Here is a 51632-nt window from a genome sequence, read left to right on the forward strand (position 1 = left end):
GAAAAATTCTATCTACCAGATAACTACGACATCGCCGACCGATTCAGACAGCATATGGCAGAATATGCTGTCCGATGGGCGGCTTAAGGTGGATAAATTCGTGGGGATCCCTCAGACTCTGACCCCGCAGTTAACAAATGGCGTTAGCCGATATTGTCACTCATCGTCATCAACGAAGCGTTACCGCCTGCTGCTGTGGTGTTGATGGTAACGGTTTTTTCGGTGATCAAACGGTGGATTAACCGCTCGTCGGCTGGGGTGGTGATGAGCGGCGAAATAGCGCCATCGCGGGCGGCAATCAGCTCACCGGTCAGCGCTTTTACCGCACTGCCAGCTTCAACAATAGCCGCAGCGATAATGCTGTTGCCAATCAGCGCTTTCAGTTTTGTCAGCTTCACCACCTGGAACAAGGCTGGTGCTAAACCGGCACTCAGCAGCACTTTACGACAAGCATCCGCTTCAGCTGCAAAGTGATCTTCCACCGCTACCACCACCGCATTACCGGTCGCCAGTGCCGTCATCAGACTTAACATCCAGTATTGGAAACAGGCGCTGTCATCACGTACTGCTGCTACGACACCACGGGCTTCCAGATGCAGTTGGTTTGATTCACCGGTTGGTCCTGGCAACGTAATAGGTGCCGCCAGTTGTTTTTCGATGTGATTCAATAGACCACGTGCTGATTCAATGACTTGGGGTAAATCCTGCTCTTGTTTCAGCACGATGCTGTTTGATGCCAGCTGTGCCAGGAACTGCCGGATCACTGAACTGCGTTTGGTGATATCCAGTTTTGCCCAGGCCGGTTGCGCTGTTGCGGCTTGTTGCAGCATGCTATTGACCGTGGTGTCGTGGCCGGAAGCGCCCAGTAACTGCTGACGTTTATCAGCAGCAAGTACGGCTTCTGTCACCTGCAGATTGTCTTTGACCAGTCGGGTTAAATAGAACGGACCGCCAGCTTTTGGACCGGTACCGGATAAACCACGGCCGCCGAATGGCTGCACGCCAACCACAGCGCCAATCAGGTTGCGGTTGATATAGATATTACCGGCTTTGACTTCACGCGCCACTTGCGCCGTTACTTCAGCGATGCGGCTATGCACGCCCATCGTCAGGCCGTAGCCAGTCGCGTTGATTTGCGCAATCACGTTATCCAGTTCATCGCCTTTAAAGCGGATGATATGCACCACCGGGCCAAACACTTCCCGTTCCAGCACGTTTAAGTTTTTGATTTCATATAACCGTGGCGCGAAGAAGAAATGGCCTTCGCCAGTCGGCGCTTTACAGGCGTAATGTAAAGTTGCTTTGCCTTCTAAATATTTGACGTGGTTATTCAGGCCAGTCAGGGCTTTTTGGTCGATGACCGGGCCGACGTCTGTGCTTAAAAAGGCCGGATCGCCGACATGCAATTCCTGCATCGCGCCCTTAATCATGGTGATGATTTTATCGGCCACATCTTCTTGCAGGAATAATACCCGCAGCGCAGAACAGCGTTGACCCGCGCTTTGGAAACCAGAAGACACCACATCATCAACCACTTGCTCCGGCAGTGCAGTGGAATCCACAATCATACAGTTCTGACCGCCGGTTTCAGCAATGAGCGGCACTGGCTCGCCGCCACGTTCGGCCAGTTTACGGGCAATCCAGCTACCGGTTTCAGTCGAACCGGTGAACATCACCGCCTGCACGCGCAGGTCTGGCACTATGTGCTCGCCGACAGAACGACCTGGTGCAATCACCAGTTCGACCACGCCAGCTGGCAGACCGACTTCACGCCATAATTCAATCGCACGTACTGCAATTAAACTGGTTTGTTCGGCAGGTTTGGCCACAACCGTATTACCGGCAGCAACAGCAGCACTGACCTGACCTAAGAAAATGGCTAGTGGGAAGTTCCAAGGGCTGATACACAGCACCACACCACGGCTTTGTTGCGGTGTTGTGGGTAGAGAAGCTCCGAACATTTCTTCAGCACGCGCAGCATAATAACGGCAGAAATCAACCGCTTCACGTACTTCGGCTACGCTGTCACCAACTGTTTTACCGGCTTCTTTGACACAAATGGCAATCAGCTCATCGCGGTTTGCTTCTAGTGCATCGGCCAGTTTGCGCAGGCTATTGGCGCGTTCCGTGACTGGTGTTGCAGTCCAGGCCGGGAAAGCAGCTTGAGCCCGATCCACTATGGCTTTCATTTCTTCAGGCGTGGCATGGACATGATAACCAATGATTTCATCATGATTGGCCGGGTTACAAACCGCTTTAGCACCGGCAACCGGTTCTTGCGCTGTGGCGCGGGTCAGCCAGTTGGTTAAGTTGGTGCGCAGTGGTGTTAAGGCATCAATTTCTGTTAAATCAATACCTTTAGAGTTTTTACGCTCACTGCCATATAAATTGGCCGATAATGGAATTTGGGTATTGCGGCGTTGTTTCCAGCTGCGCACCAGCTCCACTGGATCTTTCAGTAACGATTCCACCGGAATGTTTTCATCAACGATATTGTTCACAAATGAGCTATTTGCACCGTTTTCCAGCAGACGACGCACTAAGTACGCCAATAAATCTGAATGTTCACCGACCGGCGCATAAATCCGGCATGGCACTTTGTCGTCGCTAACCACTTGATCATAAAGCGCATCACCCATGCCGTGCAGGCGCTGGAATTCATAACCTTGGCGATCCGGCGCCATTTCTAAAATGGTGGCAACGCTATAGGCATTGTGAGTGGCGAACATTGGGTAAATGCTGTCGCGGTATTCCAGTAACTTGCGGGCACAGGCCTGGTAAGACACGTCAGTCGATGGTTTGCGGCTAAATACCGGGAAATCGTCGTGGCCTTCGGTCTGGCTGATTTTTACTTCAGTATCCCAGTACGCGCCTTTCACTAACCGTACCATCAGCTTGCGGCCAACTTTGACGGTCAGTTCGCGCAACCATTCGACTAAGTGGATACAACGTTTGGAATACGCCTGAATCGCCAGGCCAAAACCTTCCCAACCGGCTAAATCCGGATCAGAGAATACCGCTTCAATAATATCCATCGATAAATCTAAGCGATCAGCTTCTTCAGCATCAACGGTAAAGCTGATGTTGTAGCCTTTCGCAGCTAAAGCTAACTGTTTCAGTTTTGGCACTAATTCGTTCATCACCCGGTCGCGGTGCGAAAATTCATAGCGTGGGTGAATGGCAGAAAGTTTCACTGAAATGCCAGGGCTTTTAAACGGGCCACGGTTTTGCGCCGCTTTGCCGATGACGTTAATCGCCATCATATAACTTTGGAAATATCGCTCGGCATCGGCCATGGTGCGGGCGCCTTCGCCCAGCATGTCGTAAGAATAGGTAAAACCTTTGTTTTCCAGTTCAACCGCACGTTCTACCGCTTTGTCGATGGTGGTGCCCATCACAAACTGGGTGCCCATAATTTGCATGGCGTAACGTACTGCCTGGCGGATCACCGGCTCGCCCAAGCGGCCGCAGGTACGTTTTAATAAGCCAAATTGGTGTTTTTTCTGATCATCTGAATAGTTGACCAGCTTGCCGGTCAGTAATAAACCCCAGGCAGAGGCGTTGACGAATAACGATTCGCTATTGCCTAAATGCGAGCTCCAGTCGCCTTGCGCCAGCTTATCGCGAATAAGCTTGTCGGCAGTGTGGCTGTCAGGCACCCGCAGCAAGGCTTCGGCTAAACACATCAGCACCAGACCTTCTTCGGTCGATAAAGAGAATTCATTTAACAGTGCATCGACGCCACCTTTGCCCACTTGCGCCTGGCGGATATTAACCACCAACTGCCGCGCTTTTTCCCAGGCCCGCGAACGCGCCTGCACACCGACATCGGCCAGCGGCAACAGTAAATCTAAAACTTTATCTTCATCGGCGCGGTAGAAATCGCGCAGGGTTTGGCGAAGCGGGGTGGTTGCGGTCAGATTGCCGTCAAATAGCATAATAATTGTCCCGGTTGATACAGAAGTAAATGCTGCATTTTAGTGAAATGGCAGCCGTATTTGGTGGTTTAATTCCGGCTATAACCCTATATAATCTGGTTTAACTCTCACTAAACCAGAAAAAATACGGTATGACCCAAACTGATAAACCCAGAACACTCGACAGGATCGACCGCACAATTTTAGACACTCTGCAAAAGGACGGCCGGATTTCGAACGTGGAACTGGCAAAAAGAGTGAATTTAAGCGCCAGTCCGTGTATCGACCGGGTGCGCAAATTAGAACAAGACGGTTTTATTGAAGGCTACGGCGCCAAACTGAGCGCTTCAAAACTAGGCCTTGGCACTGCGGCATTTATTCAGGTGACTTTGGACAGGACCACTGGTGCGGTGTTTGACCAGTTCCGCGATGCGGTGGTGAATATTCCGGAAGTCGCTGAATGCCATATGGTGGCGGGCGGTTTTGATTATCTGCTGAAATTACGTTTATCGAGCATGGAAGCTTACCGCGCGGTGCTGGGGCGGATTGTCGATTTACCGGGTGTATTGCAAACCCACACTTATGTGGTGATTGAAAAAGTAAAACAGGATTCGGGTTTGCCGGTGTAGGGGGGGTGTAGCGTCGGCGTGTTTTAATGAATGTTCGACCGTAGGGCGTGACTCGCCGCAGGTAGTCCGCCATCAGGTAGGCTAGTGTCAAATCACCATCCGGCGCACTACCGCTGCCGCGGTGAGTGAGGCCCTACTATTTTGAGTGTAACGGCAGTCCGCCGAAAAGCATTTTTCGGTACGGAAAATCCTGTTTGTCGCTTGACGAGGGGGTATTGCCAACTATGTTGTATTTATCTACGGAACGGAAAATACAACAGTGGACCAGTTGCATGTACTGCCTTTTAGTCTGAATCAGCAACAGCTGGCGATCCCGCTGGCCGAGGTGGTCAAAGTGCTGCCGGCGCTACTCTGGACGCCGTTGCCTGGCGCGCCGGGCTCGGTCGATGGTGTGATCAATATTCAGGGCGTGCCGCTGGTGCAAATTAATCTGGCCCGCTGTTTTGGCTGGCCTGCACCACCGTTGCAGCTCTGGCGTCCGTTGTTGTGGCTGCAATTAAAACGGCGGCAAGTGTTAATTCCGGTGGACGCTGTGGCGCCGGTGTTCGCTGTTGACGGCGCTGTGCTGCTGAACAATGCCAATCCGCAAATCAACAGTAAATTACTCAAAGGGGTGATCTGTACTGACCATGGCATGTTGCTGATCCAGGATCTGGAGTTGCTATTGTCAGATGCCGATGAAAGCCTGCTGCAGGCTGCCTTGGCACAAGCTGCTGATCTGGTGCAACCATGAACAGGGCACAGCCATGAAAATACCAGCAGTCTGGCTGCAGCAGATTATCGAAAAAGCAGGGTTGCATTTTGGCTTGCTGTTTCAGCATGAACAAAATTCAGAGTTATACAGCCGGTTAAAATTGCGGGCGCAAGAGCTGCAGGTCGACGATGTTCCAGCCTGGATCCAGCACATCGCGCAGGCGGAATGGTCCGGCCCCTTGCAACAACAGTTGTTACCGGCATTCACCGTTGGCGAAAGCTATTTTTGCCGGGATCCCTTAGTGACACAGTGGCTTATTCAGCAGTGGTTGCCAACGATCCCAGCCGATCGCGACGCGCCAATCCGGATTTGGAGTGCCGGTTGTTGCCGCGGGGAAGAAGCCTACAGTTTGTTGTTTTTGTTGTCCGACGCGCTGCAATCCGCCGGGTTGCAGGCTGGTTTGACCATGGTTGCCACAGATTTAAATCCGGAGTTTATTGCCAAAGCGGAGCAGGGCATTTATCGCGCCGCATCGTTTCGCCATGGCAATGCGACCTTCCGACAACGTTATTTTTCTGCGCTACCAGACCATAACAGTTGGCAAGTGCAGCCGCAGTGGCGGGCCTTGATCAAATTTCAGACGCTGAACCTGATGGCCACACAGCCGCATCCGGCCGCGCCTTTTGAGTTAATTTTTTGCCGTAATGTGTTGATGTATTTCTCGCCAAAACAAGCCCAGCACAGCATCAGCCGATTTTTGCAGCAACTGACACCGGGTGGTTTGTTATTGCTCAACGCGGTTGAAGCCAGTATCGCGACCCAAGCTGGATACAGTGGTTTTTGGGCGGGTGATAACTATGCCGTGCCAGCGACCGCATTGGCTGCCAGAGAGTTGCAGCCAAAGGTTTTGGCCACCGATACTTCGCTTACTCTTTCTTTGCCTGCGACTTTTTCGTCAACAACTTTTTTGCCAGCTACGTCGCAAGTGACGTTGCCGCAAACGCCACCACCAAGCATTCCCAGGGCGCGGACAGAACCTGTACCAGCAAAGGCCGAGTACTATCTGCAGCAAGCTAAAACATCCGCCGATTTACAGCAGCCGGAACAGGCGCGCCACTGGTTGAGCCAACTGCTGACACTGACACCGGATTCGGTCGCGGGTTACTTATTGTCCGCTCAGCTGTACCGGCAACAGCAGCAGCCGCGACTGGCGATGCAAGCGCTGCAAAAAGTGCTTTATCTGGAACCGGATCTGGTCGTCGCGCACTTATTCAAAGCAACTTTAGCCAAGGAAATGGGTGATCCACAGATGGCGCTCAAACAGCTGCAGCTGTGCACGCAGTTGTTGCAGCATTATCCACCGGCATTGGACATCCCTTATAGCGATCAATTAAGTGCCGGTCAGTTGGATCTGATTTGCCAGCAACTGGTGGCGGAAATGTCTGAATGAATAAGGAAATGGCGTCATGACTGAACCGCAAATCCGCCAAGGCTTGGCCGCTACTGGCGGCGGATCCGATCCGCAGTCCGAGACTTTGACACGCGATGGATGGGCGCTTGATGAATTGGCGCCCGATACAGCGACGCTGGACAAGCTGCGGCAACGCACCAACGCCATGGCGCAGCTGCCCGCGCAGCAATGCTCACAAACAATTGAAGTCCTTCGATTTAATATTGGTACAGAGCGCTACGCCATCGAAAGTTGTTATGTCGAACAGGTGCTGCCCATTCAGCAGATCACGGCATTATTTGATTTACCGCCTTTTATGCGGGGCATTTGTTACGTGCGCGGCAAAGTGGTGTCGGTGCTGGATTTGCGGCTGTTGTTCCAACTGCCAGGCAGCGGTCTAAACGATCGCAATCTGTTGCTGGTGATCCGCTACCAGCAGATGGAATTTGGGTTGCTGGCGGACGCCATTGTTGGGATCCAACTGTTAGACCTCAGCGGGTTGCAACCAAGTTTGCCGAATCTGGACCCCATTCGAACTCGTTATTTGCAAGGTATTACCCGGGAGCAGGTGGTGCTGTTAGACGGCAAAGCTTTGCTGACCGATCCGGAATTAATTATTTGTCAGGGATCCCAATGATGAGCACTTATCTGTCGAGTTTAGGTATCGGAACTAAGTTAATGCTGGCATTTTTTGTGCTGATTGCCGCCTGTGGTGCCACCTTAACTCAGGGGCTGCATACCTTAGATGTGTATCAAACCGAGTTTGAGGCCTTTAACCGCCGCTTTCATCGCATCTCTGATATTAAAGAAATTAAAACCAATGTCGCGGTGTTGCATCAGTTGTTGCTGAAAGATATCGCGCAGCGACCGGAAAACGCGCAGGTAGCCGGGCAAAATTCCGGACTGCAAACCGTACCAAAGATGCAGGGTTTACTGGATGAAAACACCCTGATTATGCAACGGGTGCAGGAAACACAAGGCAATTTGCCGGAAGTCGCGGTGCTGATTATGCAGTTGCAGGAAGCCCGGGCGGCTCATCAACAGTTTTTTCAAAACGAAGTATTGCCGCTTGCAGGAGCTGGGCAACAGGACGCCCGCTGGTCACAGGTTTCTGCCACAGGTTCGCACCTCAACGACCAACTGGTGCAAAAAGTTGTCGCGTTGGAACGGTTGACTGAGCGGCTGATGCAGCAGTCTAAAGTGCAGGTTGAACAAGAGTTTGCCGCGCTGAAACAACGGTTATTTGAGTCTTCGTTGTGGATGGTCGGTATCGGCATTTTGTTAGCCTTTTTATTAAGCCGGCATATCGGCGCACCTTTAGCCCGGCTGGCGCTGCTGGCCGAGCAGATTGGCCGCGGTGAAATTCCAAAAGACGTCGCGGTTGGCCTGCGCCGCGATGAAGTGGGGCGCTTGACGATTGCTTTTGCCGCCATGAGTAATTATTTGCGCGAACTGGTGCTGGATTTAAACGAAAGTACATCGGTGCTCGCTGCATCCGGCGAGGAAATTCTGGCGGTGACCAATCAGGTGGCCACGAGTACCCAGGAAACTGCTACCGCGATTAGCGAAATTGTGACCACAGTTGCCGAGGTAAAGCAAACCGCCACCCTGTCCGGCACCAAATCGCAGGAGGTGATGGCAAGTGCCGAACTGACCAAACAGGAAACCCAACGCGGTCGTACCGCGGTGCAGGAAACTCTGACCAATATGGAGCAAATCTGTCAGCAAATGCAGTCAGTGGCTGACAGCATTGTGCGGCTCGGCGAGCAAAGTCAGGCGATTGGTGAAATTGTCGCTGCGGTGGGCGATTTGGCCGAACAATCCAATTTGTTGGGGGTGAATGCGTCGATTGAAGCAGTGAAAGCCGGTGATGCTGGTAAAGGCTTTTCGGTGGTAGCACAGGAAGTGAAAGCACTGGCGGATCAATCAAAACAGGCCACGGCACAGGTGCGGTCTATTCTGGGAGAAGTGCAACGCGCTTTAACCAAAACGGTGTTGCTGGCAGAGCAAAGCAGCAAAACGGTGGAATCGGGGTTTGAACGGGCGCGCCAGGCCGGGCAAGCCATTCAGACGTTAAGCGAGCGGATTGATGAAAATACCGGTATGGCGATGCACATCGCCGCCTGCAGCCAACAACAAAAAATTGGCATGGATCAAATCGCTCAGGCGATGGAAAGCATTCGGCAGGCCAGTCAGGATAATGTGCTCGGCGCCCGACAGGTGGATGTGGCGGCGCGTAGTCTGAATCAGCTGGGACTGAAACTGCAAAACATTGCGAAGAAGTTCCGGGTGTAGGGCCAAAGCCGTTATGGATCACCAAGCGCTGCAACAAATGCTACTCCTTAGTTTTCGCCAGGAAGCTGACGAAAGATTGCAGCTGCTTGCCGATCAGCTGGCGAGCCGGGCGGCCAACAACGCCGATCCAGTGCAGGTCGAAAATCTGTTTCGCGAAGTGCATAGTCTAAAAGGAGCGGCCCGCGCGGTTGGCCAGCGTGACACTGAGCAGCTCTGCCATCACTGGGAAAGTTTGTTGGCTGCCGCGCGCCGCACACCCGCGCTGTTACATGATCACAATATCGAATTATGCCGCCAGGCGTTGCACCTGCTACGGCTGCTCTGCAATTCACAACCAGTGCCGGTGGCGCAGCGGTTGCAAATGCAAGCTGATCTGGACGTTGCCGCGACTGGGCAGGACTGGCAACAGTCGCGCTCCGCTGCGGCTTTCACACAGGCGGCTTTTAATCAGGACACGCCTTTTAATCAGGATGCGACTTTTACCGAGAATATGCCTTTCGCCCCGGTGGCGCTGGCGGCTGCCGATAGCGGCCGGATCCGGGTCAGCAATCAGCATTTAACCAGCTTATTGCTGTTGACCGAAACTTTACAGCAGCTGCATCTGGAGACCGCCGAGCAGCAACGTCAGCTGAAACAGCTGGTGCAGGACAGTGCGGTGTTATGCAAGCTGCAACAACAAACCCGGCTGTATGAGCGCCAGTTGCGGCTGTTGCTGGAGCCGCTTTCGGCCACGCAACAAGAACCCTTGCACAAAATGCTGCAGTATCTGGAGGCCAGCGGCAGTGGTCTGGATCAGTTATGGCACGGTAGTCAGCGCCTGCAGCGACATGCGGCGCGGTTATCGGCCGGGTTAGCGCAGTTGTCCGAAAACATGCACAGCGAAATGCAAGCGGTGTTGTTGGTCGAAGGGCAAACCCTGTTCAGCGGTCTGGCGGCGATGAGCCAGGATTTGGCGCAGCAAACCGGCAAGCAAGTCCAATTCTCTGCTACAGACCAACAGTTGCAGCTTGATAAACGTATTGTCGATGAACTCAAACCGGTGCTGCAGCACTTGATCCGAAACGCGGTCGATCATGGCATCGAAACCCCGGAGCAGCGGCAGTTCGCGGGAAAAGCCGCTTTCGGTCAGCTCACGCTGAGCTTAAGCCAGTCTGCGTCGGACAAATTTGAACTGAAGCTAACTGACGATGGCCGGGGCATTGACCTGCCGGGTTTAAAACAGCGGGCGCTGGCCGCGGGGCTAGGCACTGCTGAGCAGCTGGATACGCTGTCCGACGAAGAGGCATTACAGCTGGTGTTTCAAAGTGGTTTATCGACCAGCGCCATGCTGACCGAAATTTCCGGCCGTGGGCTTGGTATGGCCATAGTGCAAGACATTGTAGAGCGGTTGGCTGGTCAATTGAGTTTACAGTCGGTGCCAGGCCAGGGGCTGACAATTTCGATGTTATTGCCGAGCAGTGTGTCAACGTTCCGGGCTTTACTGGTGCGTTGCAACGACCGGACGCTGGCGCTGCCGCTGTTTGCGGTGGAATCCTGTTTACGGCTGGACAGCAGCGCGGTGCAATACACTCAAAACCGCGCCACGCTGTTGGTTGAAGCGCGGGTACTGGCGTTGTGGCGGTTAGCCGACATTTTGCAGCTGCCACCGGCTGCTGCATCGGCGTCGCCATCCACGTCGCAGTCCTCGCCAACAGCGCCAACGGCCGACCAGCAGCATGTTGTGTTGATGAAAGTACGCGGCGAATCTTTTGCATTGTTGATTGATGAATTGCTGGGCGATCAAGACATTACCGTCAAATCACTGGGGCCGCAGCTGAAAAAAGCGCCTTGTGTGTTTGGCGCAACTTTGCTCGGCGATGGCCAGTTGATCCCGATTTTAGATCCGCTGCCTTTGTACCAAAAAGCACGGCAGCTGCAAAGTGGTGCGCCCGCGGCGGAAGAGCCCGTCCGGCAGCAAATCCGCATTTTGGTGGCGGATGATTCATTTACCTCGCGGGCGTTACTCAAATCGATTCTGGAAACTGCAGGTTACGCTGTGACCACCGCCAACGACGGCCAGGAAGCCTGGGATCTGCTGCAACAACAGCATATTGAAGTGCTGGTTTCGGATGTCGAAATGCCAAAACTGGATGGCTTTCATTTAACCCTGAAAATCCGGCATCACCCAAAGCTCGAAAATTTACCGATTATTTTGGTCACTGCCTTACACAGTGCCGAGGATCGGCAGCGTGGGTTGGACGTTGGCGCCAATGCTTATCTGGTGAAAAGTGGGTTTGAGCAAGAGAGTTTATTAGACAGTATCCGGCGCCTGGTTTATACCCTTCATCCTTGAAGATTCGGGGTTGTTGGCCGCCTTCGCTCACCCCAGTCACATAGGACTACTATGCTCCTGGGGATTCGTTCAGTTGCCGCCTACCCGAATCGTCAATGATTTTGGGTATAGCGGCAGCTTTTAACCTGATGAACCTTTTAACCTGATTAACCTTTTACCTGATTAATAAGGAACAGGCAGATGCAAATTTTAGTGGTTGATGATTCGGCAGTCGCCAGATTATTACTGAGCAGCATTTTTGTGGCGGCCGGGCATCAGGTATTACAGGCCAAAGACGGTTATGAGGCGCTGGCCCTATTGCAGAAACAACAGCCGGACATCGTGACGATGGACGTGCATATGCCTGGGCTCAACGGTTTTCAGACCATCGTGCTGATGCTGGAGCAGTATGCGCTGCCGGTAATTGTGCTCACCGCGGACGCCAACGCCAAATCAGCTTCAACGGCCATTCAGGCGTTGGCCTGCGGTGCTTTGGCGGTGCTGGAAAAACCAACCGGGCCCACTGATCCAGAGTTTTCCGCCAAAGCCGCCGAGTTGTTGCAAGTGGTGCAACTGATGGCGCAGGTGCAGGTGGTGAAACGCTCGGCGCCAGCCAACGTAGCAGCGCCGTCGTCTGCAATACAGGCCGCTTTACCGCCTGTATTGCCACAGCACTCCGCCTTGCCACAAACCCCGGCGTTGCTGGCGATAGCGGCATCGGCGGGTGGTCCGGCGGCGCTGAAGTTGCTGTTGCCACTGCTCGACAACAATATTTCCTGGCCGGTGCTGCTAGTGCAGCATATTACCCATGGTTTTTTAGACAGTTTTACCGACTGGTTGCGGCAAATCTCGAAGCTGCCGGTACATGTTGCCAGGCAAGGCCAGACGCTGCTTGGCGGCAATATCTATCTGCCGCCGGATGGTTTTCATCTGGAATGTGACGCGGCGCGCAATATCAGATTGCTCAAAGCCCATGCCGACGATTTATGTGTGCCTTCGGCCAACCGGTTATTTTTGTCGTTGGCGCAACATCATCCGACGCAGGTGGTGGCAGTGCAGCTGTCCGGAATGGGGCTGGATGGTGCGAACGGTATCAAGGCGATTGTCGAAGCCGGTGGCATGGGGCTGGTGCAGGATCCGGCCACGGCGCTGATTGACTCGATGCCCAAGGCGGCGCTACAGCTGTGCAAGCCACAGTATGTCGAAAGCCCGCAAAACCTGGCCTGGTATATCAATTCCCTGTTAAGTCGCAGTCAGCCGCAGCAACGGTCACGTAAGTAAGGAGACGCCAGTATGTTCAGTGAAGCGAATATCCTGATTGTGGAAGACAGTGCCACCCAGGCCGCCGAATTACAGTTTTTACTGGAAAACGCCGGTTGCACGGTCTGGGTCGCTAAAGATGGGCAGGAAGCGCTGGAGATTTTGCAGCAGCGGATCCCAACGGTGATCGTCAGCGATATCCTGATGCCAAAAATGGATGGCTATCAGCTGTGTCATCAGATTAAACAAGATCAACGAACCCGCCATATTCCGGTGATTTTGGTCACCGGGCTGGCAGACCCACGGGATGTGGTGCACGGCCTGGCCTGTGGTGCCGACAATTTTATTGTCAAACCTTATGCGCAGCATTATTTGTTGTCGCGCATTCGTTATTTTTTAGTCAATCATGAGCTGCGGGCGCATGAACGGGTACAAATGGGTGTTGAAGTGATGCTGGAAGGCGAACGGCATTTTATCACCGCGAGCCGCCAGCAAATCCTGGATTTGTTGATTTCAACTTACGAGCAAGGGGTGCGGATCAATCAGGAATTACGCGCAAAACACGATGAGTTGGCGCGCTCCAATGCCTGGCTGCATTCGTTATTTCACTTTACCAGCGGCATGACCGGCCAACAGAACGAACAGGATCTGATCACCGAGGCCTTGCAGCGGGTGCTGGAGTTTCCGGACGTCAGCGCCAGCTGGTTGTTAACCCCGGATAAAAATCAGCCGCAGACCTTGCTGCTGGCCGGTCAGATTGGGTTGACGAGCTTGTTTAATCAGGGCACGAACCTTGACTGTGTTAATGATTGCGTCTGTCACCATGCGTTATTTCGCGATCGTATCCAGCATCCGATCGACATTCCGGCTTGTCCGTTACTGGCCAAAAGTATCGGTCCCCATTCGCACGCCAGTATCCCGTTGCTGATTGGCGGCGAAACCATTGGTTTACTGAATGTGGTGCAGCAGAGCAGTCAGCCCTGGTCGGCAGCAGCGCTGGATGCACTGGCGTCGTTAGGCCGTCAGCTGGCGATGGCACTGAGTAAAACCCGGTTGTTCAATAGCATGGAACTGCTGGTCGAGGAGCGCACCAAGGCGCTGGCCAATAGCGAATCGATGCTGCGAAATGTGCTGGATAATTTGCCGGTGGCGGTGCTGGTGGCCGATCAGTTTGGTGAACCGATGATCAGCAATCAGGAGTACCAGCTGATTGCCGACGCTACTTTGCTGCAAAGCCTTTCTGCGACGGGGCAACCTGAGCCGCCCACGGTCGCCGCAGAGTTGTACGGCGCCAGCCGCTTGAGCGCAGGCGATTGGTTGTTGCATCAGACCTTGCAGCAACAAAAAGTCTGCCGCAATATTTTATTGGATGTCCAAACCGGGTCGCAGCAAATCCGCACCCTGCTCAGTTCAGCCGTCCCTTTGTACCATAAACACCATCAGTTACAAGGCGCTATTGCGGTGATGCAGGATATGACGGCGCAGCGGCAGCAGGACGTGCAGATGCGTATCCGCACCAGCGCGATTGAAGCCAGTGTGGATGCCATTGTGATTGCCGACAACAGCAGTGCTGATCTGCCGATCATCTATGTCAATCCGGCTTTTGAACAGATGACCGGCTATACCGCGCTGGAAGTTGTTGGCAAGAACTGTCGTTTGTTGCAAGGGCCAGCACAGGATCAGCCAGGGCTGGATCTGATCCGGCGTTTGCTGAAAAACCATGAACATGGCAAAGCAGAACTGCTGAACTTTCGCAAAGACGGTTCGGCTTTCTGGAATGAGCTCACCTTGGCGCCGGTGGTTAATGATCGGGGCCAGACCAGTCATTTTGTTGGCATTTTGCGCGACATTACCCAAAGCAAAACCTATCAGCAGGAGCTGGAGCATCAGGCCAACTTCGATAGTCTGACCGGCTTGCCTAACCGCAATTTGCTAAACGATAGGCTGCAACAAGCGATGACGTTTGCCAAACGTCACGACCACGAATTTACGCTGGCATTTTTAGATATTGATAACTTTAAACTGGTGAACGACAGTCTTGGCCATGAAGCCGGCGATGAATTATTGCAACAAATTGCCAGGCGGATTGTGCTGCAGCTGCGGGATACCGATACCGTGGCGCGGCTTGGTGGTGATGAGTTTGTGATTTTATTAACCGACGATATGCCACTCGCCAGCCATGTCCGGAAACTGGAGAAGTTAAAGCAGCAACTGATTGCGCCGCTGACGATTGCCGGGCAAGAGATGGTGGTCAGTTTCAGTATGGGGGTGTGTCGTTATCCGCTGGACGGGGATTCCAGCGTCACGTTATTGCGCAACGGCGACACCGCCATGTATGAAGCCAAGCATCTGGGCCGCAACCGGATCTGTATGTTTAAGCCGGAAATGAATGTGCTGGTGCAACAGCGCTTGCAAATGGAACAGGCGATCCGGCAAGGTTTAATCAATCAGGAGTTTCTGGTGGTTTACCAGCCGCAAGCGAATGTAACGACCGGCCAGCTCTGTGGGCTGGAAGCGTTGGTGCGTTGGCAGCACAACCAGCAAATGATTGCGCCGGATGCGTTTATTTCGATTGCTGAACAATGTGGCCTGATCACCGAACTGGATTTTTACGTGTTTGCATCGGTGTGCCGGCAAATCAGCCACTGGCATGCTGAATTAACAGATGTGGCTATCGCGGTCAATTTTTCGGCATTAAGTTTTATGGACGCACAGTTTGTGGTCCGTATTCACGCCATCATGGCGCAATATCAGATCAGGGGTGACCAGGTAAAAATTGAAATGACCGAAAGTACCCTGATGCATGATGCCAATGAATCTTTGCTCAAAATGCAGCAACTGCGCGCCGTCGGTATTCATTTTTCGATTGACGATTTTGGCACCGGCTATTCGTCTTTGGCCTATTTAAAGCGCTTTCCGTTTAGTGAGCTGAAAATTGACCGCAGCTTTATCAACGATGTGTGTACCGATCCGGACAGTGCCGCTTTGGTGCGCTCGATGATTTCAATGGGGCACAACCTTGGCATCAGCGTGATTGCCGAAGGGGTGGAAACGGCAGCGCAGCTAGGCTTTTTAGCCAAAGCGGGCTGCGACGACATTCAGGGTTATTTTTACGCCAGACCGCTCAGCGTTGAAGTTTGCTGGGAAAAGTTACAGCATAAAAACACGGCTTTATTGCTGCCGGTGACCGGGTTGTCCTGCTGATGCTGCATGATGCGGTATCAGTGGAGTTAAGTGCGGTAATTCGGGACTTAAGCGCCTGGCATTGCTTTTTTGTGATTCCTTTTCCACACTGAAAAGTCACTTCTATCTGCGATCTCCGCTTGTTGGGTGATCGCCGCAGTTACGGTCTTGGAGCATTCTCCGGCAAGGACCCATGCCAGAACAATTCGAACGGGGAGGCGGGCATGGTTCTGTTACAGCGATTTTTACGCACCTTGTACAGCAGCTGCTGTCGTCACATGTTCACCTTTATCAAAGGGTTTAGTTGTTTGCTGTTTTTCAGCATGAAGTCGGCAGTTGCCGCCCCCCTTCCTGAATTTGGTTTACCACCGATCAAAGTTTATTTAGCTGCGGATTATCAGGCTCATCGGCAGAACTGGGCCGTTACCCAAACGGCAGATGGATTGATCTATGTCGGCAATGAAGGGGGGCTGCTGGAGTTTGACGGTTTGCGCTGGCGGCTAATCCCGCTACCTAATAATTCACAGGTACGGGCGCTGGCGGTTGATCCGACCAGCGGCCGGGTTTACGTCGGTGCAGTGAACGAAATCGGTTATCTGACGCCAGATGCCGCAGGTTTATTGCAATATCAGTCTTTGCTGCCGCAATTGCCACCAGACCAACGTGCCTTTTCCAGCGTCTGGCATTGTCATGCCAATCACCGCGGTGTGTTTTTTACAACGAGTGGCCGTTTGTTCCGCTTTGGCCCGGATGGTTTGAAAAGTTGGCCGTCGCAGCAACAGTTTGTACATAGTGTGGTGATTGGTGAGCGGTTTTTCCTGCGGGATGAAGGCGTAGGTCTGCTGGAACAAGCAGGCGACATGCTGCAGTTGGTGCCTGATGGGGCTGTTTTTGCCGAAAAACGGATATCAGTGATGGTGGCATGGCCGGGTCAGGATGACTTACTGGCGGTCAGCCGGACTTTGGGCTTTATGCGTTACAACGGTCAGAAATTCAGTCGCTGGCCGACCGACATTGACAATGAGTTGCTAACCAAAGCTGTGTATAGCGCTTGGCCTTTGATGGATGGTCGGTTGGCAGTCGGAATGCTGCAAGGCGGTATGTACATTCTGGATAAAAACGGCCGCAATGTTGGCCAACTCAACCGCCAGACCGGACTGCCAGACAACAGCATGTTTAAACTGATGCAGGATCGGGAACAAGGTTTGTGGATTGCCACCAATACCGGGTTGGCCCGTGCCCAGTTTGGTCAGACTTTCAGCCGGTTTGATTTGACCCATGGTCTTGATGGCAGTGTGTATTCGATGCTGCGACACCAGGGGCTGATGTATGTCGGGACTTCGCAAGGACTGTATCGGTTATCGCCGGGGCCGATTCCAAAATTTGAGGTTGTGGCGGGCTTGACTGGCAGTGTCTGGGCCTTGCAGCAATATCAGGATCAACTGTTGATTGCCAATGACGCTGGTGTTTACCGGCTGGGGCCGACCGGTGCTGAATTGCTGTACAAATGTGACATTGCAAATAATTTCTTGCTGTTGCCAGGTTCGCAGCCATTATTGCTGGTTGCCGAACTCAATGGCATCGCCCTGTTAAAGCCGGATGGACAACATTGGCAAGCTGTCGGCAAAATTGCCGGTGTCGACGAAAGTATTAACGGCATGATGCGCGATGCCAACGGTGTGGTGTGGTTGTCCAGTCGTGATAAACCTTTGTTACTGCGACTGCATGCGCCCGACGATCATTGGGTCCAAGGCAAGATTGATATCCGGCGCCACGAAATAAGCACCAATCTGCCTGATGTGGGGATCAACTGGCTGGCAGACCTTCAAGGCCAGATGCGTGTTATGTATCGCAACAGTCTATACCAGCTTGATGAAGCAAATAATCAACTGATACCAGATCCGCGTTTTCAACAGTTGTTTATCCAGGGGGATTTCAGCATCGTTGCGGTCGGTAATACCGCGGATGGTCAATGGTTGTTGGCGCAGCAGCAGTCGAACCAACATCTGATATTGGGCCAGACGATACTGCAGCCTGACGGCAGTTATCGCTGGCAGGCATTGCAGGACACGGGCAGTCGCGCGCACAGCGGTTTGTACCGAGAAGCAAATGGCCGGTTTTGGCTCGGCACGACTGAACTTTATCAATGGGATCTGACAGTGCCGGCTGCATCGGGGGTGCCATTTGATTTATTGCTGCGTAAAGTGCTGGCTGCTGATGGGCACGTACTGCGCCATGCCTCAGCTATCGGTGATCCGGTGTTATCGCTGGATTATCAACAAAACAAATTGCGGTTTGAATTCGCCGCCACTAGCTATCTGGGCCAAAACCAATATGCGGTCTGGCTGGACGGTGTGGATAAAGGCTGGTCGGAATGGAGCAATGAAGCCTTTGCCAATTACAACAGTTTATGGGAAGGCCGGTATGTGCTGAACGTCAAAGCGCGTAATGCGGCGGGTGTGGAAGTGCAGATGGATCCGTTGGCGTTTCAGATTGCGCCGCCTTGGTTTCGTGCCCCCTTGATGTATTTAAGTTATCTGCTGGCGTTGTTTTTATTGATTAACCGCTGGTATCGCTGGCGCACCCAACGGCTGCGTCAGGAAGCTTTGGCGCTGGAGCATATGGTCGAGAAGCGTACTGAACAACTGTCCGAGGCAAAAATTCAGGTTGAACATACAGTGGAGGAGCTGCAACACACCTTAACTTCGCTCAAATCGACCCAGCGCCAGTTAGTCCGTTCCGAAAAAATGGCGGCACTGGGCCAGTTAGTGGCCGGTGTGGCGCATGAGGTGAATACGCCGCTTGGCGTGGCGCTGACCGGCAGCAGCTTTTTACGCGAAAGCACCGAAGCTTTGGCCAGCACCTTAAGCACCGGCCAGTTGCGTAAACAGGACTTAGATAACTTCTTAGGCTCGGCGCTTGAAAGTTCACAGTTAATTGAACGCAATTTGCACCGCGCGGCTAATTTAATCAGTAATTTCAAACAAGTGTCAGTGGACAGAACCAGTGGCGACCGGCGTCAGTTTGAGCTGAAAAGCTTTTTGGTGGAAGTAGAGCAAAGTCTGGTGACCTTGTGGCGGCAACGGCCGCTGCAGTTTACTGTCGCTTGCCCGGCCGGTATTGCGATGGATAGTTATCCCGGTACTTTAAGCCAGGTGATTACCATTTTGGCGCAAAACTCGTTATTGCATGCTTTTGCGCCGGATCAAGCGGGGCAGATGTGGTTAATCGTGCGCTTGCTCGAAAACGAGACTGCAGACCAGCCAGCGCAAATAGAATTGACGTTCGCCGACAATGGCAAAGGCATTCCGGCCGCGGATCTGGACAAAGTGTTTGAGCCCTTTTTCACTACCAAACGCGCCCAGGGCGGCACCGGCCTGGGTTTGCATATTTTATTTAATCTGGTGACTGAAAGGTTGGGAGGGACTGTTTATGTGGAGACTATGCAAAATGGCAGCTCTCAGCATGACGGCGCTCAGAATGGCAGCTCTCAAAAGGATGGCCTAGCGTCGCAACAAGGCTGTCGTTTTATGCTGGTGTTACCGATGGTCGCGCCCAAAGTTTAACGGCGACACAAAACCGTCAGGGTGCACGCTGTACTGTTTTCAGCTATGGCCTGGTTGTATTTGCAGTGTTTGCTGTGTCGGCCTCCGGAGCAAGCAGCTGCAATAAGCCGGCATCAAACGATTTGCCAGCGGCGAGGTAATCATCAAATCTGGCGAGCACAATGCCTGCAGCAAGTTCATTTTTCTGGCGCCCCAACAGCAGCCGATTTTGCTCCAGGTAAAACGCTGTTGTCACAATAAAATCCACTCGCCTGGCAAACAGCATGCGTTCGATACTGAGTTCATCATTTAACTTAATCCGCTGAATTTGTTTGGAATTAAAACCAAGGGATTGCAGCAGGTCACAATGGGCCGTTTGATCGGCACAGCCAATCAGAATGTTCTCTATTTGCAGCAACTGTGGCAGTGGCAATTGTTGCCATGGGTGTTCACGTAAGCTGTACAAAGCAACTTCCACCGCGCTGTCACGATATAACCAATGATATTGCTGCTCCCGGGCTGGCGTTCGCAGCAATTGAAATATCAACGCATCTGATCGTTTGAGCTGCTCGATTGCCTTTGGCCAGGACACATAATGCAGCCGATAGTTGAATCCGGGCTTGCCAGCCAAATACTGTTTCAGCCTTTGCACTGCAGGTGTTTCAACACCGCTGGTGGTCGGCGCTTCGATGATATCAATGTAAATATGCGCAACCGGTGGCTGAATGTCCTTGGTCTGCGCAGCAAGATTGCCGTGAGCAAGGAGCACAACCCACAGCAACAGCAATCTCCTTCGCATAACGCCTCCGGCTCACTATCTCTCTCACAACCATAAGAGATCAAAGCCTGTTTGTCATGGTCGAGCGGAAAATGCTCTTGGGATCAGGGGATGTCTATCAGACCGGCCAATGTTGAATTGCCGGTAGCTCCGCTCAGCGAAGCATTGGTGGCTTGCTTTTTGCCTTTTCTGTTCTTGCATGTAAATCAAACGGTTGTAGAGGTGCTAAAGAGAAAACTGCCGCTGCAGGTACAAAACTAGGTCTCACCAGAGATATGAGCCAAAGAGGTACATTCTGGCTACCTCAAAAGGTTTTTAACCGATATTGCTGCAATCTACTTTGCGGTTTATCCGGCAAGGTCATTTCTATCAACCCCAAGGCCAGCGCTGGTTGTAAATAGCGGGCGCTAAAGGATTTCCGATCTTTCAGTTGCAATAATTGCTGCAGTTGCTCCCGGCCTTGTGGCCCTTGTTTGAGCAGTGCAACCAGCTGGGCGACTTGGGGGCTGACATGGGGGCTGACTTGGGGGGTAACTTGAGTGCCGACATCGTTTTGCTGCAGGGTACTGAGGATAATCGACAGCATAAACTCGACAAAAGCAGCGGCATCAGTCTTGAGTGTGCTTTGGTTAATCGCTTGATAATACTCGCTTTGGCTCGCGTGAGTCATACTTTCCACCCGCAGTTGTGCCAGCAGTGGCAACCAACGGCTTAAGATGAGCGTTTGCCATAAACGGCCCATCCGGCCATTGCCGTCACTGAACGGGTGAATAAACTCAAATTCATAATGAAAGATGCAACTGGCAATCAGCGGATGCTGTTCAGTACTGTGAAGCCAACCTAATAAAGCGGCCATCAGTTGTGGCACTCTGCTGGCAGGTGGTGCCATATGCACAACTTTACTGCCATTCATCACCCCTACATTGCCGTGCCGATAGTGACCAGCGTCCTCGGCCAACCCCGTCATTAGCAGTTGATGTGCAGCCAGTAAATGGAGCTCATGATCAGGCTGCCAGCGGTCGAATTGCGCGTAGGCTTGTAGCGCATTGCGCCGTTGCGTGCTTCCTGAATTTCTTTCGGTGGTGCAATCACCCTTTTACCTTCGAGAATGGCGGTAATTTGTGCTTCGCTCAGTGTATTTCCTTCAATGGCCAGTGAACCTTGCACAGTGCGGATCTGGTTGATCCGGCGCAGCTTTAACTGACGCTTTTCGTCTTGCACCGATAAACGGTCCAGTTGCAGATTAATCTCTGCAATCAGCCGGATAATGATTGGTGTGATGCTATACCCAAAATCATTGAAGATTCGGGTAGGCGACGAGAGAGCGAAGCCCCAGGAGCATAGTAGTCCTATGTGACTGGGGTGAGTGAGCGAAGGCAACAACCCCGAATCTTCAAGGATGACGGGTATAAACGGCGGAGTGTAGGGAGTGGCCATAACATTCTGCGCGAAGCTTTACTGCATTGCAGCTTATCCCATTCTGGTCGTCATTTTTAAAAATTCTAAAATTGCGGATTTAATATCAAATTTAATCCAATTTAATAAATAGAACGACAGGTCTATAGTAACACCATCGACAGAACGATGACTGTCGAAAAAACCAGAGCAGTCATTCTGAACTTAACAAATTGAAGGTGAATATTATGAGCAAGTCATTGATCAAAAACGTATTAACAACTGAAGCTGGTTTTGGCGCATTAGCACTGCGGGTGCCGGTGGGGATTATTTTCGCGGCGCACGGTGCGCAGAAATTATTTGGCTGGTTTGGTGGATATGGCCTGGAAGGTACCGGTGGTTGGATGGAAAGTATCGGTCTGGCACCGGGTGTGTTGATGGCGCTGTTAGCAGGTTCAGCCGAGTTTTTTGGTGGTCTGGCGTTAGTGCTTGGTTTGTTAACCCGTCCGGCGGCGTTTGCCCTGTCAATTGCGATGCTGGTGGCGATTTTCAGCGTGCATTTTGCCAACGGCCTGTTTATGAGCAACAACGGTTATGAGTTTGGTCTGGCGTTACTCGCGGCGAGCGTGTCGTTGCTGTTCAGCGGTGCCGGTAAAGCTTCGGTCGATGCGCTGATTGTCAAGAAACTGTAACTCAATTTAACAATTTAACAATTTAACAATTTAACAATTTAACAATTTAACAATTTAACAATTTAACAATTTAACAATTTAACAATTTTACCCAAAATCATTGAAGATTCGGGTAGGCAACGAGCGAGTGAGGCCCCAGGAGCATAGCTGTCTATGTGACTGGGGCGAGCGAGCGAAGGCAACAACCCCGTATCTTCAAGGATGAAGGGTAATCAATGCCCGGCGCTAGGCCGGGCTGAGGAAAATAAGATGTTTGAAGTGATCCGATCGAATGAACGTGGTGGTGCCCATTTTGGCTGGTTAAAAAGCAAACACACTTTTTCCTTTGGCGACTATTACAATCCAAAACAAATGGGCTTTTCCGCACTGCGGGTGATTAACGACGACCAGGTTGCGGCCGGTGCCGGTTTTCATACCCATAGCCATAAAAATATGGAAATTATTAGTTATGTGCTGTCGGGTAAGATTGCCCACAAAGATTCAGCCGGCAATGAAGAAGTGTTGCCAGCAGGCGAGTTTCAGTTGATGAGCGCCGGTAAAGGCATTTCGCACAGCGAATTTAATGCCAGCCAGACCGATGATCTGAAGTTTTTACAAATCTGGATCCAGCCGAACCAATTTGACGGTGCGCCTGGTTATCAGCAAAAAGACTTTGGCGAAGCAGTCGGTTTAACCGAAGTCATTACCGCAGATGGCCGCAACGGCACGCTGCAAATGAAGCAGGATGCCAGTTTGTCGCAGTTGATTTTGTTGCCAGAGCAGTTAATTAGCCTGCCAGTTACCACAAATCGCGCTTATTATCTGCATCTGATCCATGGCGAGCTGACGCTGCAGGGGCAAACGCTGCAGGCTGGTGATGGCATCAAATTGGCAGCGCTGGCAGAATTAACGGCTGCGGCTGGTGCCGAGCATGTCAAAGCGCTTTGGTTTGATTTGCCTGGAGTTTGATCTGCCAACTGTTTGATTTGCGCGGGTTTTGATTTTCTGAAATTTAAAGCAAAATTGCGTCAATAGAAGTTTCAAGTGCGGTAAAAGGGAACACAATGAGTCTGGAAATGTGGTTGATGTTAAGCCTGGTGGTGGTGCTCAGTGGCATTTCCAAAGCGGCTTTTGCCGGAGGTCTGGGTTTATTGGCGATGCCACTGATGTTGATGGTGTTTGACCCGCATACCGCACTTGGCGTGTTGTTACCGATTTTACTGATGCTGGATGGCTTTACCCTGCGAAAATATTGGCAGCGCTGGTCGCTGCCTATTTTATTGCAATTGCTGCCAGCCGCTATTGTCGGCATTGTGGTGGCCGCTTTATTGTTAGGTTCGCTTTCAACCCACCAATTGCAGTGGCTGATTGGCGTCGGTTCGGTGTTGTTTGCTTTGCGGTATTTTTTATTGCGCCGGCAAGCAATGCCCTGGCTGGCAAGCCGCGCCGCTGGGGTGGTGATGGGGTTGTTAAGTGGTATCAGTTCCACTTTGTTACATGCCGGTGGCCCGCCGCTGGCGATGCATTTATTAGCCCGCAAGTTGCCCGCAACCGAATATATCGCCACTTCCGCAGTGTTTTTTGCGGTATTAAATCTGGTGAAAGTACCGGCTTTTGTCTGGCAACAGCAACTCACGCTTGAGCTATTGTGGTTGGCGCTGCCATTTTTACCGCTTTGTTATTTATCAATTAAATTGGGTTATTGGCTGAAGCAAAAAGTCAGTGATCAGCATTTTTTACCGGCGGTGCATGGGTTGTTGCTATTAGCGGGTGGCAAGCTGATTTGGCAAGCGATTTAGGCGTTACCCCACAAGTTTAAGGAGTACAGCATGGCACGTTCTACCATCGAACAATGGCGGATGTTTAAAGCCGTTGCCGAGCAAGGCGGTTTTCAGCAAGCGGCTGATGTGATTTATAAAAGTCAGTCCAGCATTCACCATGCGGTGCATAAAATGGAAGAGTTGCTGGGCGTGACTTTGTTCCAGGTCGAAGGTCGCAAAACCATGCTGACTGCCGCTGGCGAGCAATTACTACGCCGGGTCAATTATTTGTTGGCTGAAGCCGAACGGATGGAAAATGTGGCGCTGAACTTAAAATCCGGTGTCGAATCCAGTCTCAACATCGCAGTGGATGAAGCTTTCCCACGCGACAAATTGTTTCAGGTGCTGGCGGCGGTGTCGGCTGAGTATCCGCTGATTCGGATTGAGCTGTTGGAAACTATTCTCACCGGCGCCAACGAATTGCTGCGCCAGGGCAAAGCCGATATTGCGCTATCGCCTTTTACGCTGCCGGATAATTTATCGGAAGATATTTGTCAGGTGGAATTTATTGCGGTGGCCGGGCGCGAACATCCGCTGAATTTACCGCCGCGTGAACTGACGCTGGAAGAACTGAAAACCTGTCGGCAGATTGTGATCCGTGACTCGGCGCTGGAGCAGAAAAAAGACGTTGGTTGGCTGGGTTCAGACCAGCGCTGGACCGTCAGCCATGTCGGCACTTCCATTGAATTGCTGCGCAAAAATCTCGGTTTTGCCTGGTTGCCGCTGAATGCAGTGCAGCCATTTCTGGATGATGGCACATTAATACCGCTGCTATTACCACGTGGCGCCAAACGTTCTGCCACTTTTTATCTGAATTTTAATGATGCCGACACCTTAGGTCCGGTGGCTCGAAGTTTTATTGGCCACTTACGGTTTTTAACTTAATTGGCAGTACTGGATCCTGTATTTTGAGATTGTTTGGGACTATAACCAGTTTATGCAACAAGCCCGACTGTCATCCAGGCACTTGGGCGTGATGTTTTGGAGCAAACGATGACCGATTTAAAACAGGCGGTGGCCACTCAGCTGGCCAATATTGAACAACGGACCGGTAAATCTTTATCGGAATTAACCCAGATCATCAACAATTCGGGTCTGAGCAAACATGGCGAGCTGGTCACCATGCTCAAAACCAGCTTAGGCATGGGCCATGGTGATGCCAATACGCTGGTGCATTCGGTGCGCCAAACCGATGGTCAGTCAGCCGCCGAAGGACTCAGTGATGTTGAAGTGCTGGATGGATTGTACATCGGCGCCAAAGCAGTACTAAGGCCGATCCATGACGCATTACTGCTGGAAATTCAAAAGCTTGGTGAGTTCGAAGCCGCCCCGAAAAAAACTTATGTCAGTTACCGGCGCAATAAACAATTTGTGATGATTGGCCCTGCCACCAATAGCCAACTTGAAGTCGGGCTCAATATTAAACAACTGCCGGAAGATCCCAGGCTGAAAGCCTTACCCGCCGGGCAAATGTGTAATTTTAAAGTCAGATTATCTGACGTCAGCGAAGTAGATGCACAATTGCTGGGGTGGATCAAAGCGGCTTTTTTAGCGGCAGGCTGAGCCGGGAGCAGCGTTCAGCACTGATCCCGTTAGTCTTAACCTTGCAATTGATTTGGAATTACATCCAGCGATCTTTACGACGACGGCTTGGCATAATCACCGGCAAAATTAAGCCCAGTAATAAACCAGCGGCCAGAATGCCGCCGCCAATCACCATTTTATTTTGCGCCAGCGGTGGGTTTTGCTCGGCCAGTTGTTTGGTCAGCGCCACTGTGGTTTGTTTGGCCAGTTCTGCTTCAGCAATGGCCGCGTCACGCGCGGTTTCAGCAGTTGTCACGGCAGCTTGCAAGGTGCTGCGCTCTTGTTCGAACGCGGCGGCAATCATTTCCTGCTGACTGAGTTGCTGTTTTAAACTTTCCAGGCTGGATTTTGGGCTCGCGGTATAAGTGATGTATTCGCCGCTGAGCCAGCCTTCATTGCCAGCGTTGTCGCGAATTTTGATAAAACCATTGGCCGGATTCTGGCCGATATAAGTAACATTTTCGCCAGCGCCTACCGTCGCAATGCTGCGGTATTCATTACCAGGACCAGAGCGCACTGGCGTGCTTAAGGTATCAATTATAAAGGCTGGTTTTTCATTGCTGGTAGGTTTTTCAACCGCTGGGGTTTCAACTGTGGCAACCGGCGTTTGAGCAGGAACTTGCTGGGCATGGACCATGGCGCTGCTGGCAGCGACGGTGAAAAAAACAGTGCTATACACAGCGCGGGAAAAAGCAGAGCGGAACAAATCAGACATATCAGGTTCTCATCCAACCGGAACAGGCGAGTAATGCTTTGGATCATAGGGAGTTGTTAACCGGTTGACAAGCAAAAACACTTGCTGCGTGCCATTGGATGTCCTATGTTGCGCTCTTTAGCTATGATCAACGGCATCGCATCTGCGCAGCACAGGGGCAATTTTCGCATGAGTCTGGAAGTAGAATTAAAACTGTGGGTGACAGCCCCGATGTCAGCGGCACTGCTGCAACAGGTCAGCGACAGTTGGCCGACATTGGCCAAAGAGGTGCAGTCGCAGCCTCCGGTGACGTTACTAAATGCTTATTTTGAAACTGGCTCGCAGTGGTTTCGCCGCCACGACGCGGGGCTGCGTACCCGCTGTAAAAATGGTCAATACCAGCAGACGATTAAACTGGCGGGTCAGCAATTGGGCGCCGCCCATGTGCGGCCGGAATACAATCAGCCTTGTGCTGGCGTTACTCCGCAGCTGGCTGATTTTCCTGTAGAAATTTGGCCAGAAGGCACCGATATCGCCGCTTTGCAGCAGCAACTCCAGGAATTGTTCCGTACCGATTTTGTCCGCCATTGTTGGGTACTAACCTTACAGGACGGTACCACAGTGGAAGCCGTGCTGGATCAGGGCCAGGTTCTGGCAGACGGGCGCAGTCAGCCGCTGCTGGAAATTGAGCTTGAACTTATGACAGGTGATGCGCAGCAGCTGTTTTTGTTGGCGCAGCAGTTGTTGCAATGCTTGCCACTTTGTTTAGGCTTTCAGTCCAAAGCCGAGCGTGGTTATCGGTTAGCGCAGCAACAGCCGTTGCAGTTGGCGCCGGTCGCTGCCGATCCGGCGTTAAGTTTCAGCCTGTTATTACGCCAGTTACAGCAGAATTTATGGTTGCAGCATTTGGCACAGCAGCCTGAGGAACAGCAGCTGCTTGGCGCCGCAATAGCTCAACAGTGGCAGCAGTTGCAGCAGTTGCAGCGATTATTATCGACGCAACCGGATCAACAACTGCAACCGTTATTACAACGTGCCGCCAGTCTCGAACTGACCCAATCCACAGCGCTGTCGTTATGGCTGCTGGATTTTTCCGGTTGGCTGTTAGCGCAACCGGTTGGAGCCGTCTGAAATGAACAGCAATCCTCTGAGATGGCAGGCAAAACCAATTAGCGAACCATTGCAGCAAGCGGTGCAAAGCCAATTATCGTCGCTGCCGCTGGCCGCATTGACGCCCGCACAACTGGCACAAATCGAGCATTTAGTTGCCTGTAGCAGCTTCGCCGGTCGGGTGCTGTTGCAACAACCAGAACTGATGTCAATTCTGTTAGACGCTGAACCAATATCACAACTGCAGCTGACAACTGACGCCACTGAAGCGCAGGTGATGAGCCAGTTGCGGCGGTATCGTAATGCGAGTCTGGTGCAAATTCTGGCCGACGATGTGTTTGCCAGGCAATCGGTAGCACAGTCGCTGAAACGGGTATCGCTGCTGGCCGATGAACTGATTAACGCCGCTTATCACTGGGCCTACGCCGAGCTCGCCAAGCAATGGGGGCAGCCACTGGATGAACAAGGTCAACCGATGCCGCTGCTCATTCTTGGCATGGGTAAACTGGGAGGCGGCGAGCTGAATTTCTCCTCCGACATCGATTTAATTCTGGTGTATCCACAAAATGGTGACACTAGCGGTGGCCGGCGCAGCTCGGAAAATCAGCAGTTTTACACCAGGCTCGGCCAGAAGTTGATTGCGCTGTTGCATCAGGTCACCGCTGATGGCTTTGTCTATCGGGTGGATATGCGGTTGCGGCCTTTTGGCGATAGCGGCCCGCTTGTGCTGAGTTTCGCTGCTTTTGAAGATTATTATCAGGCGCAAGGCCGTGACTGGGAACGTTACGCCATGCTCAAAGCGCGGATTTTAAACCCGCGAGAGCCGTTCGCTCAAGAACTGACCTCGATGCTCAAACCCTTTGTCTATCGGCGTTACATCGATTTTTCCGCCATTGAATCTTTGCGCCGGATGAAACAACTGATCGAGCAGGAAAATCGCCGCCGCAATCGCATCGACAATATTAAACTTGGTGCCGGCGGTATTCGGGAAGTGGAATTTATAGTGCAAACGCTGCAGCTTATTCGCGGCGGCCGTATTCCGCAGTTGCAACAACCGTCGATTTTTCTGGCGTTGCAGGCACTGGCGGACAACGAAATTCTGACCCAAGCCCAGGCGGATGCACTGCTGCAGGATTACCTGATTTTACGCCAGGTCGAACAATCACTGCAGGGCATGGACGATCAACAAACCCAAACCTTACCTGCAGATCCATTGGCGCGGGAACGACTGGTGCTGGCCTGCGCCGCAACCGATTGGGATGATTTATCCCAGCGCATTAATCAGGCGATGGCCCGCGTCCATCAGCAGTTTAAACAAGTGATCGCGCACGAAGACAATGCTGAACCTGAGCAAGTGTTACTGGGACGAATTCTCTGGGACAGCGAGTTGTCGGCAGTTGAACTTGCTGATGAAATCAACTGGTTAGCGGCTGAAGATGCAGTGCAGCTGGTCGAAGCGGTGGTGCAGTTTAAACACGATTGTCAAAAACGCAGTGTTGGCCCGCGTGGGCGGGAATTGCTGGCAAAACTGATCCCGCAACTGTTGCATGATCTTGAACTAGAGCAGGCTGGATCGGCGGTGTTAAGCCGCGTGCTGGTGGTATTCCGGCAAATTGTCAGCCGTACCGCTTATCTCGAATTGTTATTTGAAAACCCCAAAGCCTTGCAGCAACTGGTGAAACTCTGTGGCCGCAGTGGCTGGTTATCGACCCATCTGGCACGGTATCCAATGTTGCTCGATGAGCTGATAGACCCGGAATTATTGTATCAGGTGGCGACAGTCGCCGATTATCGCGACCGCTTACGTTTGCAGCTGTTACGGGTGCCGGAAGATGATTTAGAACTGGTGATGGAAACGCTACGCCAATATAAACAGGCGCAGCAGTTACGGATTGCCGCTGCCGATATCACCGGCATTTTGCCATTGATGAAAGTCAGTGATCACCTGACTTGGCTGGCCGAAGCGGTGATGGAAAAAGTGGTGGATTTAGCCTGGCAGCAAATGGTTGAAAAATATGGGTATCCGGCTGGTCTTGCTGCCGGTTCGCCAAAAAATTTCGCCGTCGTGGCGTACGGCAAACTTGGTGGGTTGGAGCTCGGTTATGGCTCAGACTTAGATTTAGTCTTTTTACATCAATGTGATTCGCTGGCCGATACCAGTGGCGACCGGGCCATTGATTCGCGGCAGTTCTATTTAAAACTGGTACAACGAATTTTGCATTTGTGTACCACCCGCACCGCTAGTGGTGTGCTTTATGACGTCGACACCCGCTTGCGTCCGTCCGGAAATGCCGGTTTGCTCACAGTACATATTGAAACCTATCGGGATTATTTATTGCAAGACGCCTGGACCTGGGAACATCAGGCCTTGGTGCGCACCCGGTTGATTTATGGTGATGCAGTGATTGCCAGGCGTTTTGACGATATTCGCGCTGAAGTGCTGGCTAAGCCCCGCGATTTACCAAAACTGCAAACCGATGTGGTGGAGATGCGGCAAAAGCTGCGGGAACATCATGGTGTTGATAATGCTGAAGTCAAACATGCCAGCGGTGGGGTGGTTGATTTGGAATTTATCAGCCAGTATCTGGTGCTGGCCTATGCCGCGAAGTTTCCGTGCTTGTATCAATACAGCGACAATATCCGCATTCTGGATGCGGCGGTGGTCGCCGGTTTAATGCCATTAGCACAGGCCGCATTATTGCAGCAGGCTTATCGCGATTTACGTGGCGTCAGTCATCGGCTAACACTAGAGCCGGTTGATACCACTGATTTGCCGGATGTCAGCGCGGCGATGCAACAAGTGCAGGCTAGTTGGGCCTTGGTGCTGGAGACCGCGCCGGTGCTTCCGCATTAAGATGCGTGCAATTGCTGTCGAGAAACGGGTTATGTTTGTCGGTGATCACCGCCGCCCGTTCTTTGGGGCACAAAAATACTAAAATCGGTGTTTGGAAGTCTGGTGCGATGGCGGTGGCGATATCACGTAACGTGGCCAGGTAGTCGCCTTCGCTATGGAAATAATGCTTCACCACATAATCCTTGGGGAGCGTCCAAATCAATTCAATGCCTTCACTGCCAGCAAAGCCAGTCATTTGCTCGCGGATTTTACTGCCGGGCTGAAACTTACGTTGGGTGGAATTACCGGTCCAGTTCGGCCCCAGCTCCGGCACTGTGTTGGTGCGGGAGGCCAGGGTTTGGGTTAGTTTGTCGCTGGTGTCTGGTAACTCGACGATAAACTCTTTTGCGACATCTTTGCTGCCATCCAGCGAATAGCGGATTTGTTCATAAAAGTTGGTAAAAGTCTGGGCGGCAGTTTGCGACACCTTGACGGGTGCCTTGCTGGGGCTGCTTTGAAACAGATCCGGACTGAACAACACCACAAATGCGATGATCAATAACACCACGGCTGCTGATAAGTGTTTAACCCAAAACCACATGATGGCAATCCTTTTTTTGCTCGCAGTCGTCATACTAGTCAAAGAACCTGACCCTGCCAACTGCTAATTCACCGACCATCCTGAAGGTTAATAGTAGCTGGCGTCCGATTCTGCCGGGCGGGTTTTAAAACGACGATGTAGCCACATATATTGGCCAGGCGCCTGCAAGACCGCTTGTTCGACAATCTGATTGACCCGCGTAATGTCAGCGACATCATCGCCAGTCGGGAAATTTTTCAGCGCAGGCAAGGCTTGAACCCGATACCCTTTATTACCAGGCAAACTTTGGGTATAGACCGGCACCACACTGCAATTGGCGGCTTTGGCGAATAACGACGTGCCCGTGGTGGAGGCGGTATCCGCGACGGCGAAGAAGGGGACAAACACCGCACGCTTGCGGCCGTAGTCTTGATCCGGCAGGTAAAAACAAATTTCGCCGCCGTTTAAAGCTTCGATTAAGCCTTTCACATCCCGTTTACCAATCATGTATTTATTGCTGCGAATACGGCCGCGGTACATGAAAAATTCCATCAGCGCATTGTTGTGTGGGCGGTAAAAACCAACGCTGGGGTGCGTCAGACCAATCACCCGACCGGCCGCTTCTAAGTGCAGCATGTGGGTCGCCAGCAGTAACACGCCTTTGCCCTGGTCAAGTTCCGCCTGGATATGTTCAAAGCCGTCAAATTGCGCCAGTTTCTTAAAGCGCCAATCCGGCCACCACCAACCAATAATAGTTTCAATCAGTGCACAACCGGTTTGCCGGGCGTTTTCCTGTAGCAGTTGGTCTCGCTCGGCCGTAGTTTTTTCCGGAAAACATAGTTCCAGGTTACGGCTGGCGATTTTGCGGCGGGATTTTAATAACTTAAAGGTTAACAGACCCAAGCCACGACCCAACGCCATCAGCCAGGAATAAGGCAACCAACTCAGTAAATAAGCCAGGCCTAACCCCAGCCACAATAACCAGTAACGTGGATGCAATAACGATAATTGAAATGGCGGAGACTTGATCAAGGCGGGTCCTCAAACTGCAAAAACGGCATTGTAACCGAAATCCCGGCTGAAAACAGGTCACAGCGGAACCTGGTTGAAACCTGACTTTCAGCGCTAATACCCATGAGCAAGTTTTTTTGCGTCTGGTAAGTACTCAGGCTCTTTTCTCACACCCGAATCAGTCTGAATTGTTACGCCATTGAAGAAAAGGTCAACACGCTTTAATCCTGGCATCTGTGGCGAAGTCCGGAAGATCTGTTGGGCTGGGGTAGATCTACGATTTTACCTTGGATCAAGCCGGTTAAAACAACATGTTGGGAGATCCGACGAAAAGCACTCTAATGACTCATCTAAGCTTGTTGAAGAAAAAAGCATGTTTATAGCTATTCTGTCAGCTGTTGTTAACTAAAAAATCTTGACGCGCCGTAGTTTCCATACAGGCTACATTTTCAATGTTACATAACATTTTTATTACCTTTTAAGTTTGATTGCAGCATAAATATCATTTAAATATCAAATAAACGAAAAAAGATCGCCTTTTGGGGATGTTAATTTCAACAGCCACTGAACCCTTCAGTGGACTGCTCTGCGCAGTCATTCACTAACAAAAGGAATGTTGTTTATGTTGAATTTGCTCTCTCTCAGGGCGCACAACCGCAGCCGTCGCTGGTTATCGCTCGCTGTTGTACTCTGGTCTGCAACTCAGTTGTTGCCTGCTGCGGCCAGCAGCGATAAAGCCACTCAACTTGAGGCCAAAAAATTTGCTGCCGGTGAATTGTTACCGCTACGCGCTATTGACAGTGGCATGTTGCCTAATTCCGTCAGCCAGAAAACCGCAGAGCGCCAGCTGCTGGAACTGGCAGCGCCACTGCAACCCAGTCCGGCAGTACGGCCAGCGGATGCTGATCAGTTAGTCCGGCAATCAGTTTCGAGCTCCAGTGTTGATACTGTCATTACTGCGGATCTACAGCAACTGGCCGACAGTCTGAATCGTGATCCACTCGCGATTTACCGGCATTTTATTCAGCAATACACCTTTGAACCTTTTTACACCGGAGCGTTAAAAGGGGCGCAGGAAACTTTTTTCCAAAAAGCCGGTAATGATACCGACTTGGCCAGCGCGCTGATCACCACTTTAAGAGCCGCAGGGATCCAGGCACGTTATGCCACTGCCACAGTCCGGTTTGATCCGACCCAGGTGCCCGACTGGATTGGGACTCAGGATCTGACCAGGGCAGCCAATATACTGGCGACCGCTGGTTATAGCCCGAAGTTGTATCAGGATGCACAAAAAAGCCGGTGGCTTTGGAACTGAAACGGGTCTGGGTCGAATTTTATCAGCCGGCGACCGCCAGCTGGCAGTCGCTGGACCCGAGCTTTAAACCACACAGCCTGAGCCGCGGCAGCAATCTGCATCAGGCTGCCGGCAGTGATCCGGCCGATTTATACCGGGAACTGGACCGCAACGGTCTGTTAAACAACCCGGATATGATTGCCGAACCTAACCTGGATCTGGTCGATACCGTGGTGGACCAGCATATGAGCAGAACTGCCGAATATCTGGCAGGTCAGCCCACCCTGACACCGGCACAAGCGATTAATCCAAGAACAGTGATCGTGACGACGGTCAGTGCACTGCCAACAACGCTGCCATTCACCATTCAGGGAACTGTCAGCCGTTTTGATGAATTAACCGACAGCCAGCGCCAGCATATCCAGGTAGCACTGCCGGGGTTCAGTCATAAAATCAGCCGGCCGGCGGTAGCTGCCAAGCGCTTGACCGTTGACTATGTGGCAGCCACTGCAGCCGATCAAAGCAAAATTGCTGCGGCCGGTGGCATTTTAAACGTGCAGTACAAAGGCGTTAATCTGAAGCCACAATTGCGGCTGGCCGGCACTGTGATTGCCACAGGCTCTGCGGTCAGTGTCGGCAGTTACCAGGTGATGAAAGTCACTTTCTGGCAAGGTGGCTCTAGCAAAGACAGTGTCAGCCATAATGTTACCGCCGGCGGTATTTATGCCATCGCGCTGGATACACAAAAAGTCGGCAGCGAAAAACTGAAACGTTCAGCAGAACTGCTGAATCAGCTGAAAAATACCTATCAGAACAATGTGCTGGATGAAGCTTTTGCCGGCGAGTATTTACATTTTCTCGGCATGTCGTACTTCCGCCAGTTGGATAACGCCATTGATAACATCAGTGCCAGTTCCAATGCTGTGATTTTTCATCAGCTGTCAGAAGCTCTGATCTCTATTGATCTGAGCGCGCGTCCAAATGGTCAGGGTCAGTTCCTGATGTCAGTTGGTCAGCGCGGCATTGATGCACCGCGCAATATCTACAGCCTGTTCAGCGCCAACAATGACAGCAGTTTTAATGCTGCGGCCACGTTATTAACCGTCGGGTACGCTGCTTCTGCACTGGAACATGCGGTGTTTGAAAAAACCGCTGGCTGGCCGTCGGTGTCAACTATGTCATTTTTGCGCTTTGCGGCCAATCACGAAATCCCGATTTACAGTATCACCAAAGCCAATGCCGCCACCGTATTGCCGCAACTGGATTTACCGACTGAGCTGAAAAACAGTCTGCAACAGGCGGTAAACGCCGGCCGGCATGTGATCACACCGCAACGGCAGCTGAAAGTCGGTAAATGGCTGGGGCTGGGGTACATCGTTCTGGATCCGACCACGGGTGCGGCCGGTTTTATGATCAATGGCGGTCAGGCCGGTGGCCGGCAAAACTTTACCCCGATGGATTTACCGACAACCAACCGCAACTTGCTGCAGGATGTCGGTTATGCCATCAGTGCGATTGCGAATGGTGTGCTGTACGGCGAGTTTGATAAAACTGCTTATGACACATCTTACGCCAGTAACCTCAGTCAGGGTGCTGCCTTTGTCTCTGATTTGTTAGTGGTGGGCGACCTTCGCAATATCGGCATCACTATGTGGGATTACACCTTTAACAATGGCAGTGGCAGCAGTGTGGCATTAGCCGCCGCCGGCATTGTTCCGATTTTTGATGTTAGTAAAAAAGGCTACAAAATTGCCAGTTCCTATTTTGACAATATTGGCCAGTCCACCAGCAAACAGTTGTATGACAATTTAGGCCCTGACAGCAATAAAGCGCTCGCCAATCTGTTTAAACAAAGTGACAATCTCAGCAGCAATAGTACCAAACTGGGCGGTCAGTTTAATGCAGTGGCCACAACAGCCAGCCGTAATGGGTTGAATTTTAACAATATTGCGGTTCAGGATGGTCAGGCTTATTTACGCCATCTCGGTATTCCGACGGGTCAGCTTGATACCCCGACCAAAGCTTTGTTAGGTGAAAAAGCTGCGATAGACTACAGCACCAGACAGCGTGGCATGAGCTGTTATTTCTGTAATGGCACGCCCAACCAGCATGGTATTGACAGTATTTTCAAAGATGCCCAAGGCAATTTTGTCATTACTGAATCCAAGTTTATCGGCACCGGCAGTAATTTCGGCGTGGGGTCATTAGCTGGTTCCGGCGCCAATAAACAGATGACGGATACCTGGTTGTTTGGCCAAAACTTAGACGCTGGAATGGATAGCGCCTTGTTTCGCACCCCGGGGATGACTACACAACAAAAGAGCGAACTTTGGACAACTTTTAAAAATGGTAATGTGCGCAAGCAAGTTGTGGTAGTGACCGATCAACACCGTGGGATTGGTGTCACCGACAAATTAAGCAAGCACCCAGAATTTGCCGGTACAACTGCAAAATCCAAGCTAGATCATATCGTGATTATTGAATTACCGATTAAACCGTAATACTGCACAGCGGCTGCCTCGCAGCCGCGTTTTTGCCTATGTGAGAAAGGGATATTTATGCAAAACACTATTTCGATACAGGACGAGTTTAGCTACAGGCTCAAGTGCGCTGAGTTATATCTGGACTACGATCCCGCAACTGCAGTGCCAGATGCCAGATTTTTTGCCTGGATGAGCGACTCCAACCTGCGGCTGAACAAATCTTATTTGCTCAATATACTACAACGGCCAGCTGAAGCAGGGCAGCAGCGCCAGCAGGCTTTCCCGGCAGCCCGCATGGCGGTAGGTTATGCCAATGAGCTGGAATATTATCCTGGTTTGTTGAATTGTTTTAAGCACGCTTTGTTGTCCGGTAATGCGGCTGAAGCCAGCAGTTGGGCAGACGTTATCAGCAAGAGTACCCAGCCGGTTATTATCGAAAATTATTTGTTTTATGTGCCATTTTACCGTGCACTGGCGGCATTATGGCTCGGGCAGCCGATTGCTTGGTCAACACTGCAAGCGCCGTTAGAAAAAATACAACTGTATAAAAAAACCTATTACCCGGCAGGAACTGTCGCGGCATTACAGGCGATTGAGCAGGGAGACTGCAATGCTGCTGCCATTGCAATGGACGAGATACTGCAATGGCACTATCAAAAAGCCCGTAAAGTGGGCAGCTATTTATATAACGGCCATGAAGGCTTTATCTGCCAAAGTGTTACTTTGCTACTGATTTGCGCTTTATGGCGCGGCCTTTCGATCAAACCCTTATTGCAACATAACCAACAGCAGCTAAAACTGATGCCGCACGATTTAATGCACCGGCCGGAACTGGCACCCGGTTGCCGTTTTGTGCTGCCTGTTGATTTTGTGCCGGACTACCTGCTGAGTGCCTGGCAAAAGTAGCGGCTGGCGGAGTGAACAGGGGCACACTCCACAAAAATAAGATGAAATGCAATCTGGTGCGGGCTTTTTTGGGCATAGCCGCAGAGCCGATCTCCACCTTCATCGAAGGTTGCTTTAAATTGACAATAAAAAAGGCCCGGCGCACCGGACCTTGTTAACTTTAAACGCTTTTAGCTAAAACGCTTTTAAATTTATGCACCTAACGAGCGATTCACAACATCCAGATCCGCTTCAGTCAAAGTGCCGGCAGCCTGTTTCAGCGATAATACCGCAAGGATATAGTCGTAACGGGCTTTGGTCAGATTGCGGCGGGCATTAAACAGGTTCTGGGTACTGATCAGCACGTCGACGATGGTCCGGGTGCCGACTTCAAAACCAGCTTCAGTGGCTTTTAACGCACTTTCTGCCGAAATGACTGCTTGTTCCAGTGCTTTAATACCGGCAATGGCTGCACCAACGTTGTTATAGAAGCTGCGGGTTTGACGCAACACACTGCGGTGCCCCAGTTCTAAATCTTCGCTGGTCGCCACATAGTTGGCACGACGCACGTCCTGATTGGCCGAAGTCGCACCGCCAGAGTAAATTGGCACGTTTACCGACACGCCAATCGAATCGCTATTCGCCTGGAAGTCATTGCGGCTGTCATTCAACACTTTTGTCGCGTTTAAACCGACTGTCGGGTAGTGACCGGCATCGGCGACATCAATATCGTTCTGGGCAATTTCAACTGCCAGTTTGCGCACTTTTAAATCGAGATTGTTTTCTTCAGCCAGCGCCACCCAATCAGCGGCAGCCGTTGGTTGTGGTGCAATCGGTGTGAAGTTAGCAGTATTTAACGGCGCCAGTTTTGAATGGTATTCACCGGTAATTTCCTGCAATGCTTCTTTGGCATTTTCCAGCGCATTGGTGGTCGCGATTTCGCGAGCGACCACGCTGTCATATTGCGCCTGGGCTTCATGCACGTCAGTAATGGCGGTTAAACCCACGGCAAAACGTTGTTTGGTTTGTTCCAGCTGACGTTCAACGGCACGCTTTTCAGCCACGACAAACGTTAAATCGTCATCAGCACTCAATACATTAAAATAAGCAGTGGAAACCCGTACGATCAGTGCTTGCAACGTCGCGTTGTAGCTGGTTTGGCTTTGCAGTGCTTGTTTTTCGGCAGTGGATAAATTTGACCAGTCAGCCCAGTTAAAAATGGTTTGTTGCAGCGAAATGGAGTTGGAATAACTGGTTTCCAGTGGCGAAGTCACCCCAGCAACTTTAGCACGGCCTTTTTTAATGCCGCTTTCAAAACCGATGGTCGGCAGAAAGCTGGCTTTGCTGATGTCAATGGCCGCTTTGGCCGCATCACTTTGTGCCGCAGCACGTAACACCAGAGGGTCTTTTTTTAATGCGAGTTGATAAACGTTTTGCAGATTTTCGGCACTGACTTGCAGACTTAACAGGCCGACGGCCGCGCAGACCAGTGAATGTAATAAGGTTTTCTTCATAACCCAATCCTATGGAATAACTAAAGTGAACGAATAATATCGTGTTAGCGTACACTAAGTCACAACTAATGCGTAAAAGTTGTTCGGGCAAGTGTAACAGAATGTGAGTCGTACCCTTCGTACTTGAAGCTGCAGTTTTGTTGGCTTCCTTCACTCACCCCAATCACATAGAACAGCTATGTTCATGGGGATTCGTTCACTCGCCGCCGCACTGCAACTTCAATTACTTTGGGTACATTATGTCTGAAATCAACGGGATCGAGTATCCCACTTTCCAGCAAGATGATGTTGAAATCCTCGGTCAACGCACCGTTTTTCAGGGTTTTTTCCGGATCAACGAATATAAAATGCGTCATCGGCTGTTTGCGGGCGGGTGGAGTGAGGTGGTCACCCGTGAAATGTTCGAACGGGGTCATGCGGTGGTGGTGTTACCTTATGATGTGAACTCTGATCAATTGGTGTTGGTCGAACAAATCCGGCTGGGGGCTAAGGATAGCAGTCAAAGCCCCTGGTTGCTGGAAGCGGTCGCAGGCATGATCGGCAAAGATGATGCCGGTCTGGATGAAGATTGTGAGCAGGTGGCCAGACGCGAAGCATTGGAAGAAGCGGGTTTAACCCTGGGCCGGTTAGCGCCGATGCTAAGTTATTTATCCAGCCCCGGCGGCACTACGGAGCGGATCCATTTGTTTTTAGGTGAATTAATTGCACCGGTGAAGCCCGGAATTTTTGGGTTACCGGAAGAGCATGAAGATATCCGGGTGCATTTGGTAAGCCGTGGCGAAGCGATGCAGTTATTGGCCGATGGTAAAATTGACAATGCCGCGACAGTGATTGCACTACAATGGTTGGAATTACATCACGCAAAAATTTGTGCTGCCTGGGAGTAACTTTCAGCCATGACGTTGTTGGCCAAAAAACGTAGTTACAAGCCATATGTGCCGGACTTCCTCACGCTTTGTGAACGGAATTACGCCCAGCTGCGATTCTTTTTACCCGGAGCTGCTGCGGCCCACAGTGACATTGCCGCGAAAATGACGGCCGGAGCCAGCAAAGTCATTCAAATCAACGAATACGAAGGCTATCGCATCAAACTGCTGGAGCTTTGTAAATTCACCACCACTATCAAAATTGAACATGTCAGTGACACCGCATTAGGCTGGCTGCGGCCGCAATTTGAAGTGCGGTTGTATCACGATGCCCGCCTGGCTGAAGTGGTGTCTTGTCAGCAGGTCAGGCGTTTTAAAGCGGTCTACGATTACCCCAATCTTGAAATGATGCAGCCGGATGAAAAACGGCAAATTAACTTGCTGCTGCGCGACTGGTTAATGTTGTGCCAGCGTCAGGGTTACCACAGTGTGGAGAGTTTAAGTTAGTGTCTGCCCCTTATCTTTTTGCCACGAAAGCTCATTACCGTTTGTTACAACTCACTGACTGCCATCTGCTCGCTGATCCACAAGCTGACTATCAGCAGATCAAGCCTTATCAGCATCTGGCCGCGTTACTTGGCGCTTTGAAAACCCAGGCGTTTGACGCTTTGCTGTTGACCGGCGATTTAACCCAGGATCACAGTCTGGCGTCTTATCAGCTGTTGGCTGATTTACTGAAAGACTGGCCATCACCGGTGTTTTATCTGCCGGGCAATCACGATGAGCCAGATTTGATGGCGCAAGCGTTCGCCAAACCTCCGTTTGTCGCGGCCACAGAAGTCACCGCCAACGGCTGGACATGGTTATTACTGAATACCAAAGGCGCAACGCCAGCCGGAGAATTTGATCAACCAAGGCTGCTTGAACTGGCAACGACACTGCAAAACACCCGGACGCCGGTTTGGTTATTCTGTCATCATCATCCACTGCCGATTGGCGCGGCAATTGACCGGCACGGTCTGCAGCACCCTGAAGCATTACTGAGTTTATTAACAGAACATCCGCAGGTGAAAGGGCTGGCGCACGGCCATTGCCATTCTGCTTACCAGGCCACTCATCAGATAGGCTATCAAGCAGGCCATCCGGCGGGTTTGACGATTGTCGGTTGTCCGGCGACTTCAGTGCAGTTTACACTGAGCGCTGATTGGCAAACTGAAGATCAGGGGCCACAGGGGTGTGTCTGGAATTTTGCTGCCGATGGCAGCGTGCATTGGGAGTTTATCCGGCTTTGACTGCAAAATTAGTGCTGTATCTGCATGGCTTTGCCAGCTCGTCGCAATCTGAAAAAGCGCTGTTGACGGCTGAATATTTTCAGCAGCATCTGCCGCAACATCAGTTGTTGCTACCTGATTTACCTTATACCCCGCTTGAAGCGGTACAGTGTATTGTTGACGTGCTGCAAGGGCGTATTCCCGATGCAGTGATCGGCAGCTCCTTGGGTGGTTTTCTGGCGACCCGGTTGGCGCAGCAGTTCCAATGTAAAGCCGTGCTGATTAATCCGGCGGTGCAACCACATTTGTTACTACAGCAGCATCTAGGGCGATATTTTCACCCGGTGTTGCAGCGCCATTATGACGTTAGCGCTGAACATCTGCCGCAATTAGCTCGGTTAGCGCCTGAAAAACCTGCTGCACATTCACTAATTAAAGTGCTGCTACAGACCGGCGATGAAGTGCTGGATTATCGCGAAGCGCTCGATTTTTATCAGCATTGTCAGCTAGATGTACAAGAAGGCGGCGATCACAGCTATCAGGGCTATGCCAATCGGTTGCCGGATATTGTCAAATTCTGCCAATTAGCGTAAAACACTGGTGATCAATACAGTGACTTTGCATCGCCCTAACCTTTGTCGGGGTGGAATGCCCATAGCACCCAGAGTAAAACCATGACTGAACAACTTTATAATGCCGATTCGATTGAGGTACTGACCGGTCTTGAGCCGGTGCAGCGCCGTCCCGGAATGTATACCGATACCACCCGCCCGAACCATATGGGGCAGGAAGTCATCGATAACAGCGTCGATGAAGCTTTGGCCGGTCATGCTGATCAAATTCAGGTGATTTTGCACCCGGACCAGTCGCTGGAAGTCATTGATAACGGCCGCGGCATGCCGGTCGATATTCACCCGGAAGAAGGCGTCAGTGGCGTCGAGCTGATTTTATGCCGCCTGCACGCCGGTGGTAAATTCTCCAATAAAAATTATCAGTTCTCCGGTGGTTTACACGGGGTTGGTATTTCAGTGGTCAACGCCTTATCGACAAGGGTTGATGTGGCAGTGCGTCGTGATGGCAATGTTTATGAAATGGCGTTTGAACACGGATTCAAAGTGTCAGAACTGGCCATTACCGGGACTGTCGGCAAGCGCAATACCGGTACCCGTGTGCGGTTTTGGCCGGATCCTAAGTATTTTGATTCCAATAAATTTTCAGTCAGCCGCTTGTTGCATGTGCTCAAAGCTAAAGCGGTATTGTGCCCCGGCCTGACGGTGAAGTTCGAAGATAAAGTTAACGATCAGAGCTACAGCTGGTGTTATATCGCCGGTATTCGTGATTATTTAATTGATGCGGTCAAAGACATGGTCGCGCTGCCGGAAACACCTTTTACCGGTAGTTTTGCCGCCAGCCACGAAGCGGTGGAGTGGGCGGTGTTATGGTTGCCGGAAGGCGGCGAGCTGGTTACCGAAAGTTATGTCAACTTGATCCCAACTGCGCAAGGCGGCACCCATACCAACGGTTTACGCCAGGGGTTGCTGGAAGCACTGCGCGATTTTTGTGAGTTTCGGAACTTATTACCGCGTGGCATTAAATTAACGCCGGAAGATGTCTGGGATCGCTGCAGTTATATTTTGTCGTTAAAAATGCAGGAGCCGCAATTTGCCGGCCAGACCAAAGAGCGGTTATCGAGCCGTCAGGCGGCGTCTTTTGTCACTGGCGTGGTCAAAGACAGTTTCAGTTTGTGGCTGAATGAGCACACTGAAATTGCCGAAATGCTGGCGGAATTTTGCATTAACAATGCGCAAAAACGCTTAAAAGCCGCCAAAAAAATCGTCCGTAAAAAAGTCACGGCCGGGCCTGCGTTGCCGGGTAAATTAGCCGACTGCAGCGCGCAGGATGTGAACCGCACTGAATTGTTTTTAGTCGAAGGGGATTCCGCTGGTGGTTCCGCTAAACAAGCGCGGGATCGCGAATTTCAGGCGGTGATGCCACTGCGCGGGAAAATTCTGAATACCTGGGAAGTCGATTCCGAACAAATTCTCGGCTCGCAGGAAGTGCATGATATTTCGGTGGCGATTGGTATGGATCCAAACTCGGCGGATTTAACTCAGCTGCGCTACGGAAAAATTTGTATCCTGGCGGATGCCGATTCCGATGGTTTGCATATCGCCACCTTGCTCTGTGCGCTATTTATGCAACATTTCCGTAGTCTGGTTGATGCCGGTCATGTTTATGTCGCGATGCCGCCGTTGTATCGGATTGATATTGGTAAAGATGTGTATTACGCGCTGGATGAAGAAGAGAAAAACGGCGTGTTAGACCGGCTGGAAGCTGAGAAAAAACGTGGCAAAATTAACGTGCAGCGGTTTAAAGGTCTGGGTGAAATGAATCCATTGCAGCTGCGCGAAACCACCATGGATCCCAATACCCGTCGTCTGGTGCAACTGACCATTGATGACGTGCAGCAAACGATGGAAATGATGGACATGTTACTGGCGAAAAAGCGCGCCAATGATCGGCGTGACTGGCTGGAAATGAAAGGCGACCGCGCGGTCATTGCCTAATGATGTAAACACCATAATTTGACATATCGAAACCATATGGTGACATTTAATAAAACCATAACTTGACATATTCTGTTTGTGAGATATAACTCAAGACTGATCAATCTAGAGTTATTTTCCTTATGCCATTTGTTCCTAAGCGTAGAAATGTTAAAAAGCTGATGTCTAAAAGCATTAACGTGTTCAATGGTAAAAAATCGATTGATCCAGAAACCTATCTAGAAAGCCCCCTAGAAGCTGATTTCTGCTACCATCTTGAATTCGACAGCACAGTAAAGTGTTATCAAGCGCAGCCATACTCCTTTCAGTATTTTTTCGAAGACGCAGTTCATACCTATTCCCCAGACTTTGAAGTTCAGTATACAGATGGCTCTTCTTGCTACTTCGAGATTAAATATTTGGCTGACATCGCTAGAATCGCCAATTTTGAAAAGTGGAAAGAGGCTATTTCAAAGGCCGCGATGAAAAAGGGAAAGGGTTTTACTGTACTGAACGAGGATTTTATCCGTAATAAACCGGTTTATGAAAATTTACAGACCATGTGGGGTGCAAGAACCATCGAGATAGATGCAACATTTCTTGTCCACGTTATCTCACTGCTTGATAAGTACCACGAATTACCCATCAAAGCCCTGATTCGAAATGATTCTGACGCTGATTTTGAACAAGTCTTCAGGCTAATATTTGATCGCAAGTTATCCGCTTCGTTGAGTTCTGGGTTCCTGTCAAAGAGCACTTTAGTTAAACAAACTGGTGATAGTTATGATTGTTACTTATAGCGTTGGTGATTTCATCGTCATAGAGCATGAAGGCAGTCAGGCACAGTTTGAAATTTTAGAGAGCAGTCTGAGCAGCTTGAGATTAAAAGACTCTCTGACGGGGATTGAGTCTTCTCGAAAAATACATGTCATACAAGAAATGATTATTGCAGGGACTGCTGTTATTCACCAAAGGCTGGAATCGACTCGAAAACTGCTTAAAAGTGATGCTGTTGAGTTTGAAAACTATCCTGAGGATCTGAAAAAGGAAGCTAGGGATAGATATATCTTCGTCACTGGTATTGTAGACATGGGGCTGCCTTCACACTCCGAACAGAGATTGACTAAGCCAATTACTGATATTTGGAATAATGAAAAATTTGAATATTTGTCTAAGAGGCCTAGTGTACGAAGCGTTCAGCGATGGCTGAAGTCATTCGTTGAAGGCGCTCATTCCATCCGGGCTCTTATTCCGCAAAGAGCTAATAAAGGGAACCGCTCACCTAAAGTGGATGTTCGGGTTGAACGGTACATACAATTAGCAATTGATTCCTTTAAAAAATTGGAAAGACCGTCTATCGCAACTGCTTTTGGTAATCTGGAAACGAGGATTAATTACGATAATTCGAAAATAGCAGATGCAGAAAAAAAACTAAAAGTACCGACTAGAACAGCATTTGTTAAGCGGCTTGAAAAAGAAGCCCCAAGAGAACTTATGCAAACCAGAGCGGGTAAAGAACAAACGAGAAAAGAGTATCGCGTCGCTCGACTGCCACAAGAAATTTCACTTATTCTTCAGCGAGTAGAGGTTGACCATACAACGTTAGACCTCTTTATAGTAGACGAAAAAACGAACCTTATCTTAGGTCGCCCAAATGTAACTGCGTTATTGGATTATAAGTCAAAATCGGTTCTTGGTTTTTACATTGGCTTTGAAAAAGCCAGCTATTTGAGTATCGCAAAGGCTTTGAGGCATGCAATTCTACCGAAAAGCTATGTAAAAAAACTCTACCCATCAGTTGTTAATTCATATGACGCATATGGTCCACCTAAAGTCTTATCGGTTGACAGAGGTAAAGACTTTGAGAGCCGTGCTTTTGAAGATGCATGCTTAGACTTGAATATTCGAATTCATCGAAATCCAGCCCGACATCCTTGGTACAAGGGAAGTATTGAATCCTATTTTGATACAATTAATCAGCAACTATTAGACGACAAAAGTGGCAAAGTGTTTCCCAATATAGTGGACAGCAATAACTATGATCCTAAGAAGCACGCCATCATCACAATGGGCCTCTTTTTGGAAATTTTTCACAAATGGCTCATCGACATCTACCATCAGCAGAAAGTTGCTCAGGGTACTATCATTCCGAGCGTTAGCTGGAATGAAGATCGTGATAAGGTGCCACTGAGAACCGTAGACCCTAAAGCGCTTGATATCGTTTTGGCCGAAACAAAAACAGCTAAAAACAACAAGGGAGGGATAAAGTTCCAGTATATTCAGTACGATAGTGACGAGTTGTTTAAGCTGAGAGCTGAGGTTGGATTCAAAAATGTCACTTTCAAAATCGATAGAGAAGATCTAGGAAAAATCTATGTTCTGGATGAACGAAATTCTCATGACAAAAGGTATATTACCGTACCTGCCCTGAATCAGTCTTATGCCAAGGGGCTTCGTCTTCATCAACACAAAATTATTCTAAACTTCAATCGCAAATTCCTCAACGGCAAGGTTGATGCCGAAGCCTTAGCTATTGCAAGAATGCAAATTGAGGAAATGGTTCAAGAGCACATTAAGTCTCGAAAAGGCAAAATTAGTACAAATCAGTCTGTGAGTCGGTGGGCCGATGTTGGTCAGCAAAAAGATAACACTACGAAAGGTACTGTTGTCGATGAATCAAATGAATACCGGGGTGTACCCAAGCCAGACGTTGGGTCTGCAACAGAACGAAGACAAGAAAAAGTAATCGGTTTTGATGGAACTAATAATACGCTCCCCGATAAGTTGGACTTTTAAAATGACACCTGAGCAAAAAGAAAAAATTAGAGCTGTAAAAAACATTTTCATCCCAACCAATACGCTTCAAAAAATGCTGCAAAGCATGAAGCGAATACGAGAGTTGGCGATTATCGATGGATATAAAAATCGACCTGACTGCATGTTTGTCACTGGGGAAACAGGAGTTGGAAAGACGACCTTTATTGAGCAGTACCTCGAAGCAAATCAGCGATATGATGTAGCGGATGGCGAGGAGGAAAAAACTGTTATTCCCGTTCTTTATTGCTCATTACCAAAATCCAAACGCCCGGTTCATGTGGTTGAGCAATTATTGGTAAAAATGGGAGATGAACTTCAAGGTAAAGGTGATGACGTTCCGGGATTAACCAATCGACTGGTGCATCTAGCCAAAAAGGCAAAAGTTGAACTGATCATCATTGATGAGTTTCAGCACGCAATTGATGCTGCTAATGAAGACATATTTGAAGATATCGGCGAGTGGTTCAAGATTTTCATTGATGCTGCCAGAATACCGATTGTATTTCTGGGAGTTCCTTGGGCTAAACCAATACTGGATGTTAATGACCAGTTACGTAGGCGTGTCAGAAAGAATAGTTATACTATTGAAAATTACACACTTGACACATTCAATGAATTTCAGATGTTTCTTCAACGAGTTGAACAGGAGCTGCCGATTAAGCCATATCGAGAGCTCTGGGAACAGGAAATGGCATTCAGACTTTTTGCAGCTTCACGGGGAAATTTATCCGAGTTGATGGAGGGTATTATCCAACCTGCATGTATTGAGGCCATTTATGATGAATCGCAATTTATATCGGAGCGGCATTTCATCGATGCTGTCGAGGAAAATACCGATTGGTTGGATGGCAACAATCCGCTCGCAGTAGAAATTGACAAAGTGGAAGCATTGCAGCAAAAAACATCGTCCTACTGGAACGAAAATGCAGAGCGGCTAGCCAGTAAAGTAGTTAAACCCACATATGCAACTGTTAAGTTTTCTAATTTAAATTTACAAACTGTACTCAGTAAAAGGTAGTTAACTTGGTAGTAAGACCCAAGATCAAGGCGAATGAGTCGCTTCAAAGTTATATGACCAGAATTTGCCGGGCTAATCATTGGAGATACTTGGGCTTTAAAGCTCATGTTACAAAGTATGTAGCCCCGCTGAACTCAACGAAGCTCAATGATAGAAAGGCCATCAGTACTTTTCTTGCTAAAAAAACTGGTTTCAGCGAGGTCTCTAAGCTTGTAGATGTGTGGCTTCTGGTGAACCGTCATCGTTCATATTTTGACATGTCAAGAATCAAGATATGCCCAATTTGTTACGAAGATGGTTGTGAGGCACCTGCATATTGGTCATTCAATAGTTACCTGTGCTGCGTGCAGCATGAGTGTTTGATGGTTGATTCTTGTCACAGTTGTAATCAACGATATACAAATGAAGGCTTAATAGATCTGCAATGCGACTACTGTCATACGCCAATCAGGGATAATAAACCTAAACAGGTTGAAGCAACGGATTATTACAGCAGGAAAATTTACGACTTGTTTGCTTCAAAAAACATGGAACCTGAAGACTATTTATCATGTGTTACTACTGAAATTACTCAGTCGGAGCTTGAACTGACTTTGATGAAATCGCTAGTCAGCAATTTTTCCAATGATCTAAGTACTTCAAAGCGGCATGCTCGGCGGCATTCGGCAATTGAGCTGCTTTATCAAAAGCAGCTTTTATGCGGGACAATATCCCGCAATGAGCGCATGCTCAATGCGGAAGTTGCTAGAGCCGTGACTGAGCTTTACCGGAGAGGCGAAAGTGACCTAGGCAGAATTATCCAAACAGTTAGACCTTTGCTAGAAGACCCTCGGGCAGCGTTTTTAAGGAAGGCATTGCAAGCTTTTATATTATCGTGTCCACCAGAACTGGATCAATTAAGAGTCGGGGTAAGATTGTTGGAGCAGTTGTTTTGTGCTGAGAAGGGCTACTACGAAGCATTACTTAGAACGAATTTTTCAAGTGACATGATAATAGCGCCGGGAACGCCAGCAATATTGGCTCGCAGTGCAATCAAGCTTATTAAATCTTGAAAAAAGTGGTTTCTTTATTGGATGGCTAGGCATAGTTTTTTTGTAACATCAACGTCACCACAATTTACCACACAGCTGTGATAGCAGAAGCTAAAGTAATTTGAAACGCTTGACGATCTGAGCAATGGCAAACGAAATTAAATCCCTCTAAATAAAGGATTTGGTCGAAACGTACAGATTGACAAGCCATCTATTCGACGAGAGTGAGATCTTTTTAAGAAAATAAACCAATTAATAAACTATAAAATAATGTTTAAAAACATATAGTTGATCCTCATTTTCTAATTTACCACGCTCATTTGTGAAAGGCTATTTTTTCATCAGTCTTCGGTTTTTAGGTGCCAAAGATTCTTGGCATACATAGTCTGATTTACCGTAAGGTGTGCCCCTAATTTCAGCCATGTACTGGAGTCAGATATGCACCTTGATATGTCTTTCGTACTACCAAAAAACGCGTTTGAAGACATCGAAGCCGTAGCTATTCAGTTCGGTCCTTACTATCAAGCGATGCTCTGGCCATTGTGGTTGAGGAACGTTGATACAAACGTAACATCCGTAAACATTCTCCAAGCTGGTGCTCAGCTGCTTTCAAGCTATGGCTGTGTGCTCGCAACCCTCCGATTTGGACTTTACTGCTCACGCCATTTTCCCTTACATGGCAACGTAGTTAGTGATGACGTTGCTTTGTATTACTTGCGTCAGGCTTTCAAGGAGCTAATGGGAAGCCCAGAAGGTGTTCTGATGTGGCTGCAAAAAGCGGAGGGCTTTGAGTACTGTAAGGCGGAACGAGACAGTTTCTGGTTTCAGGCTTGTGCAGCATATGCTCAACACGAATATGAGCAGAACCCTGACCTGCTAACTAGAGAAATAGAATTCGCATTTCAGTTCTTACTCAATGACAAAGGTCTGTCAGCATGAAACGCAAACTGACATGTAGGAATAAAGCGTTGCTATCTAAGCACTTCAAAACACGAAAGCAATTCGTCAGTCTGGTTAAGCACTGTGAGCAAACCACGTTTGCATCAATAGCTGCAAGTAAGGCAAAGGGACAGCAATGTTATATAAAACGCATACGTCGACAGGGACGCATGAATCCCCGCCAACTTAAGAAATGCCGGAAAAGGCAAATAAAATCGGGGTTAACTGGTAGTAGATATAGCGGCATGTGCCAATCGACTCTTCAGCCAGCTGGCTTCAAAAACTATGGCGTTACTGATCTTAACTCTCGCAATTAGCCGGGATTTGCTTATGAATACGAAGGTTAAAAACTGGCATATCGTCTCTATCTGCGACAAAGACCAATTGGTGGGTCGGATTCTATGGGGCATTTGCACGCAAGACGTTACAAACAGGTTTTCAGTTGGAGACTATGTCTGTACTTCTAAGATAATGGCAATCCTTCCCAAGCAAAACTTAGTTAAAACTTTTAGTGGAAGTACATACTTTGTGGAAGGTGATGGGAAAAAGTCTGAAATTCAGATCCAAGACTTTGAACTGTTGCGCGGCGGTCTCAGTCCTGATGAAATCAGTTTTCTCAAAGAACAACAAAAAATGGGCCTTATCAAACTTCGTTTTTCTGATTTAGATCAAGATGATTTAGTCGATGCTGAGACCTTTTTTGACGATTTAGATTCTGGCAAATATGACTTCTAACCGGACCCTAAGTCCTCAAGACATCAATTTTTTTTAAACGATACCAGTACTGAATTCACCAGTTTCTACTCACTAGAAAAGACATTTTTGAGCGTAAGTCGGAAGTGAAACTTGGCGATAAATTTAATTGTGGAGTCTTTATATGAGCACAAAGAGTGGGTCTACCAATAACTGGCTGGTTTGTAGTTTGTGTTGAATCCAAAGCCTTGTCCTCACCAGTGACTCGGTGATGGAGGGACTTTTTGTAGCCTAGCTATGGGGTAAGCTCAGGTTGACAAAAGTTTGATTTAGCAATAAAAGGTTGACGTTTTTTAAAATGTGCATAAAATAGTTATGGCATTTCACAACTATTGCTAGCTTAACCTTTTACGCTGGAGCACAGAATGGGTCGAGTACCAGAAAACTTTTCAGTGGACTTAACAGAAGAACGTTTAAAGATTGTCAGTAATCGATTGCTAGACGTTTTGGATGAGGCGGAAAGTTTCGCCCAAAGCCCCAATGCTACTGCATGGTTCAAGGGCACGGCCAATTATGGATTGCCTCAAGGTATGCTGAAACTTATGCATGAGGATGACAATTATCCTTGGATAACTTTAGCTAATCAAACAATGGACTATACGGCAAGAATTGGTAACACGTTGGTTCAGTTTGTAGTTGATGACCCACATGCGCCGAAGAAAACACACCGAGTAAAACGCAATGCGGTTGAAAGACAGCAGATAGGACTGGATTTAGAGGAGCACAATCCAGATATCCCTCTTATTTGGCGATTTTACTTAAACCCTAAGTCCAATGGCGTTGATTACTCTCCATCTGTGACATTGGTCGGTTTCGACATCAATGAAAATGTTGTTTGCATGTGGGAACACGAAGATGTAATTTCGTCGCCAATTTCAGGTGAAGTGGCTCAGCCTGTCGAAATTGACATGCCTGTAGTGTCACTCAAACATAGTTCTCAAAAGACGCAAGAAAGTAAGTAGCAGCAGTAAACAATGGATAGCAAAACATTTCGTTTTAATAGCGAACAGTTAAAGTTAGCAAGACTTGCTGCGGGATTATCTTTCGCTGATGTTGGAAGTATACTTGGCGTCACACGGCAGTATGCCTCTAAGCTGGAAAATGATGCGATCCCATCAATTGCTCAACTGAAGTTATTGGCTGACGCTTTAGGCGTTGATACAAGCTTCTTTAACAAGACAAGGAGTAAAGTCCTAGAGACTGAACAGTGTCATTTTAGAAGTGTTAGATCCTCAACTCAGAAACTTAAAAAGACGATTGTGGCACAAGTTGAAGTGTTGAATAGCCATATTTTTTCATTGATTGACGATATTGTAGATTTTCCAGCGATAAACATTTATGAAGCCGAAGATCATGAATATGACTCTGTTAAAGATATTGAAGTATTGGCAGAAAAAGTTCGAAGACAGTTGGGGTTGGGATTAGGGCCAATTTCTCATGTTATAAAACTTTTGGAAACTCTTGGCTGTATAGTCGTCAACTTGGCTGATGCAGATGAAAAGATTGACGCCTTTTCAACTTTCACTGGAAGACCAATAGTTGTTCGTAATACTCAAAAACTAAGCCCCGGTAGACTTAGGTTTGACTTCGCCCATGAGCTTGGGCATTTAATAATGCACCAAGGTATAGAAACAGGTTGTCGCACTACTGAGCAACAGGCCAACAATTTTGCCAGCGCATTTCTGATGCCACGAAGTGCTTTTGCTTCTGAGTTCCCGATGGTTAGAGGCGCTTACCTGAATTGGGATTCCCTTGTTCAGCTGAAGGTGAGATGGGGTGTTAGCCTAAAGGCGATAATTTACAGGGCGAAAGCTTTGGGGTTGCTTTCTCCAGAGAAAGCAAAGTCTGCGTACATTTATCTGTCCAAGAACGGCTATACCAAAAATGAGCGTGGGGATGACTTGATGTTAATAGAGCAGCCCACAATGCTTCAGAATGCAATAGACTTACTTGATATCCATACTGTAAATTCAATTGTTAAAGAAAGTGGTTTAAACAGAAATATGTTTATGACAAAATTCAACTTGCGTCTCCCTTCCTCTAACCATTTGATAGCAGTATAATTTTCATGCTTGCTGTTCGCCTACCCAGATAGAGATTACAGGCACAGCCCTGAGGGTTCTAATGGCGCGAAAACAACCATCGGCTGTTATCGCTAGACTGACCTTGGGAGTGAGTTTTTGCCACCACAAAGAGATGAGCAACATTGGCGATAACCTTTAACCTTAGCTTTCTAGCTGAAGTACAACGATACAGGACCCGCATAGCGGGTTTTGTCTTATTTGGTGATGGTTGATTGAATTAAAGTCCTTATTCTCATCAATGATCGAGTCTGTAAAAAAATCTGTGTAAGTGGCATTCTACCTAACTCCTTGGAAGGGATAAAGAATGCCAATTACAGACCAATTACTGGATCAGCTGTTAGCTGACTGCAAATCTCCTGAAGATCTGATGG

The 51632-nt window shown here is 49.6% G+C and carries 40 protein-coding genes; 32 read left to right on the plus strand and 8 right to left on the minus strand.

The annotated features are described in order from the left end of the window. Positions 1 to 143 precede the first annotated feature (143 nt). Positions 144 to 3938, minus strand: coding sequence for a bifunctional proline dehydrogenase/L-glutamate gamma-semialdehyde dehydrogenase PutA (putA, locus tag EOE67_RS17995; RefSeq protein WP_127700718.1), 3795 nt, complete (start codon positions 3936 to 3938; stop codon positions 144 to 146). A gap of 131 nt (positions 3939 to 4069) precedes the next feature. Between putA and EOE67_RS18000 the strand changes: the two genes are divergently transcribed. The 9 genes from EOE67_RS18000 to EOE67_RS18040 all read left to right on the plus strand — a co-directional run bounded on the left by EOE67_RS18000 (position 4070) and on the right by EOE67_RS18040 (position 19305). After that, the gene (locus EOE67_RS18000) at positions 4070 to 4546 is read left to right on the plus strand and encodes an Lrp/AsnC ligand binding domain-containing protein (protein WP_127700719.1); all 477 of its coding nucleotides are present in this window, start codon (positions 4070 to 4072) and stop codon (positions 4544 to 4546) included. Positions 4547 to 4805: 259 nt separating this feature from the next. Further along, positions 4806 to 5279 carry a chemotaxis protein CheW gene (locus EOE67_RS18005; RefSeq protein WP_164852426.1) on the plus strand — a complete coding sequence of 158 codons (474 nt, stop codon included), beginning with the start codon at positions 4806 to 4808 and terminating at the stop codon, positions 5277 to 5279. A 13-nt stretch (positions 5280 to 5292) separates the two neighbouring features. Continuing rightward, a complete protein-coding gene (locus EOE67_RS18010) occupies positions 5293 to 6690 on the plus strand; it encodes a CheR family methyltransferase (protein WP_164852427.1) in 1398 nt (465 codons plus the stop codon). A 16-nt stretch (positions 6691 to 6706) separates the two neighbouring features. Next, positions 6707 to 7327 carry a chemotaxis protein CheW gene (locus EOE67_RS18015; RefSeq protein WP_127700722.1) on the plus strand — a complete coding sequence of 207 codons (621 nt, stop codon included), beginning with the start codon at positions 6707 to 6709 and terminating at the stop codon, positions 7325 to 7327. Next, entirely contained in the window at positions 7327 to 8985 is a 1659-nt protein-coding gene (locus EOE67_RS18020; protein ID WP_206099660.1) for a methyl-accepting chemotaxis protein, read from the plus strand. Before EOE67_RS18015 ends, EOE67_RS18020 begins: the two co-directional genes overlap by 1 nt. A 13-nt stretch (positions 8986 to 8998) precedes the next feature. Beyond that, entirely contained in the window at positions 8999 to 11317 is a 2319-nt protein-coding gene (locus EOE67_RS18025; protein WP_127700723.1) for a hybrid sensor histidine kinase/response regulator, read from the plus strand. A gap of 180 nt (positions 11318 to 11497) precedes the next feature. Next, a complete protein-coding gene (locus EOE67_RS18030) occupies positions 11498 to 12577 on the plus strand; it encodes a chemotaxis protein CheB (RefSeq protein WP_127700724.1) in 1080 nt (359 codons plus the stop codon). Between the two features lie 12 nt (positions 12578 to 12589). Then, on the plus strand, positions 12590 to 15760 hold the full coding sequence (locus EOE67_RS18035) for an EAL domain-containing protein (RefSeq protein WP_127700725.1): 3171 nt from the start codon (positions 12590 to 12592) through the stop codon (positions 15758 to 15760). Positions 15761 to 15963: 203 nt separating this feature from the next. Next, positions 15964 to 19305, plus strand: a complete 3342-nt coding sequence (locus EOE67_RS18040; RefSeq protein WP_127700726.1) for a sensor histidine kinase — start codon at positions 15964 to 15966, stop codon at positions 19303 to 19305. A gap of 43 nt (positions 19306 to 19348) precedes the next feature. Here EOE67_RS18040 and EOE67_RS18045 read toward each other — a convergent pair whose 3' ends face one another. From EOE67_RS18045 to EOE67_RS20880, 3 genes are all read right to left on the minus strand, one after another. Then, positions 19349 to 20083, minus strand: coding sequence for a hypothetical protein (locus EOE67_RS18045; RefSeq protein WP_127700727.1), 735 nt, complete (start codon positions 20081 to 20083; stop codon positions 19349 to 19351). Positions 20084 to 20366: 283 nt separating this feature from the next. Further along, positions 20367 to 21029: a Fic family protein gene (locus EOE67_RS20875; protein ID WP_240652872.1), complete on the minus strand. Its 663-nt coding sequence runs from the start codon at positions 21027 to 21029 to the stop codon at positions 20367 to 20369. Continuing rightward, complete coding sequence (locus EOE67_RS20880) at positions 21029 to 21499, minus strand: Fic family protein (protein WP_240652873.1); 471 nt, start codon at positions 21497 to 21499, stop codon at positions 21029 to 21031. The genes EOE67_RS20875 and EOE67_RS20880 overlap by 1 nt, the downstream gene beginning before the upstream one ends. A 206-nt stretch (positions 21500 to 21705) precedes the next feature. Here EOE67_RS20880 and EOE67_RS18055 point away from each other — a divergent pair, with 206 nt between their 5' ends. The 5 genes from EOE67_RS18055 (at position 21706) to EOE67_RS18075 (ending at position 25511) form a co-directional block, all read left to right on the plus strand. Beyond that, positions 21706 to 22149: a DoxX family protein gene (locus EOE67_RS18055; protein ID WP_127700728.1), complete on the plus strand. Its 444-nt coding sequence runs from the start codon at positions 21706 to 21708 to the stop codon at positions 22147 to 22149. A 249-nt stretch (positions 22150 to 22398) separates the two neighbouring features. Continuing rightward, the gene (locus EOE67_RS18060; RefSeq protein WP_127700729.1) at positions 22399 to 23097 is read left to right on the plus strand and encodes a pirin family protein; all 699 of its coding nucleotides are present in this window, start codon (positions 22399 to 22401) and stop codon (positions 23095 to 23097) included. Between the two features lie 95 nt (positions 23098 to 23192). Beyond that, on the plus strand, positions 23193 to 23927 hold the full coding sequence (locus tag EOE67_RS18065; RefSeq protein ID WP_127700730.1) for a sulfite exporter TauE/SafE family protein: 735 nt from the start codon (positions 23193 to 23195) through the stop codon (positions 23925 to 23927). 30 nt (positions 23928 to 23957) lie between these two features. Next, on the plus strand, positions 23958 to 24833 hold the full coding sequence (locus EOE67_RS18070) for a LysR family transcriptional regulator (protein WP_127700731.1): 876 nt from the start codon (positions 23958 to 23960) through the stop codon (positions 24831 to 24833). Positions 24834 to 24941: 108 nt separating this feature from the next. Further along, positions 24942 to 25511, plus strand: a complete 570-nt coding sequence (locus tag EOE67_RS18075; protein WP_127700732.1) for a DUF4287 domain-containing protein — start codon at positions 24942 to 24944, stop codon at positions 25509 to 25511. A gap of 58 nt (positions 25512 to 25569) precedes the next feature. Here the strand turns inward: EOE67_RS18075 and EOE67_RS18080 are convergent, their stop codons facing one another. After that, entirely contained in the window at positions 25570 to 26247 is a 678-nt protein-coding gene (locus EOE67_RS18080) for a TIGR04211 family SH3 domain-containing protein (protein ID WP_127700733.1), read from the minus strand. A 168-nt stretch (positions 26248 to 26415) separates the two neighbouring features. Between EOE67_RS18080 and EOE67_RS18085 the strand changes: the two genes are divergently transcribed. Both EOE67_RS18085 and glnE read left to right on the plus strand, forming a co-directional pair. After that, a complete protein-coding gene (locus EOE67_RS18085; RefSeq protein ID WP_164852428.1) occupies positions 26416 to 27357 on the plus strand; it encodes a CYTH domain-containing protein in 942 nt (313 codons plus the stop codon). Between the two features lies 1 nt (position 27358). Beyond that, positions 27359 to 30190: a bifunctional [glutamate--ammonia ligase]-adenylyl-L-tyrosine phosphorylase/[glutamate--ammonia-ligase] adenylyltransferase gene (glnE, locus tag EOE67_RS18090; RefSeq protein ID WP_127700735.1), complete on the plus strand. Its 2832-nt coding sequence runs from the start codon at positions 27359 to 27361 to the stop codon at positions 30188 to 30190. Here the strand turns inward: glnE and EOE67_RS18095 are convergent. Together EOE67_RS18095 and lpxL are read right to left on the minus strand one after the other, a co-directional pair. Continuing rightward, entirely contained in the window at positions 30144 to 30770 is a 627-nt protein-coding gene (locus tag EOE67_RS18095) for a TcpQ domain-containing protein (RefSeq protein ID WP_164852429.1), read from the minus strand. The two genes, glnE and EOE67_RS18095, sit on opposite strands and share 47 nt — an antisense overlap. 87 nt (positions 30771 to 30857) lie before the next feature. Continuing rightward, positions 30858 to 31781 (minus strand): LpxL/LpxP family Kdo(2)-lipid IV(A) lauroyl/palmitoleoyl acyltransferase, encoded by a 924-nt coding sequence (lpxL, locus tag EOE67_RS18100; RefSeq protein ID WP_127700737.1) that lies wholly within the window; start codon positions 31779 to 31781, stop codon positions 30858 to 30860. Between the two features lie 601 nt (positions 31782 to 32382). Here lpxL and EOE67_RS18105 point away from each other — a divergent pair. The 3 genes from EOE67_RS18105 to EOE67_RS18115 are packed head-to-tail and all read left to right on the plus strand — an operon-like array spanning position 32383 to position 36443. Next, the gene (locus EOE67_RS18105) at positions 32383 to 33075 is read left to right on the plus strand and encodes a transglutaminase-like domain-containing protein (protein ID WP_164852430.1); all 693 of its coding nucleotides are present in this window, start codon (positions 32383 to 32385) and stop codon (positions 33073 to 33075) included. Next, positions 33060 to 35555 (plus strand): hypothetical protein, encoded by a 2496-nt coding sequence (locus tag EOE67_RS18110; protein WP_127700739.1) that lies wholly within the window; start codon positions 33060 to 33062, stop codon positions 35553 to 35555. The genes EOE67_RS18105 and EOE67_RS18110 overlap by 16 nt, the downstream gene beginning before the upstream one ends. A 57-nt stretch (positions 35556 to 35612) precedes the next feature. After that, positions 35613 to 36443, plus strand: a complete 831-nt coding sequence (locus EOE67_RS18115; protein ID WP_127700740.1) for a hypothetical protein — start codon at positions 35613 to 35615, stop codon at positions 36441 to 36443. A gap of 191 nt (positions 36444 to 36634) precedes the next feature. Here EOE67_RS18115 and tolC read toward each other — a convergent pair whose 3' ends face one another. Beyond that, positions 36635 to 37936, minus strand: coding sequence for an outer membrane channel protein TolC (gene tolC, locus EOE67_RS18120; protein ID WP_127700741.1), 1302 nt, complete (start codon positions 37934 to 37936; stop codon positions 36635 to 36637). A 239-nt stretch (positions 37937 to 38175) separates the two neighbouring features. Here tolC and nudF point away from each other — a divergent pair, with 239 nt between their 5' ends. From nudF to EOE67_RS18185, 13 genes are all read left to right on the plus strand, one after another. After that, complete coding sequence (gene nudF / locus EOE67_RS18125) at positions 38176 to 38823, plus strand: ADP-ribose diphosphatase (RefSeq protein WP_127700742.1); 648 nt, start codon at positions 38176 to 38178, stop codon at positions 38821 to 38823. 9 nt (positions 38824 to 38832) lie between these two features. Then, positions 38833 to 39309 carry a DUF1249 domain-containing protein gene (locus EOE67_RS18130; RefSeq protein WP_127700743.1) on the plus strand — a complete coding sequence of 159 codons (477 nt, stop codon included), beginning with the start codon at positions 38833 to 38835 and terminating at the stop codon, positions 39307 to 39309. Beyond that, positions 39309 to 40094: a metallophosphoesterase gene (locus EOE67_RS18135; protein ID WP_127700744.1), complete on the plus strand. Its 786-nt coding sequence runs from the start codon at positions 39309 to 39311 to the stop codon at positions 40092 to 40094. The genes EOE67_RS18130 and EOE67_RS18135 overlap by 1 nt, the downstream gene beginning before the upstream one ends. Continuing rightward, complete coding sequence (locus EOE67_RS18140) at positions 40091 to 40666, plus strand: YqiA/YcfP family alpha/beta fold hydrolase (RefSeq protein WP_127700745.1); 576 nt, start codon at positions 40091 to 40093, stop codon at positions 40664 to 40666. Before EOE67_RS18135 ends, EOE67_RS18140 begins: the two co-directional genes overlap by 4 nt. Before the next feature lie 81 nt (positions 40667 to 40747). Next, a complete protein-coding gene (parE, locus tag EOE67_RS18145; protein WP_127700746.1) occupies positions 40748 to 42640 on the plus strand; it encodes a DNA topoisomerase IV subunit B in 1893 nt (630 codons plus the stop codon). Positions 42641 to 42762: 122 nt separating this feature from the next. Next, the gene (locus EOE67_RS18150) at positions 42763 to 43419 is read left to right on the plus strand and encodes a TnsA endonuclease N-terminal domain-containing protein (protein WP_164852431.1); all 657 of its coding nucleotides are present in this window, start codon (positions 42763 to 42765) and stop codon (positions 43417 to 43419) included. After that, positions 43403 to 45415, plus strand: coding sequence for a Mu transposase C-terminal domain-containing protein (locus EOE67_RS18155; protein ID WP_127700748.1), 2013 nt, complete (start codon positions 43403 to 43405; stop codon positions 45413 to 45415). The genes EOE67_RS18150 and EOE67_RS18155 overlap by 17 nt, the downstream gene beginning before the upstream one ends. A gap of 1 nt (position 45416) precedes the next feature. Next, complete coding sequence (locus tag EOE67_RS18160) at positions 45417 to 46454, plus strand: TniB family NTP-binding protein (protein ID WP_164852432.1); 1038 nt, start codon at positions 45417 to 45419, stop codon at positions 46452 to 46454. A gap of 5 nt (positions 46455 to 46459) precedes the next feature. Beyond that, the gene (locus EOE67_RS18165; RefSeq protein WP_127700750.1) at positions 46460 to 47506 is read left to right on the plus strand and encodes a TniQ family protein; all 1047 of its coding nucleotides are present in this window, start codon (positions 46460 to 46462) and stop codon (positions 47504 to 47506) included. 417 nt (positions 47507 to 47923) lie between these two features. Further along, on the plus strand, positions 47924 to 48424 hold the full coding sequence (locus EOE67_RS18170; protein WP_127700751.1) for a hypothetical protein: 501 nt from the start codon (positions 47924 to 47926) through the stop codon (positions 48422 to 48424). A gap of 330 nt (positions 48425 to 48754) precedes the next feature. Next, positions 48755 to 49159, plus strand: a complete 405-nt coding sequence (locus EOE67_RS18175) for a hypothetical protein (protein WP_206099661.1) — start codon at positions 48755 to 48757, stop codon at positions 49157 to 49159. 383 nt (positions 49160 to 49542) lie between these two features. Continuing rightward, positions 49543 to 50139 carry a hypothetical protein gene (locus EOE67_RS18180; RefSeq protein WP_127700752.1) on the plus strand — a complete coding sequence of 199 codons (597 nt, stop codon included), beginning with the start codon at positions 49543 to 49545 and terminating at the stop codon, positions 50137 to 50139. A gap of 12 nt (positions 50140 to 50151) precedes the next feature. After that, entirely contained in the window at positions 50152 to 51240 is a 1089-nt protein-coding gene (locus tag EOE67_RS18185; RefSeq protein ID WP_127700753.1) for a helix-turn-helix domain-containing protein, read from the plus strand. Positions 51241 to 51632: the final 392 nt, after the last annotated feature.

The organism is Rheinheimera riviphila, assembly GCF_004005945.1.
GTDB lineage: Bacteria > Pseudomonadota > Gammaproteobacteria > Enterobacterales > Alteromonadaceae > Pararheinheimera > Pararheinheimera riviphila.

Excerpts from the sequence above, each read along its gene's own strand:
- putA (WP_127700718.1), bottom strand. The coding sequence starts at position 3,938 with ATGCTATTTGACGGCAATCTGACCGCAACCACCCCGCTTCGCCAAACC.
- EOE67_RS18000 (WP_127700719.1), top strand. The coding sequence starts at position 4,070 with ATGACCCAAACTGATAAACCCAGAACACTCGACAGGATCGACCGCACA.
- EOE67_RS18010 (WP_164852427.1), top strand. The coding sequence starts at position 5,293 with ATGAAAATACCAGCAGTCTGGCTGCAGCAGATTATCGAAAAAGCAGGG.
- EOE67_RS18015 (WP_127700722.1), top strand. The coding sequence starts at position 6,707 with ATGACTGAACCGCAAATCCGCCAAGGCTTGGCCGCTACTGGCGGCGGA.
- EOE67_RS18020 (WP_206099660.1), top strand. The coding sequence starts at position 7,327 with ATGAGCACTTATCTGTCGAGTTTAGGTATCGGAACTAAGTTAATGCTG.
- EOE67_RS18025 (WP_127700723.1), top strand. The coding sequence starts at position 8,999 with ATGGATCACCAAGCGCTGCAACAAATGCTACTCCTTAGTTTTCGCCAG.
- EOE67_RS18030 (WP_127700724.1), top strand. The coding sequence starts at position 11,498 with ATGCAAATTTTAGTGGTTGATGATTCGGCAGTCGCCAGATTATTACTG.
- EOE67_RS18035 (WP_127700725.1), top strand. The coding sequence starts at position 12,590 with ATGTTCAGTGAAGCGAATATCCTGATTGTGGAAGACAGTGCCACCCAG.
- EOE67_RS18040 (WP_127700726.1), top strand. The coding sequence starts at position 15,964 with ATGGTTCTGTTACAGCGATTTTTACGCACCTTGTACAGCAGCTGCTGT.
- EOE67_RS18045 (WP_127700727.1), bottom strand. The coding sequence starts at position 20,083 with ATGCGAAGGAGATTGCTGTTGCTGTGGGTTGTGCTCCTTGCTCACGGC.
- EOE67_RS20875 (WP_240652872.1), bottom strand. The coding sequence starts at position 21,029 with ATGACGGGGTTGGCCGAGGACGCTGGTCACTATCGGCACGGCAATGTA.
- EOE67_RS20880 (WP_240652873.1), bottom strand. The coding sequence starts at position 21,499 with ATGGCCACTCCCTACACTCCGCCGTTTATACCCGTCATCCTTGAAGAT.
- EOE67_RS18055 (WP_127700728.1), top strand. The coding sequence starts at position 21,706 with ATGAGCAAGTCATTGATCAAAAACGTATTAACAACTGAAGCTGGTTTT.
- EOE67_RS18060 (WP_127700729.1), top strand. The coding sequence starts at position 22,399 with ATGTTTGAAGTGATCCGATCGAATGAACGTGGTGGTGCCCATTTTGGC.
- EOE67_RS18065 (WP_127700730.1), top strand. The coding sequence starts at position 23,193 with ATGAGTCTGGAAATGTGGTTGATGTTAAGCCTGGTGGTGGTGCTCAGT.
- EOE67_RS18070 (WP_127700731.1), top strand. The coding sequence starts at position 23,958 with ATGGCACGTTCTACCATCGAACAATGGCGGATGTTTAAAGCCGTTGCC.
- EOE67_RS18075 (WP_127700732.1), top strand. The coding sequence starts at position 24,942 with ATGACCGATTTAAAACAGGCGGTGGCCACTCAGCTGGCCAATATTGAA.
- EOE67_RS18080 (WP_127700733.1), bottom strand. The coding sequence starts at position 26,247 with ATGTCTGATTTGTTCCGCTCTGCTTTTTCCCGCGCTGTGTATAGCACT.
- EOE67_RS18085 (WP_164852428.1), top strand. The coding sequence starts at position 26,416 with ATGAGTCTGGAAGTAGAATTAAAACTGTGGGTGACAGCCCCGATGTCA.
- glnE (WP_127700735.1), top strand. The coding sequence starts at position 27,359 with ATGAACAGCAATCCTCTGAGATGGCAGGCAAAACCAATTAGCGAACCA.
- EOE67_RS18095 (WP_164852429.1), bottom strand. The coding sequence starts at position 30,770 with ATGTGGTTTTGGGTTAAACACTTATCAGCAGCCGTGGTGTTATTGATC.
- EOE67_RS18105 (WP_164852430.1), top strand. The coding sequence starts at position 32,383 with ATGTTGAATTTGCTCTCTCTCAGGGCGCACAACCGCAGCCGTCGCTGG.
- EOE67_RS18115 (WP_127700740.1), top strand. The coding sequence starts at position 35,613 with ATGCAAAACACTATTTCGATACAGGACGAGTTTAGCTACAGGCTCAAG.
- tolC (WP_127700741.1), bottom strand. The coding sequence starts at position 37,936 with ATGAAGAAAACCTTATTACATTCACTGGTCTGCGCGGCCGTCGGCCTG.
- nudF (WP_127700742.1), top strand. The coding sequence starts at position 38,176 with ATGTCTGAAATCAACGGGATCGAGTATCCCACTTTCCAGCAAGATGAT.
- EOE67_RS18130 (WP_127700743.1), top strand. The coding sequence starts at position 38,833 with ATGACGTTGTTGGCCAAAAAACGTAGTTACAAGCCATATGTGCCGGAC.
- parE (WP_127700746.1), top strand. The coding sequence starts at position 40,748 with ATGACTGAACAACTTTATAATGCCGATTCGATTGAGGTACTGACCGGT.
- EOE67_RS18150 (WP_164852431.1), top strand. The coding sequence starts at position 42,763 with ATGCCATTTGTTCCTAAGCGTAGAAATGTTAAAAAGCTGATGTCTAAA.
- EOE67_RS18155 (WP_127700748.1), top strand. The coding sequence starts at position 43,403 with ATGATTGTTACTTATAGCGTTGGTGATTTCATCGTCATAGAGCATGAA.
- EOE67_RS18160 (WP_164852432.1), top strand. The coding sequence starts at position 45,417 with ATGACACCTGAGCAAAAAGAAAAAATTAGAGCTGTAAAAAACATTTTC.
- EOE67_RS18170 (WP_127700751.1), top strand. The coding sequence starts at position 47,924 with ATGCACCTTGATATGTCTTTCGTACTACCAAAAAACGCGTTTGAAGAC.
- EOE67_RS18175 (WP_206099661.1), top strand. The coding sequence starts at position 48,755 with ATGAATACGAAGGTTAAAAACTGGCATATCGTCTCTATCTGCGACAAA.
- EOE67_RS18180 (WP_127700752.1), top strand. The coding sequence starts at position 49,543 with ATGGGTCGAGTACCAGAAAACTTTTCAGTGGACTTAACAGAAGAACGT.
- EOE67_RS18185 (WP_127700753.1), top strand. The coding sequence starts at position 50,152 with ATGGATAGCAAAACATTTCGTTTTAATAGCGAACAGTTAAAGTTAGCA.